Annotated in this window: 53 protein-coding genes, 2 tRNA genes and 1 pseudogene (2 of these 56 running past the window's edge); 31 read left to right on the top strand and 25 right to left on the bottom strand. The window is 54.4% G+C overall.

Going from position 1 to position 57,671, the window contains the following annotated elements:
• The 7 genes in view from ACMGG1_RS07535 to citC are tightly spaced (at most 39 nt apart) and all read right to left on the bottom strand, a layout consistent with a single transcriptional unit that may run on beyond the window.
• Positions 1-479: the beginning of an anion permease gene (locus tag ACMGG1_RS07535; protein WP_414161268.1), read on the bottom strand. It extends 985 nt beyond the left edge of the window; only the first 479 of its 1,464 coding nucleotides appear in the window; the start codon lies at positions 477-479; the stop codon falls past the left edge of the window.
• Positions 480-518: 39 nt separating this feature from the next.
• Entirely contained in the window at positions 519-1,442 is a 924-nt protein-coding gene (gene citG / locus ACMGG1_RS07530) for a triphosphoribosyl-dephospho-CoA synthase CitG (RefSeq protein WP_414161448.1), read from the bottom strand.
• Positions 1,423-1,971: a citrate lyase holo-[acyl-carrier protein] synthase gene (citX, locus tag ACMGG1_RS07525; protein ID WP_020827710.1), complete on the bottom strand. Its 549-nt coding sequence runs from the start codon at positions 1,969-1,971 to the stop codon at positions 1,423-1,425. The genes citG and citX overlap by 20 nt, the downstream gene beginning before the upstream one ends.
• Positions 1,972-1,975: 4 nt before the next feature.
• On the bottom strand, positions 1,976-3,481 hold the full coding sequence (gene citF, locus ACMGG1_RS07520; protein ID WP_044552441.1) for a citrate lyase subunit alpha: 1,506 nt from the start codon (positions 3,479-3,481) through the stop codon (positions 1,976-1,978).
• Positions 3,481-4,401 (bottom strand): citrate (pro-3S)-lyase subunit beta, encoded by a 921-nt coding sequence (gene citE, locus ACMGG1_RS07515; RefSeq protein ID WP_414161267.1) that lies wholly within the window; start codon positions 4,399-4,401, stop codon positions 3,481-3,483. Before citE ends, citF begins: the two co-directional genes overlap by 1 nt.
• Complete coding sequence (gene citD / locus ACMGG1_RS07510; protein WP_048762543.1) at positions 4,385-4,693, bottom strand: citrate lyase acyl carrier protein; 309 nt, start codon at positions 4,691-4,693, stop codon at positions 4,385-4,387. Before citD ends, citE begins: the two co-directional genes overlap by 17 nt.
• Complete coding sequence (gene citC / locus ACMGG1_RS07505) at positions 4,690-5,763, bottom strand: [citrate (pro-3S)-lyase] ligase (RefSeq protein WP_020827714.1); 1,074 nt, start codon at positions 5,761-5,763, stop codon at positions 4,690-4,692. The genes citD and citC overlap by 4 nt, the downstream gene beginning before the upstream one ends.
• Positions 5,764-6,094: 331 nt before the next feature.
• Here citC and dpiA point away from each other — a divergent pair, with 331 nt between their 5' ends.
• From dpiA to ACMGG1_RS07490, 3 genes are all read left to right on the top strand, one after another.
• Positions 6,095-6,781, top strand: a complete 687-nt coding sequence (gene dpiA, locus ACMGG1_RS07500; RefSeq protein ID WP_046373127.1) for a two-component response regulator DpiA — start codon at positions 6,095-6,097, stop codon at positions 6,779-6,781.
• Positions 6,782-6,894: 113 nt separating this feature from the next.
• Positions 6,895-9,984 (top strand): beta-galactosidase, encoded by a 3,090-nt coding sequence (locus ACMGG1_RS07495; RefSeq protein ID WP_414161266.1) that lies wholly within the window; start codon positions 6,895-6,897, stop codon positions 9,982-9,984.
• Positions 9,985-10,097: 113 nt separating this feature from the next.
• Positions 10,098-10,173: transfer RNA gene (locus ACMGG1_RS07490), tRNA-Asn, on the top strand.
• Positions 10,174-10,321: 148 nt separating this feature from the next.
• On the opposite strand, the gene ACMGG1_RS07485 is transcribed toward ACMGG1_RS07490, so the two are convergent.
• On the bottom strand, positions 10,322-10,657 hold the full coding sequence (locus ACMGG1_RS07485; protein WP_414161265.1) for a nuclear transport factor 2 family protein: 336 nt from the start codon (positions 10,655-10,657) through the stop codon (positions 10,322-10,324).
• 624 nt (positions 10,658-11,281) lie between these two features.
• Between ACMGG1_RS07485 and katG the strand changes: the two genes are divergently transcribed.
• On the top strand, positions 11,282-13,480 hold the full coding sequence (katG, locus tag ACMGG1_RS07480) for a catalase/peroxidase HPI (RefSeq protein ID WP_414161264.1): 2,199 nt from the start codon (positions 11,282-11,284) through the stop codon (positions 13,478-13,480).
• Positions 13,481-13,610: 130 nt separating this feature from the next.
• On the opposite strand, the gene ACMGG1_RS07475 is transcribed toward katG, so the two are convergent.
• From ACMGG1_RS07475 to ACMGG1_RS07460, 4 genes are all read right to left on the bottom strand, one after another.
• Complete coding sequence (locus ACMGG1_RS07475; RefSeq protein WP_260679824.1) at positions 13,611-15,032, bottom strand: MFS transporter; 1,422 nt, start codon at positions 15,030-15,032, stop codon at positions 13,611-13,613.
• Between the two features lie 190 nt (positions 15,033-15,222).
• Positions 15,223-16,413 carry a sugar transporter gene (locus tag ACMGG1_RS07470; RefSeq protein WP_115058468.1) on the bottom strand — a complete coding sequence of 397 codons (1,191 nt, stop codon included), beginning with the start codon at positions 16,411-16,413 and terminating at the stop codon, positions 15,223-15,225.
• 161 nt (positions 16,414-16,574) lie between these two features.
• Positions 16,575-17,516, bottom strand: a complete 942-nt coding sequence (locus ACMGG1_RS07465; RefSeq protein WP_115058467.1) for a sugar phosphate isomerase/epimerase family protein — start codon at positions 17,514-17,516, stop codon at positions 16,575-16,577.
• Positions 17,517-17,539: 23 nt separating this feature from the next.
• On the bottom strand, positions 17,540-18,718 hold the full coding sequence (locus tag ACMGG1_RS07460; protein ID WP_201896214.1) for a Gfo/Idh/MocA family protein: 1,179 nt from the start codon (positions 18,716-18,718) through the stop codon (positions 17,540-17,542).
• A gap of 321 nt (positions 18,719-19,039) precedes the next feature.
• On the opposite strand from ACMGG1_RS07460, the gene ACMGG1_RS07455 reads away from it, so the two are divergent.
• Complete coding sequence (locus ACMGG1_RS07455; RefSeq protein WP_046373112.1) at positions 19,040-20,074, top strand: LacI family DNA-binding transcriptional regulator; 1,035 nt, start codon at positions 19,040-19,042, stop codon at positions 20,072-20,074.
• Positions 20,075-20,111: 37 nt separating this feature from the next.
• Positions 20,112-20,798, top strand: coding sequence for an aspartyl/asparaginyl beta-hydroxylase domain-containing protein (locus ACMGG1_RS07450; protein ID WP_020827724.1), 687 nt, complete (start codon positions 20,112-20,114; stop codon positions 20,796-20,798).
• On the opposite strand, the gene ACMGG1_RS07445 is transcribed toward ACMGG1_RS07450, so the two are convergent.
• The 5 genes from ACMGG1_RS07445 to ACMGG1_RS07425 all read right to left on the bottom strand — a co-directional run bounded on the left by ACMGG1_RS07445 (position 20,795) and on the right by ACMGG1_RS07425 (position 25,941).
• Complete coding sequence (locus ACMGG1_RS07445; RefSeq protein WP_128865653.1) at positions 20,795-21,511, bottom strand: ABC transporter ATP-binding protein; 717 nt, start codon at positions 21,509-21,511, stop codon at positions 20,795-20,797. The two genes, ACMGG1_RS07450 and ACMGG1_RS07445, sit on opposite strands and share 4 nt — an antisense overlap.
• On the bottom strand, positions 21,508-22,383 hold the full coding sequence (locus tag ACMGG1_RS07440; RefSeq protein WP_044552471.1) for an ABC transporter ATP-binding protein: 876 nt from the start codon (positions 22,381-22,383) through the stop codon (positions 21,508-21,510). Before ACMGG1_RS07440 ends, ACMGG1_RS07445 begins: the two co-directional genes overlap by 4 nt.
• Positions 22,380-23,666, bottom strand: coding sequence for a high-affinity branched-chain amino acid ABC transporter permease LivM (livM, locus tag ACMGG1_RS07435; RefSeq protein WP_115058463.1), 1,287 nt, complete (start codon positions 23,664-23,666; stop codon positions 22,380-22,382). The genes ACMGG1_RS07440 and livM overlap by 4 nt, the downstream gene beginning before the upstream one ends.
• An 11-nt stretch (positions 23,667-23,677) precedes the next feature.
• Positions 23,678-24,592 (bottom strand): ABC transporter permease subunit, encoded by a 915-nt coding sequence (locus ACMGG1_RS07430; protein ID WP_020827728.1) that lies wholly within the window; start codon positions 24,590-24,592, stop codon positions 23,678-23,680.
• A 230-nt stretch (positions 24,593-24,822) separates the two neighbouring features.
• Positions 24,823-25,941 (bottom strand): branched-chain amino acid ABC transporter substrate-binding protein, encoded by a 1,119-nt coding sequence (locus ACMGG1_RS07425; RefSeq protein ID WP_020827729.1) that lies wholly within the window; start codon positions 25,939-25,941, stop codon positions 24,823-24,825.
• Between the two features lie 490 nt (positions 25,942-26,431).
• Here ACMGG1_RS07425 and ACMGG1_RS07420 point away from each other — a divergent pair.
• Together ACMGG1_RS07420 and ACMGG1_RS07415 are read left to right on the top strand one after the other, a co-directional pair.
• A tRNA-Asn gene (locus ACMGG1_RS07420) sits at positions 26,432-26,507 on the top strand.
• Between the two features lie 161 nt (positions 26,508-26,668).
• Positions 26,669-27,937, top strand: a complete 1,269-nt coding sequence (locus ACMGG1_RS07415; protein WP_047739401.1) for a tyrosine-type recombinase/integrase — start codon at positions 26,669-26,671, stop codon at positions 27,935-27,937.
• A 149-nt stretch (positions 27,938-28,086) separates the two neighbouring features.
• On the opposite strand, the gene ACMGG1_RS07410 is transcribed toward ACMGG1_RS07415, so the two are convergent.
• On the bottom strand, positions 28,087-28,833 hold the full coding sequence (locus ACMGG1_RS07410) for a sulfite exporter TauE/SafE family protein (RefSeq protein WP_197769051.1): 747 nt from the start codon (positions 28,831-28,833) through the stop codon (positions 28,087-28,089).
• Positions 28,820-29,716: an oxidoreductase gene (locus ACMGG1_RS07405; RefSeq protein ID WP_414161263.1), complete on the bottom strand. Its 897-nt coding sequence runs from the start codon at positions 29,714-29,716 to the stop codon at positions 28,820-28,822. Before ACMGG1_RS07405 ends, ACMGG1_RS07410 begins: the two co-directional genes overlap by 14 nt.
• Positions 29,717-29,791: 75 nt before the next feature.
• Between ACMGG1_RS07405 and ACMGG1_RS07400 the strand changes: the two genes are divergently transcribed.
• From ACMGG1_RS07400 to ACMGG1_RS07390, 3 genes are all read left to right on the top strand, one after another.
• Entirely contained in the window at positions 29,792-30,676 is an 885-nt protein-coding gene (locus ACMGG1_RS07400; RefSeq protein ID WP_047740691.1) for a MurR/RpiR family transcriptional regulator, read from the top strand.
• Complete coding sequence (locus ACMGG1_RS07395) at positions 30,676-31,533, top strand: DMT family transporter (RefSeq protein ID WP_047740689.1); 858 nt, start codon at positions 30,676-30,678, stop codon at positions 31,531-31,533. Before ACMGG1_RS07400 ends, ACMGG1_RS07395 begins: the two co-directional genes overlap by 1 nt.
• Positions 31,534-32,000: 467 nt before the next feature.
• Entirely contained in the window at positions 32,001-34,775 is a 2,775-nt protein-coding gene (locus tag ACMGG1_RS07390; protein ID WP_197799747.1) for a winged helix-turn-helix domain-containing protein, read from the top strand.
• On the opposite strand, the gene ACMGG1_RS07385 is transcribed toward ACMGG1_RS07390, so the two are convergent.
• Positions 34,752-35,246, bottom strand: coding sequence for an MFS transporter (locus ACMGG1_RS07385; RefSeq protein WP_323808333.1), 495 nt, complete (start codon positions 35,244-35,246; stop codon positions 34,752-34,754). The two genes, ACMGG1_RS07390 and ACMGG1_RS07385, sit on opposite strands and share 24 nt — an antisense overlap.
• Positions 35,180-35,938, bottom strand: a complete 759-nt coding sequence (locus ACMGG1_RS07380; RefSeq protein ID WP_342123099.1) for an MFS transporter — start codon at positions 35,936-35,938, stop codon at positions 35,180-35,182. Before ACMGG1_RS07380 ends, ACMGG1_RS07385 begins: the two co-directional genes overlap by 67 nt.
• 172 nt (positions 35,939-36,110) lie before the next feature.
• Here ACMGG1_RS07380 and ACMGG1_RS07375 point away from each other — a divergent pair, with 172 nt between their 5' ends.
• Both ACMGG1_RS07375 and ACMGG1_RS07370 read left to right on the top strand, forming a co-directional pair.
• The gene (locus ACMGG1_RS07375; RefSeq protein WP_086523357.1) at positions 36,111-36,917 is read left to right on the top strand and encodes an SDR family NAD(P)-dependent oxidoreductase; all 807 of its coding nucleotides are present in this window, start codon (positions 36,111-36,113) and stop codon (positions 36,915-36,917) included.
• 235 nt (positions 36,918-37,152) lie between these two features.
• Positions 37,153-38,071 (top strand): annotated as a pseudogene (locus tag ACMGG1_RS07370) (hypothetical protein).
• Positions 38,072-38,644: 573 nt separating this feature from the next.
• Here ACMGG1_RS07370 and ACMGG1_RS07365 read toward each other — a convergent pair.
• The 4 genes from ACMGG1_RS07365 to ACMGG1_RS07350 all read right to left on the bottom strand — a co-directional run bounded on the left by ACMGG1_RS07365 (position 38,645) and on the right by ACMGG1_RS07350 (position 42,218).
• Complete coding sequence (locus ACMGG1_RS07365) at positions 38,645-39,001, bottom strand: helix-turn-helix domain-containing protein (protein ID WP_414161262.1); 357 nt, start codon at positions 38,999-39,001, stop codon at positions 38,645-38,647.
• A gap of 112 nt (positions 39,002-39,113) precedes the next feature.
• The gene (locus tag ACMGG1_RS07360; RefSeq protein ID WP_012539941.1) at positions 39,114-39,977 is read right to left on the bottom strand and encodes an HlyD family secretion protein; all 864 of its coding nucleotides are present in this window, start codon (positions 39,975-39,977) and stop codon (positions 39,114-39,116) included.
• Positions 39,974-40,189 (bottom strand): DUF1656 domain-containing protein, encoded by a 216-nt coding sequence (locus ACMGG1_RS07355; RefSeq protein WP_004899298.1) that lies wholly within the window; start codon positions 40,187-40,189, stop codon positions 39,974-39,976. Before ACMGG1_RS07355 ends, ACMGG1_RS07360 begins: the two co-directional genes overlap by 4 nt.
• On the bottom strand, positions 40,179-42,218 hold the full coding sequence (locus ACMGG1_RS07350; protein ID WP_414161261.1) for an FUSC family protein: 2,040 nt from the start codon (positions 42,216-42,218) through the stop codon (positions 40,179-40,181). Before ACMGG1_RS07350 ends, ACMGG1_RS07355 begins: the two co-directional genes overlap by 11 nt.
• A 76-nt stretch (positions 42,219-42,294) precedes the next feature.
• On the opposite strand from ACMGG1_RS07350, the gene ACMGG1_RS07345 reads away from it, so the two are divergent.
• The 18 genes from ACMGG1_RS07345 to ACMGG1_RS07260 form a co-directional block, all read left to right on the top strand.
• Positions 42,295-43,101, top strand: coding sequence for an AraC family transcriptional regulator (locus ACMGG1_RS07345; RefSeq protein ID WP_040206914.1), 807 nt, complete (start codon positions 42,295-42,297; stop codon positions 43,099-43,101).
• Positions 43,102-43,700: 599 nt separating this feature from the next.
• Entirely contained in the window at positions 43,701-43,886 is a 186-nt protein-coding gene (locus ACMGG1_RS07340) for an AlpA family transcriptional regulator (RefSeq protein ID WP_032936812.1), read from the top strand.
• A 61-nt stretch (positions 43,887-43,947) separates the two neighbouring features.
• Positions 43,948-44,535 (top strand): DUF2857 domain-containing protein, encoded by a 588-nt coding sequence (locus ACMGG1_RS07335; RefSeq protein WP_047740678.1) that lies wholly within the window; start codon positions 43,948-43,950, stop codon positions 44,533-44,535.
• The gene (locus ACMGG1_RS07330; protein ID WP_047740676.1) at positions 44,525-44,734 is read left to right on the top strand and encodes a TraR/DksA family transcriptional regulator; all 210 of its coding nucleotides are present in this window, start codon (positions 44,525-44,527) and stop codon (positions 44,732-44,734) included. The genes ACMGG1_RS07335 and ACMGG1_RS07330 overlap by 11 nt, the downstream gene beginning before the upstream one ends.
• A 427-nt stretch (positions 44,735-45,161) precedes the next feature.
• On the top strand, positions 45,162-45,383 hold the full coding sequence (locus ACMGG1_RS07325; RefSeq protein ID WP_040206867.1) for a hypothetical protein: 222 nt from the start codon (positions 45,162-45,164) through the stop codon (positions 45,381-45,383).
• A 72-nt stretch (positions 45,384-45,455) separates the two neighbouring features.
• Positions 45,456-46,100 carry a lytic transglycosylase domain-containing protein gene (locus ACMGG1_RS07320; protein ID WP_047740672.1) on the top strand — a complete coding sequence of 215 codons (645 nt, stop codon included), beginning with the start codon at positions 45,456-45,458 and terminating at the stop codon, positions 46,098-46,100.
• Positions 46,097-46,375, top strand: a complete 279-nt coding sequence (locus ACMGG1_RS07315; protein WP_047740671.1) for a TrbC/VirB2 family protein — start codon at positions 46,097-46,099, stop codon at positions 46,373-46,375. Before ACMGG1_RS07320 ends, ACMGG1_RS07315 begins: the two co-directional genes overlap by 4 nt.
• 11 nt (positions 46,376-46,386) lie before the next feature.
• Positions 46,387-49,134, top strand: coding sequence for a VirB3 family type IV secretion system protein (locus tag ACMGG1_RS07310; RefSeq protein WP_414161260.1), 2,748 nt, complete (start codon positions 46,387-46,389; stop codon positions 49,132-49,134).
• A gap of 22 nt (positions 49,135-49,156) precedes the next feature.
• Entirely contained in the window at positions 49,157-49,885 is a 729-nt protein-coding gene (locus ACMGG1_RS07305) for a type IV secretion system protein (protein ID WP_089575849.1), read from the top strand.
• 11 nt (positions 49,886-49,896) lie between these two features.
• Positions 49,897-50,172, top strand: coding sequence for an EexN family lipoprotein (locus tag ACMGG1_RS07300; protein ID WP_047740666.1), 276 nt, complete (start codon positions 49,897-49,899; stop codon positions 50,170-50,172).
• Between the two features lie 71 nt (positions 50,173-50,243).
• Complete coding sequence (locus ACMGG1_RS07295; RefSeq protein WP_414161259.1) at positions 50,244-51,275, top strand: type IV secretion system protein; 1,032 nt, start codon at positions 50,244-50,246, stop codon at positions 51,273-51,275.
• An 88-nt stretch (positions 51,276-51,363) separates the two neighbouring features.
• A complete protein-coding gene (locus tag ACMGG1_RS07290; RefSeq protein WP_414161258.1) occupies positions 51,364-51,504 on the top strand; it encodes a hypothetical protein in 141 nt (46 codons plus the stop codon).
• Positions 51,497-52,180 (top strand): virB8 family protein, encoded by a 684-nt coding sequence (locus ACMGG1_RS07285; protein ID WP_414161257.1) that lies wholly within the window; start codon positions 51,497-51,499, stop codon positions 52,178-52,180. The genes ACMGG1_RS07290 and ACMGG1_RS07285 overlap by 8 nt, the downstream gene beginning before the upstream one ends.
• A complete protein-coding gene (gene virB9, locus ACMGG1_RS07280; RefSeq protein WP_187143591.1) occupies positions 52,177-53,067 on the top strand; it encodes a P-type conjugative transfer protein VirB9 in 891 nt (296 codons plus the stop codon). Before ACMGG1_RS07285 ends, virB9 begins: the two co-directional genes overlap by 4 nt.
• The gene (gene virB10 / locus ACMGG1_RS07275; RefSeq protein WP_047740658.1) at positions 53,064-54,368 is read left to right on the top strand and encodes a VirB10/TraB/TrbI family type IV secretion system protein; all 1,305 of its coding nucleotides are present in this window, start codon (positions 53,064-53,066) and stop codon (positions 54,366-54,368) included. Before virB9 ends, virB10 begins: the two co-directional genes overlap by 4 nt.
• Complete coding sequence (gene virB11, locus ACMGG1_RS07270; RefSeq protein ID WP_047740656.1) at positions 54,358-55,377, top strand: P-type DNA transfer ATPase VirB11; 1,020 nt, start codon at positions 54,358-54,360, stop codon at positions 55,375-55,377. The genes virB10 and virB11 overlap by 11 nt, the downstream gene beginning before the upstream one ends.
• 60 nt (positions 55,378-55,437) lie before the next feature.
• Positions 55,438-55,740, top strand: coding sequence for a TrbM/KikA/MpfK family conjugal transfer protein (locus ACMGG1_RS07265; RefSeq protein ID WP_071844520.1), 303 nt, complete (start codon positions 55,438-55,440; stop codon positions 55,738-55,740).
• Between the two features lie 768 nt (positions 55,741-56,508).
• Positions 56,509-57,671, top strand: the 5' portion of a protein-coding gene (locus ACMGG1_RS07260) for a type IV secretory system conjugative DNA transfer family protein (protein WP_089575845.1). It continues 574 nt past the right edge of the window; the window shows 1,163 of its 1,737 coding nt (coding positions 1-1,163); it begins with the start codon at positions 56,509-56,511; its stop codon lies off the right edge, out of view.

The raw sequence follows: 57,671 nt of genomic DNA, 5'->3' as shown, positions 1-57,671 counted from the left end.
GTGTTGGACGGGGTAAAAGGCGCCAGCAGGATATCGATGATCACCACCGCATAACCGAGCGTCAGGGTACGCTTGCCCATAAACTTCACCAAAAACAGCGCAATGCGTCGCCCCAGCCCGGTGGCTTCGTAGCCGAGCGCAAAGATAAATGCGCCGAACACCAGCCAAACGGTGGTGCTGGAGAATCCGGCCAGTCCCCATTTCAGCGCCTCTTTACCGGCCTTGAAGCCCGGCTCCGCTAATTCCTGCGCCCCGAACAGCACCCAGTTGGAGCTCAGCACGCTGAGGGTCACGGCGATAAAGCTGATCGCCGTCGCCGGGATCGGCTCCAGGATCATGCCGACAATCATCGCCACAAAAATGGCGAAGTAGCGCCAGGCCTGCGGCGGCATGCCGTCGGGCGTGGGTATCCAGAGCAGGATCGCCAGCACCAACAGCGGCGCCAGCGCTTTCCAGATTTTTTCCTTGGTTTCGGACATAAGTTTCTCCTGAAGACGGGTTATTTTTTTAGCTATGCCCTAGGGATTCCAAGTTGTGGCTTGAAAGGCAGCGGGCTTAGTGGAATTCGGTAATTGCGCCAGCAGCCAGGTGACGATCAACAGATCGGCACTGCCGCCTGGGCTGAGATTGCGGTGAATGCACTCGACGTCGAATTGCCGCAGGCGTGCTATACCCTGCTTGCCCTGGGCTCCCCCCTGCGCCAGCAGTTCGCCGGCACGCCACTGCAACCAGCGCAGGCCTTCGAGACCGCCGCGTGAGGCGACGTTGGTGTCATCGTTGTTGGCCATTAGCCACAGCAGGCTGTCCATCAGCGCCGTTTGCTCATCGCACCCGTCGTTTAGCCGTTGCAGGTACAGCGGCAGCGCACCGTTAATCACCCGCTCGAAGCCGGACTCTGCCTCGCCGCGCGCGCCGCTCAGGCCGTGTTGGGCAAACAGCCTTTGGCCGGCGGTCTGCAACGCATTGCGCTGTTGCAGCTCGCGTGCCACCAGCCCACGACACATCGACGCCACTTCGGCGCACAGCGTGGCGGCGTCAATAGGCTGCGGCCTCTGGGACAGGCGGCCGAAAGCGGTGCACAACAGGCCGAGGGAAAATACGCTGCCTTTATGGGTGTTGACGCCACCGGTGGCCTGGAACATGTGGTTTTCGCAGGCCAGCCCCAGCGGACGCAGCCTGACCAACTGCTCGGCAGCCGGGCAACGGGCGTCTTCCTGCCCCTGGCGGACAAAGCGCGGCAGCCAGATGCCGATAGCGCGGGCGCTGCGGTAAAAATGGCCGATGTTCATGTCCCGGTGGGCACCGTTGTTGTGGCGATCCACCAGCCCCGGTTTGGGCGTCAGGTTCACTTCGACCAACAGGGCGCGGTAGGCGGCATGGGCAAAGCCACTGACCGGCGCCGATGGGCTACACCGGGCGAGTTCAACGGGTTGAGAGCGCATCATTGAGCATCCTTTCCATTTCCTGCAGCAGCTGTTCGCTGCTGTGTCGCCGCTGACGGGCGCAGATTTTGGCCGGCTGGCTGCACAGCAGGCAGCGGCGCTCCGCCAGCCCCAGATCGCGGCGCGATAAAATACGGCCCTCTGGATCCAGCACGTCGATATCCCACAGCCGACCTATCGGCTGCTGAACCTCCAACTGCATGGCGCAGTCTTTCACCCGTTGGGCATCGGCCTGCAGCGCCATAAACCCTTCACAACCGGTGGAAAGCGCCAGCGCTTCCGCCTGCAGGCAGTGCCAGTTTTGCTCACGCCCCATTTGCTGCAGCGCCTGCCAGCCAAGGTTGAAGATGTTGCGGGTCAGGGCACTGTCTTTTACCGCACCGGGCACCACCAGCGTCAGCACCAGCAATGTGGAAGCATGCTGAGCCTGCCACGCCTGCTGCCGTGCCTGGCGGCACTCGCGGCTGGTCAGCAGTTCCGGCAGGCTGACGGCGCGGTTGGCGGCCAGTTCAGGAGGGACGCAGGTCATCACGTTACTCCGCCACCTGATGCACCACGTCGATCACCGAACCGTCGCGATAACGCACGACCGCCACCACTTTGTCGGTGAAGGCGATCGGCTGCGGTTCGCCGGTCAGCAACAGCGCACGCTGGCGCAGCCAGTCGATGCCAACCACCGGCAGCCCGGCCTCTTGCAGCCGCTGCGCCAACTCCGGCCGCGCCGGGTTGACGGCAATACCGTGATCGGTAACCAAAATGTCGATGCTGGAGCCCGGCGTGACGCAGGTGGTCACCTGCTCGACCAGCGTTGGAATGCGCCCGCGCACCAGCGGTGCGACGATGATCGCCAACCGTGCCGCCGCGGCGGTGTCGCAGTGACCGCCAGAAGCCCCGCGCAGCACGCCGTCGGAACCGGTCAGCACGTTGACGTTGAAGCCGGTATCGATCTCCAGCGCGCTTAGCACCACCACGTCAAGCCGGTCGACCGAAGCGCCCTTCGAACTGAAGTTGGCATACTGATTGGCGCTGATTTCAATGTGATTGGGATTGCGCGCCAACGACATCGCCGCCGCGCGGTCAAAACTCTGCACGTCCAGCAGGCGAGCAATCAGCCCTTTTTCATGCAGATCCACCATGGTTGAGGTAATGCCGCCGAGGGCGAAACCGGCGCGAACGCCACGCGCGCGCATTTTGTCTTCCAGAAAACGCGTCACCGCCAACGAAGCCCCGCCGGTGCCGGTTTGCAGCGAGAATCCTTCGGTAAAGAAGCCGGAACCGGCAATCACTTCGGCAGCGCGGCGGGCAATCAGTAATTCACGCGGGTTAGAAGTCATGCGGGTGGCATCGGCACCGATCTTGTCGGCGTCCCCCACTCGCTCGAGTTGAACGATCAGATCGACCCGATCCTGCGCCAGGCTGGCCGGATGATGCGGATAAGGCAGGATCGCTTCGGTCAGCAACACCACGGTGCCTGCGGTATCGGCATCCACTTTGGCGTAGCCCAACGAACCGCAGCAGGCTTCGCCGCTGTAGCCGTTGGCATTGCCAAATTCGTCGCAGGCCGGAACCCCGAGGAAAGCGACGTCTATCGCCAGTTCACCGGACTCGATCAGGTTGACGCGGCCACCGTGGGAGTGAATTTGTACCGGTTCGGCCAGCAGGCCGCGTGAGATGGCATCCGCCAGCGGGCCGCGCAGGCCGGAGGTGTAAATGCGGCTCACCACCCCGTTGCGGATATGGCCGACCAGCGGCGCATGGCATTCGCTCAGCGAGCTGGAGGCCAGCGTCAGGTTGCGGAACCCCATCGCCGCCAGCGTTTCCATCACCTGATTCAGCGCCAGATCGCCGCCGCGAAACGCATGGTGGAAAGAGATGGTCATTCCGTCCTGCAAACCGCTGCGGCGTACCGCCTGTTCCAGCGTGTCGCAGCGTTTGATATCGCGCGGCTTGCGCGCCTGCAGGTTGGCCTTGGAGGCATCCTGATAGCAGCGCAGGTCCGCCAGGTTGTTCAGGGTCATCAGTCGTTGTTGGCGTTTCATTATGCTTCCTCTCCGTGCTGAACCGACGCTTCGCGGATGCCGGAAAGCGCTGCGCGTTGCAATACCAGCCGCGCGCGTTCAATCACCGGGCTGTCGACCATCTTGCCGTTGAGCGACACTACCCCGCGCCCTTCCTGCTCTGCCGCCGCCGCGGCATCCACCACCCGCTGGGCGTGAGCCACTTCTTTGGCGGTTGGCGCATACAGGTTGTGCAGCAGTTCAATTTGCCGTGGGTTAATCAGGGATTTACCGTCGAAGCCAAGCTGTTTGACCAGCGCCGCTTCCTGCAGGAAGCCGGTTTCGTTATTGGCATCGGAATACACGGTGTCGAACGCCTGAATGCCCGCGGCACGCGCCGCCTGTAATATCGAGCAACGCGCAAACAGCAGCTCAATACCCTCCGGCGAACGTTCGGTACGCAGGTTGCGCACGTAGTCTTCCGCGCCGAGCGCGATGCCGATCAATCGCGGTGAGGCATGGGCGATGGCGACCGCCTGGGTGATCCCCGCCGCCGACTCAATCGCCGCCAGCAGGCCGGTACTGCCCACCGGACGCCCGCAGTCGGCTTCGATGGCGGCAATTTCGCGATCCATATCCACCACGTCCTGCGCGCTGTCGGTTTTCGGCAGGCGCACGATGTCCGCCCCGCCGCGCACTACCGCCTGCAGATCCGCCAGCCCGTAGGCGGAATCCAGCGCGTTGACGCGCACAATGGTTTCCACTTCCTGATACAGCGGGTGTTGCAACGCGTGATACACCAGCCGCCGCGCGGCGTCTTTTTCGCGCAGGATCACCGAGTCTTCCAGATCGAACATCAGCGCATCGGCCTGATAGATAAAGGCGTTGCTCACCATGGCCGCATTGGCACCGGGCACGAACAGCATGCTGCGGCGCAGACGGTATTTATTCAGCGTTTTCATGATGCGCCCCCCATGGCAGTAGACCGTTGTCGCTGGCGCGCATCAGCGCGGTTTCCAGCCGGGCCCGCAGCACGCAGTCGAGCGCGCCTTTGTCGTCCACCATCACCTGCACCGGCTCCACCTGATAACGTTGCAGCACCTCCAGCAACGTTTGGCGGATGGCTTCGCCGAACTGTTTCTCTACGCTGCTGGCGATCAGCAGATCGTGTTCCGGCCCCTCGGCGGGGGCGATGCGCACCATGACATCGCTGGATTCCAGCGTGCCGGCCATTGCTTCTCGGATAATTTTCATCTTTCACCTGATTGTGCGGATTCAAAGGGGTGTGCCGCCGGCTTGGCCCGGCGCTGCGTTTGCAAATCTTGCAGGTAATACAGGGTGTCCGGCGGCACCAGCGGCGCGGCGGCGTGAAAGTCCCCGGCGGCCAGCAGCTTGCGCACCCAGGAGGCGGAGATCGCCGTGCCCTGATATTGCAAACGTTCGATTTCTACCAGCGCGATTGGCGGGCTGGGTAGCGCCGGGGTTTCCAGCCAATAACGCATATCGCGGTTGTACTTGGCGGTGACCGCGCAGAAAGGCTCGTTGCCGACGAAGCGGTGGGTAATGCCCAACGCGGGCGCCAGATACTGACGGAAGATCTTCAGATCGATTTCGGTGTAGCAGTCGTCGGCAATACCTTGATCTTTAATGAAGTAACAAGGGAAGGTGGCGCGTGAAATGACGTATTGCGACCCTTCATGCACCGTCAGGTTAGGAATGTCTGCGGTGCCCGCCAGCACCAGCCGCCGCCGATCTTCATAGCTGAAGCGCGAAGTATTTTCCTTGACCAAAAACAGGTGCAGCCAGTCGCATTGCGCAGCGGCCTGGCGCACCAGGTATTGGTGGCCGCGGGTAAAGGGGTTGGCGTTCATCACGATACTGCCGATGGTGGTGCCCGGCCGGCGCTGGCCCGCTAACTGAGCGGCATAGCGTTTCAGCCGGCACGGGCTGTTTTCCATCAGCACCACGATGCCCGGCACCCGGGCGATGGGGTAGAAACCGCATTGCTGGAACAGCGGCTCATTTTGGATTTTGGTGTAGATAAACAGCTGGGTGTGATGGCGTTCATAAGCCAGATTCACCAGCTCCGTTGCCAACGTCAGCCCCAAACCTTCGCCGCGCATTTGCGGGCTGATGGCGACGCACTTGATAATATTGTCGGCAATGCCGCCGCAGGCGACCAACTTATCGTTTTGCGTCACGGTAATAAATATTTCAACCGTGGTGTCAATATTCAGATCGTTACTGCGCAGGAAAGCATTAATCTGCGCGATACTTTTATGATCGGACCTTTTGACTCGATTAAATAGGGTGTCGCCCAACATAACACGCTCTCTGGGTTAACTATTAAATAACAAAATAAATACAAAAAAGAGTGTCAATTAACATTTATTACAGGAATTAAAACCTTAAAAACCATGGAGATAAATCCGCCAAGGACACTTAATGAAACAATGGTAAACAGAAAAAAATAGCGAATTATTGACCTATTTCACAAACCCCTTTCGGTTAATAAGTTATTTAATGTTCTTTATTTACTTAATTATTTTTATGGTGTTTATTATTGAGATAATCTTTATTTTACGCGGCAATTAACTTACATTTTCGTAGCATATTGATCGCAATCTGCAAGACGACGGGGAGACGGGATTCACTATGGAATGGCTGAATATACTGATCGTCGAAGACGAAACGCCGCTGGCAGAAATGCACGCGGAATTTATCCGGCAAAACGGCGGCTGCCGACAAATCTGGTTGGCGGGTACCCTGGCGCAGGCCCGTACCATGGTCGAGCGCTTCAAGCCGGATCTGATCCTGCTGGATAACTTCCTGCCCGACGGCCAGGGCATTGAGCTGCTGCGCGAACTGACGCTGAGCGGTTATGCCGGCGGTATCGTCTTTATCACCGCCGCCAGCGACATGGACACCGTGGCCGAAGCCCTGCGCTACGGGGTGTTCGATTACCTGATCAAACCGCTGGCCTATGATCGGCTGGCCCATACGCTATTGCGCTTCAGCCAGCGGCACCAGGCGCTGAAGGATAAGGCACACCTTAACCAGCGCCGCATTGATCAGATGTTCAATACCTACGCCCGCGGCGAGCCTATGGCGACATTGCCGGCAGGCATCGATGAGCTGACGCTGGTTAAAATACGCGGGCTGTTCGAACAGCCCTCGGCCAGCCACACCGCTGAAAGCGTTGCGCAACAGATGGGGTTAAGCCGCACCACGGCACGCCGTTATCTGGAGTTTTGTACCGCCGCCCAGCAGCTGCGCGCCGAAATCATTTACGGCAAGGTAGGCCGTCCGCAGCGGATTTACCGGCCTGCTCAGCCAGAATAAGCGGTTATTTGATCGCCCCTGCAAGCTTGAATGTAACCGCTTTACTTTTTGGGTTCTCCTCAGCATCTTATTCGGCATGATGCCCCTCTACTCTGCCGACAGGACGATCGCCGATGAGTGCTCTGCCCTCTCCTTCCCTGAAAGACCTTATTGCCCGCCGGGACTGGCAAAATCCGGCCTGCACCCATTATCAGCGGCTGGCTGCGCATCCGCCTTTTGCGAGCTGGCGCGATCTGAACGCGGCGCGTGACGACAGCCCCAGCAGCAGCCAGAAAACGTTAAACGGCGACTGGCAGTTCAGCTATTACCGCAGCCCGCAGGCGGTGCCCGAAGCCTGGCTGCGGCAGGACCTGCCCGATGCCGACCGGCTGGCGGTACCGTCCAACTGGCAACTTGCCGGTTATGACGCGCCGATCTACACCAACGTCCGCTACCCGATCCCGGTTAACCCGCCGCTGGTCCCGGAAGAAAACCCGACCGGTTGCTATTCCCGCCAGTTTACCGTCGATCCCGCCTGGCTGGCCGAGGGGCAGACGCGCATTATCTTTGACGGTGTCAACTCGGCGTTTTACCTGTGGTGCAACGGCCATTGGGTCGGCTATTCGCAAGACAGCCGCCTGCCCGCCGAATTTGACCTCAGCCCCTGGCTGCAGGCCGGTGAAAACCGACTGGCGGTGATGGTGCTGCGCTGGTGCGATGGCAGCTATCTGGAAGATCAGGATATGTGGCGCATGAGCGGGATTTTCCGCGACGTCAGCCTGCTGCATAAACCCGCCATCCACCTGAGCGATATTCGCATCACAACCCCGCTTTACGACGGCTTCCGCCGTGGCGAACTGGTGGTGGAAGCGCACGTCAATCGACCGACACAGCACCGGGTACAACTGCAGCTGTGGCGCGATGGTCAGCTGATTGGCGAAAAAATCCAGGCGCTCGGCAGCGAAATTATCGACGAGCGCGGTGCCTATGATGACCGCACAACGCTGCGTCTGCCGGTGGAACAGCCTGCGCTTTGGAGCGCTGAAACCCCAACGCTGTACCGGGCCACGCTGGCACTGTTGGCGCCAGACGGGGAAATTATTGAGGTGGAAGCCTATGACGTTGGCTTCCGTCAGATCGACATCAGCAACGGGTTGCTGAAGCTGAACGGCCAGCCGCTGCTGATCCGCGGCACCAACCGGCATGAACATCATCCGCAGCACGGTCAGGTGATGGATGAAGCCACGATGCGCCACGACATTCTGTTGATGAAACAGCACAACTTCAATGCGGTGCGCTGCTCGCACTACCCCAATCACCCGCTGTGGTACCGGTTGTGCGACCGCTATGGGCTGTACGTGGTCGACGAAGCCAATATTGAAACCCACGGCATGCAGCCGATGAACCGGCTTTCCGACGATCCGCTGTGGCTACCGGCGATGAGCGAGCGCGTGACGCGCATGGTGCAGCGGGATCGCAACCACCCCTGCATTATTATCTGGTCGCTGGGCAACGAATCCGGCCACGGCTGCAACCACGACGCGCTTTATCGCTGGGTGAAAAGCCAGGACCCTACTCGCCCGGTGCAGTATGAAGGCGGCGGCGCCAATAGCGCCGCGACCGACATTATCTGCCCGATGTACGCCCGGGTGGATCAGGATCAGCCGTTCCCTGCCGTGCCCAAGTGGTCGATCAAGAAGTGGATCGGCCTGCCGGATGAACAGCGGCCGCTGATCCTGTGCGAATACGCTCACGCGATGGGCAACAGCTTCGGCGGTTTTGACCGTTATTGGCAGGCCTTCCGCCAGTATCCGCGACTGCAAGGTGGCTTCGTCTGGGACTGGGTCGATCAGGCACTCACCCGCCGCGATGACAACGGAGATGAGTTCTGGGCGTACGGCGGCGACTTCGGCGACACGCCTAACGATCGGCAATTCTGCCTTAACGGCCTGGTGTTCCCCGATCGCACGCCACACCCGGCGCTGTTCGAGGCGCAACGCGCCCAGCAGTTTTTCCAATTTGCCTTTGATGCCACAACGCTGACGTTGACCGTCAGCAGCGAGTATCTGTTCCGCCATAGCGATAACGAACGGCTGGACTGGCGGCTGGAGCTGGACGGCGTAGAACGCGCCAGCGGCAGCTTTGACCTCGCGCTACCACCGCAGGGCAGCGCCAGCTTCCACCTGCTCGACCGCTTGCCGATACTTCATCAGCCCGGCGAGCTGTGGCTGAATGTGGCGGTAGTGCAACCCCAGGCCACCGACTGGTCCGAAGCCAACCATCGCTGCGCCTGGGATCAATGGCCGGTACCACGCACGCTGCATTTGGCGCCGCCGGCAACGAAAGGCCTTGCCCCACAGCTGAACCAGAATGAGCGGACGATTGAGATCGGCCATGGCGAGCAACGCTGGCAGTTTACCCGCGAAAATGGCCTCCTGAGCCAATGGTGGCAAGATGGCGAAGCGCTGCTGCTGACGCCGCTGCAAGATAACTTTATCCGTGCGCCGTTGGATAACGACATTGGCATCAGCGAAGTGGAACGTATCGATCCCAATGCCTGGGTCGAACGCTGGAAGCTGGCCGGCATGTACCGGCTGGAAGAGCACTGCGTGCTGCTGCAGGCCGATCTGCTGAGCGACGGCGTACGGGTGGTGAGCGAGCACCGGTTCGGGGTAGATGGGGAAACGCTGTTATGCAGCCGAAAAGAGTGGTTGTTCGACAGCCAGGGCGCGGTCAGCGTCAGCGTTGACGTCGCGATCGCCGCCAGCCTGCCGCCACCGGCGCGTATCGGCCTGACCTGCCAACTGGCGGACACCCATCCGCAGGCTCAATGGCTGGGCCTGGGGCCGCATGAAAACTATCCGGACCGTCGCCTTGCCGCGCAATTCGGGCGCTGGCAACGACCGCTGGAAGAACTGCACACGCCGTACATCTTCCCCGGCGAAAACGGCCTGCGCTGCGACACCCGCCAGTTGCAGTACGGCGACTGGCACGTCGACGGGCAGTTCCACTTTTCACTCAGCCGCTACGGCCTGCGTCAGTTGATGGACTGTAGCCACCAACATCTGTTGCAGCCGGAAGCCGGTACCTGGCTCAACCTGGACGGCTTCCATATGGGGGTCGGCGGCGACGATTCCTGGAGCCCGAGCGTCAATGCGGACTACCTGCTCAGCCGTAGCCATTACCACTATCAGCTGCGGTTAAAACGCGCGGAACTGGGCTAAATCTGCCAAAACCTCAACGGGTTGCGCATTCTGTAAGCAAACAGTCACAGAATGCGTAATCCGCCTTTGACATGCTGCCAACACCCCGTTATGATTCCGGCCGTTCACACGATTCCTCTGTAGTTCAGTCGGTAGAACGGCGGACTGTTAATCCGTATGTCACTGGTTCGAGTCCAGTCAGAGGAGCCATATTAGAGAAGCCCGCTCAGGGAAACCTGAGCGGGCTTTTTGCTTTTGGGGTTTTGGGTGGGCGGCTTGGGGCGAAGAGCGGACCTTCAATAGCGATTCTCATACAATGTGTAAATGGACGGTTGTGAGCTCATTAATTAATATTTATTTATGGGAAATAGAACCATGCGGTTGAAATGAGGCCGTTTTTAATTTCAAAAACAGCAACACTCTCCAAAGGCTGATCAGACAAACCATGTATCAATTCGTGATCGAAAACTTTATTGCCCATTACTATTCTGGAAATAAGTTCTGCTTTAAGTTTCGGATTATTAAAGCGATTATTCACATAGAATTCACGTAAGGATTCTTTCCCTATTGTAGAGGGACTCTCAGTTGGCATCCGATAACCTTTGAAGTCCTCTGAAAAGCAAGAGATGAACGCTTCAATATCATGGGCATTATACGCTTCGAACTGAGCCTTCACTGGTGAATCTACCGACATAAAACCCCTCATAAATGAATTTATATGCAATTAATTTTCATATAAAATCACATTTAGTACATAAAAACAAATCAAAACTTAAGCTGAATTCGATGCTCATCTGGTCAACTTCTGGCACAAAACAGACCTATCATCTTTCCAACCACAACCTCATCGCCATAGTTTGGTTAGAAATTCCTCTATCAGCACACCAACAATTAATTAGCTTATTATTGGACAAGTTATTTTCCCTCATATAAATCATTTTACAAAAACCCACCAAAGAAGCATTAATCAAGAGCTCCCCTTTATTAACGCAATTAACGCAACGCTGCCCTCTTTCCCTTCCTCCTAATAACCCTATCAATAAAACAAAATTCAATAGCCAAAAACTATCACAACATTCAACTATTCCTATTTTATCTATCTGCATCTACTGACTACGCTTAATGCTGAGTGTCGATAGGCTCCCCGCTGCGAGCCTGACGATGAGAGCTCATTTTTTATTTTTGTAAATCAGTTGATTAGATAAATCCTTAGCGCAACACCCGATGTGGGCTTTCGCCCGCGATAGCAAGCTAACGGCTCCCTCAGGCATCAGACATTTCGGGCCTGGCGAGCAACCTACGAAGCAGAGAGCGCAACATGACAACTGAAAGCAAATGCCCCTTTTCGGGCGGCGGTAAACTGAATGCACCGCGCCGCGGCCCTTCGAATCAAGACTGGTGGCCCAACCAACTTAGCCTGAAGCCGCTGCACCAACACTCCCCCCTCTCCAACCCGATGGACCCGGACTTCGACTACGCCAAAGCCTTCAACAGCCTTGATCTGGCGGCGGTGAAACAAGACCTGCATGCCCTGATGACCGACTCGCAGGAGTGGTGGCCGGCAGACTTTGGCCACTATGGCGGCCTGTTCATCCGCATGGCCTGGCACAGCGCCGGGACCTACCGCATCGGCGACGGTCGCGGCGGTGCGGGTGAAGGCCAGCAGCGTTTTGCACCGCTCAACAGTTGGCCCGACAACGTCAGCCTCGATAAGGCCCGTCGCCTGCTGTGGCCGATTAAGCAAAAATATGGCCGTAAAATTTCCTGGGCCGACCTGATTATCCTGACCGGCAACGTGGCGCTTGAATCCATGGGCTTTAAAACCTTTGGCTACGCGGGCGGCCGCGCCGACACCTGGGAACCGGATGATGTTTACTGGGGCTCGGAAAAGATCTGGCTGGAACTGAGCGGCGGTCAGAACAGCCGCTACTCGGGCGATCGCGACCTTGAGGACCCATTGGCCGCAGTGCAAATGGGCCTGATCTACGTCAACCCGGAAGGCCCGGACGGCAACCCCGATCCGGTCGCTGCGGCGCGCGACATCCGCGAAACCTTCGCCCGCATGGCGATGAACGACGAAGAAACCGTGGCGCTGATTGCCGGCGGCCACACCTTCGGCAAGACCCACGGCGCGGGCCCGGCGTCGCACGTCGGTGACGATCCTGAAAGCGCAGGCCTTGAGCTGCAGGGTCTCGGCTGGCATAGCAGCTTCGGTACCGGCAAGGGTAAAGACGCCATCACCAGCGGTTTGGAAGTCACCTGGACCACCACCCCAACCCAGTGGAACCACGACTTCTTCCGGCACCTGTTCGAATACGAGTGGGAGCTGACACAAAGTCCGGCCGGTGCACACCAGTGGGTGGCCAAAGACGTCGGCGAAACCATTCCCGATGCCTTCGATCCCAACAAAAAGCAGCGCCCGACCATGCTGACGACTGACCTGTCGCTGCGTTTCGATCCGGCCTATGAAAAGATCTCACGTCGTTTCTATGAACATCCCGATCAGCTTGCCGATGCCTTCGCTCGGGCCTGGTACAAACTGACCCACCGCGATATGGGGCCGCGCGCTCGCTATCTCGGCCCGGAAGTGCCGGCCGAAGAGCTGATTTGGCAGGATCCGATCCCGGCGGTCGATCATCAGTTGATCAACGATCAGGATATTGCCGATCTCAAAACGCGGATCCTGGCCTCGGGCCTGCCGGTATCAGTGCTGGTTTCCACCGCCTGGGCATCCGCCTCCAGCTTCCGCGGTTCCGACAAACGCGGCGGCGCCAACGGGGCGCGTATTCGTCTGGCGCCACAAAAGGATTGGGCGGTGAACGAGCCTGCTCAGCTGGCACAAACCCTGGCCACGTTGGAAGGTATTCAGCAGGCCTTTAACCAGGCGCAGTCAGGTAACAAACGCGTCTCTCTGGCGGATGTGATCGTGCTGGCCGGTGCGGCCGGCATCGAAAAGGCGGCGATCAGCGCCGGGCACCCGGTGAGCGTTCCCTTCACGCCGGGCCGCATGGACGCAACGCAGGAGCAGACCGACGTCGAATCCTTCGAAGCGATGGAACCGGTAGCCGATGGCTTCCGCAACTACCTGAAGCAGCAATTCAGCGTGCCGGCCGAGGCGCTGTTGGTCGATAAAGCGCAGCTGTTGACGCTGACCGCACCGGAAATGACGGTATTGGTGGGCGGGTTACGGGTGCTGAACGCCAACGTCGGTCAAAGCCAGCACGGCGTGTTGACCCAACGCCCACAGGCGCTGACCAACGACTTCTTCGTCAATTTGCTGGATATGGGCACCATCTGGAAAGCGGCCAACGAAGACGGCGTGTTTGAAGGGCGCGACAGCCAAACGGGTGCGCTCAAATGGACGGCGACGCGTGCCGATCTGATCTTCGGTTCGCACTCTCAGCTGCGGGCTTTGTCGGAAGTTTACGGCAGCGCAGACGCCCAGGGCAGCTTCGTTCGCGACTTTGTCGCCGCCTGGACTAAGGTGATGAACCTCGATCGTTTTGATCTCGCCTAAGAGATGTAACGGGCGCAGCATGCAGCGCCCCTACGCCAAACACCAGTGAAGGTTTTGTCAGTAGCCTGAAAGCCCGCTTAGGTCAGCTTAAGCGGGCTTTTTATTTCACAGGATCTCGCGCGAGTAGTACTCAGATATTTTCCAGATCGATGCCGCGCGTTTTCGGGCCAAACACGCCGATCACCACCATCACAATCAGCATGCTGGCCACGATAAACGCGATAACCCCCACCGAGCCGCCGTATTGCAGAATGATACCGATGATCAGGCTGCTGAATACCGTCGACAGTCGGCTGAACGAATAGCAGAAGCCGACAGCGCGGGCGCGTATGTAGGTCGGGAACACTTCCGATTGATAAGAATGGTAGCTATAGGTCAGCCAGGCATTGGACCAGGTGATGAAGAAACCGCAAAGGATCAGCCAGACGGGGTTGTTTTGCAGGGCAAACAGCGAGCCGAAGATCACCGTCACCAGGCAGGAAAGTACAATCTGCCACTTGTTTTCCATCTTGTCGGCATAGCGGCTGCACAGCAGCGATCCCAACGGGTAAGCCAGAGTAATAAAGAAGGCATACAGCAAGCTGTGGGTGATGGAGGCTCCCTTTCCGGCCAGCAAAGCGGGTAGCCAGTTGCCAAAGCCAAAGAATCCGATGGCCTGGAAGAAATTCATCACCACCAGCATCAGGGTACGACTGCGGTAACGCGGCGACCAAATATCCTTAAAGCTCCCCTGCGCCGGCATTTCGCTGTGTGCTTGCGCGTCATGCGCGGGGAAATCTGCCGTATGGGTGACGCCGCAGCGTCGTTCCATCGCCTGCATCACCTGCCGGACTTCCGGGTAGCGCCGCTGCTGTGCCAGCCAGCGCGGCGATTCCGGCAAGCCTTTACGCACCAGCCAGATCACCAGCGAAGCCACCGCACCGGCGATCACCACGTAACGCCAGCCGCTCAGGCCCAGGATGGTTTGCGGCACCAGCCACCACGACATTAACGCCACCGTCGGCACCGAGAGAAACTGAATGAAGAAGGAAAAGGCAAACGCCCGGGTGCGCAGATGTGCGGGCACCCATTCGGTCAGGTAAGTATCGATCGTCACCAGCTCAATACCCAAGCCGACGCCGACCAAAAAGCGCAGGAAGATCACCCATTCGGCCTGATGCTGAAAAGCCAGACACAGCGAAAAGATGCCATACCAGGCCAGGGCAAACATAAAGGTGGTGCGGCGGCCAAAGCGGTCGGCATAGGGGCTGAGCAGGCTGGCGCCGATAAACAGGCCAAGGAAGGTGGCGGAGGCGAATGCCGCCTGGTCGGAGACACCGAACACGCCCTGCGCTCCGGTATGGAAGATGCCTTCGGCGATTAAGCCGGTGCTGATGTATCCAGTCTGGAACAGGTCGTAGAGTTCAAAAAAGCCGCCTAACGCCAGCAAAGCAATAAACCGCCACAGCCCGGCGGAGCTGGGCAATGCATCTATTCTTGCTGACAGATCCCGTTCATGGATCGGCGACTGGGCCGCCCCCACGCTTCCCGCAACCAAAGACTCACTCACCATTAACCTCGCCATAACATAATCGATAGTTTTCTATGCTATCGGCTCGGCGTCGGAGTTAAATATTTAATTAGCAGACTATGAAAAAATTTTAAGCATAAAAAACTGCAGCAATCTGTTTTGCTGAGAGAAAATTCAACCGGAGTAGCAATGCACGACAGCGAACTGATGGCCCGCTGTCGTGCGGTGGGGCTTAGCGGATGTGGTGGTGTTGCAGGCGTTCGCCGCGGTAAAAGTTCAGCACACACCAGCCGAGGGCGATCAGCGCCAGCGGTGCAGCGACAAAACCGATGTTGCCCATGCCCAGATGCTGGCTGACCTGGTTACCCAGCAGCGCGCCGCCGCCGATACCAAAGTTGTACAGCCCGGAGTAGATCGACATCGCCACGTCGGTGGCGTCCGGCGCCAGGTTCAACACCTTGGCCTGCATCGACAGGCCAATCGCCATAATGGCCATGCCCCACACCGCAAACAGCAGCGTCAGGTGATTTTCATTACCGGATGCCGGCAACAGCAGCAGCAGGCTCAGCATCAACAGCGCGATGGCGCCGATAAAAAAGCCCGACGGAAAACGTTCGCTGAAGCGGCTAAACAGCAGGCTGCCAATGATACCGGCGGCGCCGAACAGCAACAGCATCAGCGTGGTGAAGTTTTCCGACAGCCCGGCCACGGTCTGAATAAAGGGTTCGATATAGCTGTAGGCGGTGAAATTCGCCGTCACCACGATGATGGTCAGCATATACAGGCTGACCAGCGCCGGACGCTTAAACAGCATTGGCACGCTGGACAGTGAACCGGAATGCTCGCTTTTCAGCACCGGCAGCAGACGCCACAGCAGCACCAGCGCCAGGGTGGCGCAAACCGCGATGCCGATAAAGGTCATGCGCCAACCGAGGATCTGACCAATCACGCGGCCCAGCGGCAGGCCGAGCACCATGGCCAGCGCGGTACCGCCGGCCAGCAGGCTCAGCGCCTGCGCCTTTTTGCCCGCCGGGGCGACCCGGATCGCCAGCGAGGCGGTGATCGACCAGAATACCGCGTGGGCCAGCGCCACACCGGCACGGGAAATCACCAGCGTGGTGAAGTTCCAGGCCACGGCGGTCAGCACATGGCTGGCGATAAACAGTATGAACACCCCGATCAGCAGCTTGCGCCGTTCAATTTTGCTGGTGAGCAGCATACACACCAGAGAGGCGGAGGCGACAATCCAGGCGTAAATGGTGATGATCAAACCCACTTGCTCGGTTTGCATTGAGAAACTTTTGGCGATGTCGCTCAGCAACCCCACCGGAATAAATTCGGTGGTATTGAAGATAAAGGCCGAGACGGCAAGGATGACCACGCGCAACCAGGCGGTTGAGCGAGATACCTGGGTTTGTTCCATGTTAAACGGGATCCGGACAGGTGCGGGAAGTAGCGATATTTTAACCAACTGCCGGGGTAAATGCGATATAGATCACACTTTTATTGGCCTGTTTTTTTCGACAGTCTTTTGCCGCGCAAAGGCCTGCAAACCTGCAGGCCTTTGGCAGAAATAAACAGGCGTTATTGGCTGATGCAGCGTTGTAACGCCTCAACCGAGGTATGAATACCGGCATCGACCGACATGGTCAGATCTTCCATCTCCAGCGAGACCCAGTCGTTGTAACCCATCATGCGTACCACCGAGAAGAATTCCTTCCACCACTGCAAATCCTGCCCGCACCCGACGGCCACATAGTTCCAGGCACGTTGTGCAACCTGTTCCACCGGCCGGGTTTCCAGCAGCCCGTTGACCGCCACTATCCCCCTTTCCAGCCGCACATCTTTGCCGTGCACGTGGTGGATCGCGTCCCCCAGGCGCCGTGCGACGGCAATCGGATCGGCCCCCATCCAGATCAGATGGCTGGGATCGAGGTTCAAGCCCACCATCGGCCCCACCGCGTCGCGCAGCCTGAACAGCGTGTCCGGGTTCCACACCAGCATCGAGCTGAAATTTTCCAGCGCGAACTTCTCTATGCCGAACGCCTGCGCCTTATCTACCAGCTTCTGCCAATACGGGATCGCCACCTCGTTCCACTGGTAGTCCAGGCAGTTTTTCAGCGTCGGCGGCCAACTGACGGTATAGGTGATCCAGTTAGGGATGCTGTCGCCGGGCGCCGCAGGCGGCAATCCGCTCATCATAACGATTTTTTTCACCCCCAGGCCGGCGGCCAGCGCCAGCGTGTTGTCGGTATCATGGCGGTGTTTTTCGCCCAGCACGCCCGGTTCCAGCGGATTACCGGAAACGTTCAGCGCCGCAATTTTCATGCCGCGGCTTTCCAACGCCGCCATCAGCCGCCGCCGTTTGCCCGCGTCCTGCAACAGCGCCACGGTGTCCAGATGCGGTGCCGAAGACCAGCCGCCGGTGGTCATTTCCACGCCAAACACCCCCAGTTCGCCCAGGCGATCCAGCATGGCTTCAAACGGCAGGTGGCCCAGGCTATCGGTACAAAAAGAAAGTTTCATGCTCTTGCTCCGGGTAAATAGGTTTATTCAAAGGCCACCCACCGGGCGCCCTGGTTGGCGGAACGCACGCAGTTTTCAATCCAGCGCACGCCCTCGATCCCGGCGTCGATATCCGGATACACCAGTTGCGCCAGCGCCTGCCGATCGCCGCGGCGGGTGGCGTCGATAGCCAGAGCAAATTTCAGGTAGATGTTGGCCCAGGATTCGGTCAGGCCTTCGGTATGCAAAGCCCCCAGCCGTTCCCAGGCGTTGCAGGTATCGTCCAGATACGCCATGCCGCGATACAGCGTCTGGTTTGGCTGCCCCTGCACCTCGTAGCGCAGCTCGCTGGGGTTGATGTCGCTCCACTCCAGGCTGGCCTTCGACCCCACGATGCGAATGCGCTGGCTGCTCATCGCGCCGGCATTCACCGATGAAGCCCACATCCGCCCTACCGCGCCGCTTTCATAGCGCATCATCACCAGCGCGTTGTCTTCCAGCGGTGCACGCGAGGGAATAAAACTTTGCCGATCGCAGAGCAGCTCGCGGATCTGCATCTGCGGCATGACCAATTGGGAGAGGTTGTAGGTGTGGGTGGAAATATCCCCCAGCACAAAGCTCGGGCCTGAGATCTTGGGGTCAATGCGCCATTTCTGCGCTTCGCTGAGGCGATCCACTTCGTCCGTGGCATTAAAACCGTGGGTATATTGCAGATCCACCATCCGTACTTCGCCAATCTGGCCATTGGCGATCATCGCGCGCATTTGCAGCAGCAGCGGGTGGCCGGAGAAACCGTAAGTCACGCCGACGATCAGGTTTTTTTCCGCCGCCAGCGCTTTAATTTCATAGGCTTCCTGGCTGGTGAAAAACAGCGGTTTCTCGCAGATGACGTGCAACCCGGCCTGCAGCGCCGCACGGGTAATTTCGTAATGCGTGCCGTTCGGCGTCGCTACCGACACCACTTCAATGCCGTCCTCACGCAGCGCCTCTTGAGCGAACAACGTGCGGTAATCTTCATAGCAGCGGTCGGCCGCTACCCCCAGGTTCACACCGAACTCGCGGCCGCGATCCGGCACGATATCAAACGCGCCTGCCACCAGCTCAAAAGCGGTATTATCCCGTAGCGCCCCGCAGCGATGCTTGTAGCCCACCTGCCCCAACCGCCCGCCACCGACCATTGCCCAGCGCAGAGGGCGCGCCGTTTTTCTTTCGCCATTTAGCATAGTTGCTCCCGAAACCTTGGATTTCATCGTTTTCGCCGCATTGCACCCGGGTGCAAATTTTAACTGCACCCGGGTGCAAAATTAGGTAGCAACTTGACCGCTCAACAAATGCCACTTGCGATGGACTATTGGAGAGGGTTAAAAATAAGTCAAATGCGCCATAATAAATCTGCCGATCAGGATCACAAAATACCGCTAAAAAGATCCGCTGCGTTGTGCCGATGGCCCGCAGGATCCTCGCGCCGACGTCGGCAATTCCCGCATTCGACCACGCTGTGCTAATCTGTTGAACCCATACCGTTTTTTCATCACGAGCGAAAGATGATGGCGAAGAAACCCGGCTCTACCCCGGCGCCCGCAGCACGCAAGGCGACGGCCAGCGATGTGGCCGCCCGCGCCGGCGTGTCTAAATGGACGGTATCGCGTGCCTTTACCGACGGCGCGTCGATCTCACCGCAGGCCATGCAACGGGTTCAAACCGCAGCGCGTGAATTGGGTTATCGCCCTAACCTGCTGGCGCGCAGCCTGTCGAAAAAGAGTACCCGCATCATCGGGCTGGTGGCGGACGAACTGAAAAACCCGCATATCTTTACGCTGCTGGATGAAGTGACCCGGCAGTTGCAAAGCCGCGGTTATATGGCGTTGCTGCTCAATATCACCTCTGAGCACGATTACGAGTCGGTGCTGACGCTGGCGGACCAAATGCAGGTGGACGGGCTGCTGTTCCTCGGCACGCTGCTCAATGACCGGCTGATCAGCCTGGCGCAGGACATTCACCGTATTCCGCTGGTAGTGCTGTATCGCTACAGTGAAAGCCCCTATATCCAGGTGCTGGCGACCCACGGTTATCAGGCTGGGTTCGATATCGGCGAGTTGCTGCTCCAGCAAGATTACCCGCGTATGGGCTATCTGGCGGGGCCAATCAGCGAATCTACCCAGTTGCGCCGCCTGGACGGTTTCCGTGCCGCGCTGGCGCAACAGCAGCGTGAGGTCAACCTGGTGCTGCAGGCTCCGCACTACCAGCGTCTTTGCGGGATGGAGGCCTTTTCGACCTACCTGGCCGCCACCCCGGCAGAGCAACGGATAGACGCCATTTTTTGCGAGAACGACATTCTGGCGGTCGGCGTTATCGATGCCATACGCGCCACGCCGGGCTGTGCGCCGATTGCCGTGGTGGGCTTTGACGACATTGAGCTGGCGGCCTCCCCCAGCTACCAGCTAACCACTTACCGCCAGCCGATGCAGCAGCTGATAGCCGATGGCATTCACTGCCTGACGCAGGCCTTCGAACCCGGCGGACAACGGCTGTATACCGGCGAATTGATCGTCCGGCAATCACATCTAAAACAACCCTAAGACGGCGAGAAATCGGCTCACTGCTATTGAGGTCACTATGTCAGCTATCTACGATTGGTCTGTGCTTGCTCTTCGCCGTATTTACGATCGCCGCATCAGCAGTTCACCGGTCCTCGACAGCAACCGGCTGTTTCCCGACGCCCAACGCTTTACCGCTCACTGGCAGCAGATACGCGAGGAAGCGCTGACCGTAGCGCAAGATCTGCGTAATATCCCACGTTTTCACGAGATCATGAGCGAACAGGCGTCGATCTCCGCCAACGACGCTCGCGACTGGCGCATGTTTATCATGCAGGCCTATGGGCAGCCGATAGCGCGCAACCTCGCCCGTTGCCCACAGCTTGCACAATTGATCGCCTCTTCCCCGGATGTGCTTTCAGCCTCATTGTCGTTCCTGGCACCCGGCAAACAGGTGCCCGCGCACCGTGGCCCGTTCCGCGGCATTCTGCGCGGCTATCTGGTGTTGTCGATGCCCAAACGCGCCGACGGTGAACCCGCTGCGGTGTTGAAAGTCGACGGACGGGAGTACCGGCTGAACGAGGGGGAATTTATGCTGTGGGACGACACCTTCGAACACGAAGTGTGGAACGACAGCGACCAGGTGCGCACCGTGTTGTTGCTGGATATCCGCCGCCGCGATTTGCCCCGCGGCCTGCGGATCTTGTCCAGTGGCATCATCGCTCTGGTACGGCTAAACGTGCGCGTGATCCAGCGCCAGTTTTAAGCGCCGCCCAGATAAGCCTTCCTCACCTCCTGATTGCTTAACAGCTCCGCGCCGCTGCCGGTCAGCCGGATTTGCCCGTTGACCATCACATAACCGCGATCGGACAGCTTGAGCGCATGGTTGGCGTTCTGCTCCACCAGGAACAGCGTCATGCCGCCACGGGTCAATTCGCGCAGAATGCTGAAGATCTGTTTGACGATAATCGGTGCCAACCCCAGGCTCGGCTCATCCAACAGCAGCAGCTTCGGGCGGCTCATCAAGGCTCGGGCAATCGCCAGCATCTGCTGTTCGCCGCCGGACATGGTCATCGCCCGCTGGTTGCGCCGCTCCTTCAGGCGTGGAAACAGCTCGAACATGCGCTGCAGGTCTTCATTCACATAGCGATTGCCGACAGTGATGGTGCCCATCAGCAGGTTTTCCTCCACGCTCATGTCCGGAAAGATCCGTCGCCCCTCCGGCGCCTGGGCGATACCGCTGTTGGCAACGTAATGGGTAGAACGCTGGCTGATATCCTCTCCGCGAAACAGGATCTGCCCGCCGCTGATGCGCGGTTGGCCGAAGATCGACATCAGCAGCGTGGACTTGCCCGCGCCGTTGGCGCCAATCAGCGCCACCGTTTCCCCTTCATTGACCTGTAACGAGACCTGCTGCAACGCCTGGATCGGGCCGTAAAACACGTCCACATTGCGAAATTCCAACATCACATTGCTCATCCCGCCAGCTCCTCTTCATCCGCGCCAAGGTAAGCGGCGATCACCGTGTCGTTATGCTGTATTTCTTTCGGCGTGCCTTCGGCGATCACATCGCCATGGTCGAGCACAATCACCCGATCGGAAATTTCCATCACCATGCCCATATCGTGCTCGATCAGCAGCACCGTGATGCCGTGGTGCTGACGCAGGAAACGGATAATGCGGCTCAGGGTCGCCGTCTCCACCGGGTTCAGCCCGGCGGCGGGTTCGTCAAGGCAGATCATCTCCGGCGTGGTGCACATCGCCCGGGCGATCTCCAGCCGCCGCTGCTGGCCGTACGACATCTCCCCCGCCAGCCGGTTGGCGCAGTCCACCAGCTCCACCACTTCCAGCCAGTAAAAAGCGCGATCCAGCGCCTGGCTTTCCGCCCGGCGATAGCCTGGCGTATTGAGCACCCCGGCGACCAGATTGCGGTTGCTGAGCATGTGCTGCGCCACCAGCAGATTCTCCACCACCGACATTTCGCGGAACAAACGGATATTCTGGAAGGTGCGTGCCAGCCCGGCGCGATTAACCAGATGGGTCCCGCCGAACATTTTGTAGTACAGGCGCGATCCCAACCGCTTCGGGTTTACCCAGTCGCCGGCGCGAAACTTCTGCCCCAGCACCTGGATCACGTCGGTTGGCCGTTTGTGGGTGTTAAGCAGGATGGCGCCGCCGGTGGCGCGGTAAAAGCCGGTCAGGCAGTTGAACACCGTGGTTTTGCCGGCGCCGTTGGGGCCGATCAACGCGGTGATCGAGCCGCGTTCGACCGCCAGATTCACGTCGTTGAGCGCCTTGATGCCGCCAAAATGCATCATCAGATGCTCAACCTGCAAGATTGCGTCGCTCATGGCGCCACCCCCTTGCGTGGCGCAAAGCTGGTTCGGCTGATCCTTACCAGCCCACGCGGTCGCCAAATCATCATCGCCACCATCAGCACGCCAAACAACAGCACGCGGTACTCGGCGAAGCTGCGCAACAGTTCCGGCGCCACCGTGAGCACGAACGCCGCCAGCACCACGCCGATGGTCGATCCCATCCCGCCCAGCACCACGATCGCCAGGATCAACGCCGATTCGAAGAAGGTAAACGAGGTGGGGTTGACGAACCCCTGATAAGTGGCGAAAAACACCCCGGCCAGCCCGGCGGTGGACGCGCCCATCATAAAGGCCGACAGCTTGACCAACACGTGGTTTAAGCCGAGCGAACGACAGGCGATTTCATCCTCGCGCAGGGCTTCCCAGGCGCGGCCGATCGGCATGCGCGTCAACCGGTGCTTGATGTACAGCACCAGCAGCACCACCAGGAACAGCACCGCATAGATAAAGATAAATTTCAGGTTAGGGTTATAAGTGATGCCGAGGAATTCATGAATCGGCACGCCGCCGTCCTTCGCGCGTCGGCCAAACTCCAGGCCAAAAATCGTCGGCGCCGGGACCGAGACGCCATTCGGCCCGCCGGTCAGCGACATCCAGTTGTTCAGCACCAGCCGGATGATCTCGCCAAACCCCAGCGTGACGATCGCCAGATAGTCACCGTGCATACGCAACACCGGGAACCCCAGCAGCGCGCCGGCCAGCGCCGCCATCAGCGCCCCCAATGGCAACATCGCCCAGAACCCGAGGCCGAGATACTGGTAGCCCAGCGCCAGCCCATAAGCACCAATGGCGTAGAACGCCACGTAGCCCAGGTCCAGCAGCCCGGCGAGCCCGACAACGATGTTCAAGCCCAGCCCGAGCAGCACGTAAATCAGCCCCAGTATCGCCACCGTCAGCAGGTATTTGGTGGCGACAAACGGAAACAGCAGCGCGATGACCGCCATTAACGGAATAATCCAGCGCAGGCTGGTCTTGGCGCCGATCGGCCGGACATACACCCCGTCGTTACCGCCGTCAAAGCGCGTCAGCAATTTACGGCCCGGTGTGGTTTGCAGAAACAGGCTCAGTAACAGCCGCCCGGCCATCACCACCGCGATAATCCACACCAGACGGTGCGGCTCGAAGTTAAAGCTGTAACCGTTCAGAACGATGCCGACGATCGGCCCAAACACGATCAGGGCAATCAGCCCGGCCAATACGGCGTCCAGCAGGCTGCGCTTAACGTTCAGCCCTGGGTGAACCTCTGAGTGCGACATAAGTTTTCCCCTCAAACCTTAGCGACCATTGGCCGTCCGAGCAGGCCCTGAGGGCGGAAAATCAGGATCACCACCAGCAAACCGAAGGAGAACACGTCTTTGTAATCCGAGTTCACCATGCCGGCGAACTGCGCCTCCGCCACGCCCAGCAGCAGGCCGCCCAGCATCGCGCCGGGTAACGACCCTATGCCGCCCAATACCGCGGCGGTAAAGGCTTTGATGCCGATGATAAAGCCGACGTAGAAATCGAAGGTGCCGTAGTTCATGGTGATCAACACCCCCGCCAGGCCGGCCATGGCGGCGCCGATCACGAACACCAGGGAAATGACCCTATCGGTGTTGATGCCGAGAATTGACGCCATTTTGCGGTCTTGCTGAGTGGCGCGACAAATGCGCCCCAGCCGGGTGTGTTGAATGATGTAAGTGAGGATCGCCATGCCCAGCAGCGACGCGAACAGGATAAACACCTTGGTGTAGGTGATTTGAATCACCCCGCCGTCAAAGTTGAGGCGGAACACTCCATCCAGCAGGGTTGGGATCCCCTGCTGGCGTGGTCCCTGGCTGATTTGTGCGTAGTTTTGCAGGATCAGCGACATGCCGATTGCGGAGATCAAGGGGGCTAAACGGGTAGAGTTACGCAAGGGTTTGTAGGCGATACGTTCGATCACCCAGCCATACACGCCGGTGATCACGATGGTAAACACCAGCGTACCGAGGATCAGCAGCGGGAACGACTGCAGGCCGAAGAACGACAGCAGCGCCAGCCCGATGGCGCACAGGTAGGCGGAGATCATATACACCTCGCCGTGGGCGAAGTTGATCATGCCGATAATGCCGTAAACCATGGTGTAGCCAATGGCGATCAGACCATAAACTGCGCCGAGCGTCAGGCCGTTGATCAATTGTTGCAGAAAGAAAACGTCCATAATGAGCAGTCTCGCCTGGTGGGACCGCAAGCAACAGCAGGCGCGGCCCAAGGGAAGAATCGGCGCGGATCCGCAGCACATGCGGATCCGCTTGCTGGTTAATCCTCAATGGATTTCAAACTGCAGCCAGGCGGCAAGTACGTGAATCCCCAGGAGCTTAGGTCCACTAAGTGACTGGGGTGAACGTAGGCAGCCAACAACGCTGCGGCTTGAAAGACGCCGAGGATTGTTTAGAGTTGGTGATATTTGCCCTTGTCGTCCCACTGATAGACCACGTAATCCGATACCTTCAGGTCACCTTTCTTATCCCAGGCCTTTTTGCCCATCACGGTATCCACATCATGAGATTTCAGCCATTCGCTGGCCTTGGCGCTGTCTTTGCCGCCGGTGGCGTTAAAGGCCGCGGCGATCGCCTGAATAGAGGCGTAGGAGTAGAGGGTATAACCTTCCGGCTCGAAACCGCTGGCGCGGAATTTGGCGATCACCGCCTTACCTTCCGGGATTTGACGCGGGTCGTTACCGAAGGTCATCAGCACGCCGTTGGTGTACTGCGGCCCGCCGGCAGCGGTCACCAGCTCTTCGGTCACGATACAGTCGCCGGAGAAGAACTTGGCGGTGACGCCCTGCTCACGCATCTGGCGCACCAATGGTCCGGCTTCTGGGTGGCAGCCGCCGAAATAGACCACGTCGGGTTTGACCGAGGCAATTTTGGTCACCAGCGCGTTAAAGTCTTTTTCACCGCGCGACAACCCTTCATACAGCACCTCTTTCACGCCGCGCTTGTTCATTTCCGCCCTGGCGGCATCCGCTAGCCCCTGGCCGTAGGTGTCCTTGTCGTGGATCACCGCAATGCGCTTGGCCTTCAGGGTATTCAGCATGTAATTGGTGGCGATCACCCCTTGCTGATCGTCACGGCCGCACATGCGGAACATGTTGGTCATGCCGCGCTCGGTGATCTGCGGGTTGGTAGAGCCAGGGGTGATGGCGATAATACCGGCTTCGTCATACACCTCGGAGGCCGGCATGGTGGAGGATGAGCAGAAGTGTCCCACCACCGCTGCGACCTTGTCCTGATCGACCAGGCGGTTGGCGACCGAAACCGCCTGTTTGGGTTCACAGGCGTCATCCCCCTGCACCAGCTTAATTTTTTCCCCTTTAATCCCGCCGGCGGCGTTGATATCCGCTGCCGCCTGCGAGGCACCACGCCAGTACTGATCGCCATAGGTCGCATTCGGCCCGGAGAACGGCCCGGCGACGCCGATAACGATATCGGCCTGAGCATAAAAAGCAGAACCTAAACAACCGATAAGCAGAGCAGCGAGCGGACTTTTAATCAATTTCGATGACATTGTTGTATTCCTCAGCACTGTTTTAGCGAAACGCCCAGAGGCGTGGAGCAGTCACTTTATGTGTAGACGGGGAAAATAATTTGCGCGAGAGCGCAGTCGCATTACCCGAATTTAAGCAAGCAAAAATCCAGCCATTGTGACGGCCAATACATATTTTCTGTTTATTCATCCTACATATCAGAGGGAAAACACGGGGCAATCACTGCCGTCAGGTGGCTCTGTGGGGGGCTCTGGCGGCAATTGTGTGAAAAAACTTCTCGGCGATGTTGGCCACATGCAAATCAACCGCGAGATCCTTCGCACCGTAAATGTGCAAAGGCCGGTGCAACATCACGCCAGGGGTTTTACAGTGATAATCAGTGCTGACAGGGGGGATAAATGCCGAAAAACAACGCAACATGTTCATTCCGACAGCAAACGCACTTTTTTCGCAGTTTAGTGCTTTGACAAAGCCGCACCACCCCGCTATTATTCGCCCCGTTAACACGATTCCTCTGTAGTTCAGTCGGTAGAACGGCGGACTGTTAATCCGTATGTCACTGGTTCGAGTCCAGTCAGAGGAGCCAATTTCCTGTTTGCATGCATCTTTGCGAATCCTTATCTGATATTGATTCAAGAGGTTAGCGTGAAAACTCTTCCCGGTGCATTTTGATTTTACCCTTCGCATCGGGAAAAATTGGTGGTCAAATCTGGGGTCAGGTTAGTTCGATAATGGAGTGACCCCCATATGTCCCTTACCGACGCGAAGATTCGCACTCTCAAAGCCACCGATAAACCCTATAAAGTCTCCGATTCCCACGGTCTGTATCTGCTGGTCAAACCTAGCGGTTCCCGTCACTGGTATCTCAAGTACCGTATTAACGGTAAAGAATCCCGCATTGCACTGGGTGCCTATCCTGCCGTCTCACTGTCTGATGCCCGCCAGCAGCGCGAAGGTATCCGTAAGATGCTGGCGCTGAACATCAACCCGGTAATGCAGCGGGCCGCAGAACGCGGTGCCTGCCCAACTGAGAAGGTGTTTAAAACCGTGGCGCTGGCCTGGCATAAAAGCAATAAAAAATGGTCGCAGAATACCGCTGACCGCCTGCTCGCAAGCCTGAACAATCATGTCTTTCCGGTTATCGGATATCTGTCAGTTACCGAACTTAAACCCCGGCATTTCATTAATTTGCTGAAAGGAATTGAAGAAAAAGGCCTGCTGGAAGTCGCGTCCCGCACGCGGCAGCACGTCAGTAACATCATGCGCCATGCGCTCCACCAGGGATTAATCGATAACAATCCGGCTGCAAACCTTGAAGGCGTGACAACACCTCCTGCCAGACGGCATTACCCCGCCCTACCGCTGGAGCGGCTGCCTGAACTGCTCGAACGCATTGAGGCATATCATCAGGGCCGTGAACTGACGCGGCTGGCCGTCCTGCTGACGCTGCATGTGTTCATCCGCTCCAGTGAACTGCGCTTTGCCCGCTGGTCAGAGATTGATTTCAGAAACCGGGTCTGGACAATACCCGCGACGCGAGAACCCATTCCAGATGTGCGTTATTCCGGGCGTGGTGCCAAAATGCGCACTGCTCATATCGTGCCCCTCTCACAGCAGGCTATAGCTATTCTGAAACGGATTAAGGAAATATCCGGGGTTTATGAACTGGTATTCCCCGGCGACCACAACCCGTACAAGCCGATGTGTGAAAACACGGTCAATAAAGCACTGCGCCTGATGGGATTCGACACGAAAAAAGACATCTGTGGTCATGGCTTTAGGGCGATGGCATGCAGTGCCCTGATGGAGTCTGGTCTATGGTCGCAAGATGCAGTGGAACGCCAGATGAGTCACCAGGAGCGCAACACCGTGCGTCTGGCTTACATTCATAAGGCTGAGCATCTGGAAGCCCGCAAGGCGATGATGCAGTGGTGGTCGGATTATCTTGATATATGCCGGGTCGCATACGTACCTCCTTTTAACACAGGACGGGATAAAAACAACGAAGCGGCATGACCCATAACAAAAAGCTGTATCAGCATACCCTGGTACGGCTTTGTTCATTTCTAATAGCTTGTCAGACCCATCATCCCACCCCGTCGCTGCCTGTAGAAAGCTGTTATACGATAACAACACGCTTGCCCCGTCAGCCCTGGCGTGCCATTTCATTTAAGAGCAAGGATCATCCCTACTGCCCCAGCTACGAGAACGGCATCAATGAGAAGCTCGAACGTGTGCGTCTGGAGTTTCTGGACGAGACGTTTCGCAATCATCGAACCGACGAACAATGCGATGCCGATGGCAAGTCCATGTGTGAGGACAGGCTGTGCGAGTGCGCCCGATATACCGAACGTAGCTAACTTGCCAGCGTAGAGCAGGATTGCGCTTGCCGCCTCTGATCCCAGAAATACGCCGCCACTCATTCCGTAGCCGGTGAATACTGGCACACTGAGCGGCCCTGTAGAGAGCACGAATCCTGTCAGAAATCCGACAATCGCCCCGGCAAAACTCATGTGCCAGAGATTCAAGTGGAGGTTCGATCGTCTGATGAGACGGCGCAGCGGGATCATCGCAAGGAAGAAAGCTGCCAGGAATACCTCCACTGTGCCAGGAGAAATCGTAAGTAACGTGTGCGCCCCGAGAACAGCCGCAGGAACTCCCGCGAACGAATAGGCAAACACCGGTCGCCAACGAATCTCATGCCACCAGACAATCACCCGTCCGATGTTGCCGAAAAGGGAGGCGATCGCCATAACAGGCACTGCAATCCTTGGCCCGTATATGGTGACGAGGACGGGGAGCATGATTAGCGACGAACCAGTGCCGACGACACCGCTGAGCACACCGGCACCGAGGGCCAGGCAGAAGAGAAGTAATAGCGCGATCATCTGCCTGGGATCAACCTGGGCCATCGCTAGCAGCCGCAAGAAGCGGCACCAGGATGTCGCTGACAGGCGTTGGAATGCTGTGAACCCGGCCGCGACGCGCAATGACACCGTTGCGGATATCCCATTCGAGCGGTCGGCCTGCTTCTCGATCCGTAAGGATGGAAGTGCTCATGTCTGCGGGAGCCGCCCGGAACTTGTCGAGGATCTCCTGCGGCACTTCGTCGCTGAGTTCTGCTCCTTCTGCCCGTGCCACGGACAGACATTCCTGTAAATAAGCCAGCGTAAGCCTGGCGATGTCAGCGCGGGCGAACATGCCCGAGCGGCGGTGCGTGAGCGCCATGAGTCCAGCCACCGCGTTCTGCATCAGTTTGCGCCAGGCCAGGGAGCTGAAGTTTGCGGCCAAATCTACGGAGCACCGCGTGCCTTGTAGCGCTTTTGCCACTAAGAAGGAAGCTGACGTGTCTGGAAGGCTCAGGCGCGCGTCGCCACGCAAGCGTACTGAGCCATCTGACTGCGCCTGTGCGGGAAACCACACGACTGCGGGGACGATCTGTCCGGGCAGAGAGTACGTCGCGAGCCTGTCCAGCTGTTCGACCCCGTTCTGAAGCACGCATACAACCGTCTCCGGGCCGGTCAACGCCCTGAGCCATTCTGCTGCCGCGTCGATTTGTGTGGACTTGACTGCCAGAAAGACAAGATCGGCTGTGCGAGTAATTTGCGCCGGATTCGTCTGTACCGGACCGGGTACGGTGATAAAGCGGTCGCCGTCTTGCAGGGTCAGGTGATCGCGGGGAGTACGTCCACACAGCAATGGTGTGCGGCCGACTTCGTGTAACGCCGCCGCGACTGTGGTGCCGATGGCACCCGGACCAACAACAGCGACAACCGTCTTGATTTCAGTGTTCATGATGCGGACTCCTTTTAACAGAATCTACTTACGTGATGGTTGTGCCCTTCGCAAAGGGAATGTAATATATTACACATGAAAAATGAAAATGGTAACAGAGTTTCAGAAAGCGAGCAGCGGTTACAGCAATGGCTTGGCAGCATTCACGCCCGAAGCGGCGACCTCGCTGCAAGTGAGGCTAAAGTTGTCGATCTCCTGCTTGTCGATCCTTTGTTTGTCGGTACAAGCACGACAGCACAGGTTGCCACCCGCGCAGGTGTATCACCGCCGACAGTAATACGCGCTGCACGAGCGATTGGGTTCACCGGGTTCACTGAACTTAAGATAGAGATTGCCCGGGCTCGTGGTACTGCCCGGTTCTTTGCACCGCCTGAAGTTCTCACAGCGGATGCGACGTTGGCATCGGTGCTGGAAACATCAGTTCGTGCTGGTGCAGACGCGCTGACTGCGCTCAGTGGTGCTATTGAAATCTCCGCCCTTGATGAGGCGGTCGATTTAATCCAGAGCGCACGCCAGGTATTTGCATTTGGTGCCGGCCCCTCTGCGACGGTTGCCGCTGATGCTGTATTTCGTCTGCGGACGGCTGGTGTGATAACCATCAGTATCCAGGATTATTTATCAGCGATGATTGCTGCCCGCCTACTCGGTTCAGGCGACGTGATGATCGTCGTCAGCTCGACAGGTCGCACATCATCCACACTCGCCGTTGCTGATGCCGCATCCTCGGCCGGAGCATCGCTTATCGCAATAACTAACCAGTACGATACACCACTGGCGACACTCGCCAACGTTTCGCTCGTGGTTGGCGGAGCGCCATTACCGGCACAGATGGCCGCTGCCGGCAGTAGACTGGCCCAGCTAGTCGTTATTGATACGCTGGTCGCTGCCCTCACTCTGCGGGATAAAGAACAAAGTCGCCGGGCTGAACGAGCGGGTATTGATTTGCCGGATATGTCCTGATGCAGTTCAGCACGGTTGCGATGATTCTTACTGCTTCAGTAGCTCATGCAGTATGGAATATAGCCTCAAAATACAAGAAGGAAGACACACTTTTGTTCGTCTGGGCCTACAGCTGTGCCTCAGCATTGTTGTGGGTTCCGATCAGCCTCATTCTGACAGTTGAGGGACAACAGGAGCTCGACTGGCGACTCGCAGTCGGGGCAGTTATCTCATCTGCGCTTCATATCGCTTATTCTCTAATCTTGCAGGCTGGCTACGAGCGCGCCGAACTTGGTGTTGTTTATCCGATTGCCCGGGGGAGCGGACCGGTTCTGACGATACTGTTTGCAACCCTTCTGATGGGGGAACGGCTTTCAGCAAGCGCTTTACTCGGCGCGCTTCTCGTTATCGCTGGTATTTTCGTTGTCACCGGCAATCCATTCAGGAGCGGAAGCCGGCCACTTAAAGGAATGATATGGGGGGCAGCGACAGGCACCGCCATCGCTGGCTATACCCTCTGGGATGGTTATTCGGTAATCTCTCTGCACCTGGATCCAGTTAGTTACTACGCCAGCACACTCCTGCTACAGAGTCTTATTCTGACCCCTGGTGCGATGCGACGACGGTATCGAATCCCAACGGCTGTACGTGTAGATAGAGTTCCGATCCTTATCATCGCTGTATGTTCTCCACTTGCCTACATCCTTGTGCTGACAGCCATGCAGAGCATGCCACTGGCACTCGTCGCTCCTCTCAGGGAAACATCTATTATTGTCGGCTCTCTTCTCTCGTACTGGTTGTTTCGTGAAAATCATCTGGCACGCCGGATTGCCGGTGCAGTGGTGGTGCTGACCGGCATCGCAATAATTAGCCTTTGATCGCTTCGTTGGATGCCAATTGTCGTCTCATTGTCAGCGTGGATCGTTCGTCGATATACTCTGTTTATGGTACAGGTATCAAGTCCGCTTCCTCTGTCTGTGGCTGTTAGCGCCATTGAGATAAGACTGTATATACCGCCATCAGTCCTAGTATTGGCATCCCGTACCACCATTATTTAAATGTTCTATGGACACACGCTGTTATTTGAAGGTTAATCCCTGGTCGAATGATTATCCATGTGAGTGCTTTTCCAGCCAGGCCTGATGGGATATGGCTGGCATAGATAGTTCAGTTTTCATCACCAGTTTGATCGCAAAGCTATGCCACATAGCACTATTGGCTTTATAATCATTAACGGTAAAAGTGGTATTGAATAGTGACACTCCTATGCAACACATTCAACATGTAGCCTGATTCTGATAACCGCTTTCGTTAGAAATGGCTTACTCCATAGCGAGAGTTCGTGATGCTCAAAACAGAAGATCTCAACACTATGATATCAATTGATGAGATTCACTTTGCTGACTGGCAAATCTGGCCACAGCTAAGGATTCTGTTACATCGGGGTAAGCCAGTAAGAATTTCTGCCAGAGCTTTTGATGTTCTAGTTGCTCTGGTGAGTGCCAGAGGTAAAGCGGTAAGTAAAGAATCTTTACTTACGCAAGTGTGGGGAAATGAAATCGTCGAAGAAAATAATCTTCAGGCACAAATTTCAGCTATACGCCGCATACTGGGACATGACCGCCATCTACTGGTTACTGAATTTGGTTGTGGTTATCGCTTTAATATCAACAAATCGCCAACTGAACCGCTCTCTAAATCAAAAATACCTGAGCCCGCTATTACCCCTTTTCTAGCGTCGATTCTGGGGCGTGATAAAGCTGTGCAGGAATTATGCGCCTTATTGGATCAATACCGTCTGGTGACGATTACAGGCTCAGGGGGCGTGGGTAAGACTCGTCTGGCATGGGAAGTCGTCAGTCTTACACACACGCATTTTCCTGATGGAATATGTGTGGCTGAACTGGCTCATATCACCGAAGCATCCAGCTTGCTATCCGTTATTTCACAAGCGCTCCATCTTCCATTAGCTGCCATTCATAATGATGCCGATTTACGGCAACAGCTTGCACGGCGTCGATGTTTACTGCTGATTGATAACTGTGAACATGTAATTAATGAACTTGAACCAGTGATTACGTTGCTCCTGCACCTAGCTCCCCATATCAAACTGTTGTTGACCAGCCAGGTAGCGTTGCAGGTTGCCGGCGAGCAACAATATCTACTACCACCATTACAAGTTCCTGAGAGCGAAGAGGCTGATACCCACGAGTTACTGACTTTTTCCAGTGTCCGCCTCTTTATCGAACGCGGGCAGGCCAATCGACATGATTACCATCCATCAGCCAGCGAACTGTCTTTGATTGGCGAGTTATGCCGTCATCTTGACGGTCTGCCGTTGGCGATTGAACTTGCGGCCTCCCGTCTGCCAGTCATGAGTGTCAAAGAGATCTATAGCCGACTGGAAGACCGTTTCCAGCTATTGAGCAATACGCACAGATCTCTGGAGCCCAGACATCAGAAAATACTGACCGCGCTGGAGTGGACTTATCAGTTGCTCAACACACGTGAACAACGATTATTTTGCTCTCTGGGGATCTATACCGATATGTTCAGTGTGAAATCAGTAAGCGACCTTCTGCTGATTAAAGACAAGCATCGCTGGCAGGTTGTTGACGATCTGCAAAGATTGCTGTCTTTATCCCTGATTCAGGTCAGTACTCAGGTACCAGAGACCCGTTTCCGCCTGCTGGAAACCATGCGCCAGTTCGCATGCGATAAACTCAGGCAACAGGGTGAATATACTGTTCTTGAGGCCCGTTTTGCCGACTATTATAAAGTTATGGTAAAAGAGGCCCAAGATGATTGGTTTATGCTGCCAACAGGACAATGGCGTGAACGTTATAGCCATATACTTAATGATTTGCGGAGTGTATTACAGCAAACGTTGATTGAGGGAGCTGCTCCCTCTAAAGGGCTTGAGATCTTACAAGCTATGACCCCTTTTTGGATTGAATATTCACTATACGATGAATGTCAGCGCCATATTTATCCTCTGCTTTATGAAAATACTTCGCAGGTAGTATTAACGCTACGCCAGAGAATGAATCTCAGCGCTGTAGCAGGTAAGGCGTCAACCTGGGCAAAAGGCCCCACGCCTGAAACACATTCAGCCTGGAAAACCGCGCTGACAATTGCAGAAAAGCTCGACGACAAAGAAATACGTTTACAGGCACACTACGGATTATGGTTGTATTATCTGCGTACTGGCGAGTTGGATAAAGCGCTTGAGCATGCGCAATCTATGTGCGAGCTAGCACGGTCCATTACCGACGAGGAGGCGATGGCAACCGGGCTGCGTATTCTCGGTGTATCCCTGCATTTTTTGGGCCGTCATGATGTAGGGCGTGATTATCTCCAGCAATCTCTTGATTGGTATGAACATGGTGAATTAAGCCACTCTTTCCGTTTTGGTCTTGATCAAGAGAGCGCCGGTCAGGCCTTTCTGTCTCGTTTACTCTGGTTACAGGGTGAGTATAAGGCCGCGAAACAGATGGCATGGCGCGGTGTTAAAAAAGCCGCTCGTTTGCAGCATGTCTGTTCTCTTTGCTGTGCACTGGCTGAAGGCGCTTGTATGACAGCAGCACTGGATCGTAATCCGCGTTGGGTTATAAAGGCCGCAAACTGGCTGATTCATCTGGCAAAAAGGCATGATTTATATTTCTGGAAGACATACGCCGAGCTGTTTCTTGTTTGGGCCAAACAGTTCAGTCATACCGATGTTAGTCAAACCACACTGTTTAGCTCGTTGCGGGCGATGGGATTAGACTGGCAATATTCCCCCTTGTTGTCAGAAATTGATACCGGGGTATCACTGAGAGCCACCCGCCAGGATCATGAAAACTGGTGCACGCCTGAGCTGATGCGTCTTTCTGCCACTCAATTACCTCCTCAGAAACAACGCCTGCTGTTGGAGAAGGCCCTGGACAAAGCGCGCCAGCAACAGGCTCATGGCTGGGCCCTCCGTATTGCTTATTCATTGGCGACATTGCAGGCTGAAGCTGGGGAAAAATGGGCTGCTAAGCAATTGATACAGGACGCTTTACATGATGTTGAAGACTCAGACAATGCGACGGATGTAAGAAGTGCTATTGCGCTATGTGCCCGAATAGGGGCCTGAATATTTACGTCTTACGGCTATCAACATCCCCATGATCACGAGTCCGCCCCCTGCTGAAGAAATCAGCGCCCAGCTATGAGTTGTCTCCCATAACCAGGTGGCAGTCAGTGAGCCACATGCTCCGCCAATAAACATAACGCACATAAATAATGTATTAAGACGGTTTCTGGCATCCGGACGCAAAGAATAAATCGTGTGCTGATTAGCTATCAGTACACATTGCTCACCCGTATCCAGTAGTAGAATGCCCACCACCATACCCACAATACTGTTCCATCTCCAAAAAACAGTCCAGGCTAGCAGCATGAGTATCACACCAAAAACAACCATTCGGAATGGTCCCTGCCGATCGCTGAAACTTCCCGCCAGAGGCGCACACAGAATACCGATTAACCCCAAAGCAGCTAGGGTGCCGTTATCCCTGCACCGTAATCGTAGCGATGAGCTAACCAGAAAGGGAGCACGGTCCACAGCACGCTGAAGGAGGCAAACAGCATTACTTGTGTAAGAGTTGCACCACGCACCTGCGGCTCGTTTTTCCACAGCAGTCCTAATGAACGTAATACCGCCAGATAGTTAAACTTTGGCGTTGACAACGACTGAGTAGGCAAAATGCGTAAGATGAAAAATATAGCCAGCAATGTCATGATCGCTCCGGATAAAAAGACGCCACGCCAGCTGACATACTGACCAATAAGGCCTCCGATAGCCCGGCCAGCAAGGATACCTGCCAGGACACCGCTCATCACCGTACCAACGGTTTTACCTCGTGCAGAAGTTCTTGAGAGCGAGGCGGCAAGCGGCACTATCTGTTGAGCTACTGTTGCAGCCATCCCGGTAAGGAAGGAGTAGAACACCAACACTGTCGCCGTTGGGGATAACATCATGCCGATCATTGCCAGGAAAAGCACCTGCGCTTGACGCAGGATAAGCCGCTGACGTTCAATATAATCGCCTAGGGGTATCAGAAAGAATAAGCCCACCGCATAGCCTACCTGGGTGACCATGGGGATCAAAGAAACAGCTCCCCATTCATTGGGAAATGATCCGGCAATTAAATTCAGGACAGATTGATTAAAATAAATATTAGCCACAACAATACAACAAATAATCCCCAGCATAAGAATCCTGGTAGAAGAAAGCTCGTGATTGTCCGAACGCATTGACCACTCCTGGCACTAAACTCAATATTGTCTGGAGTATAAGCAAAGGCGACACCCAACTCTTTGACCGCTTTTTTCAGACATCTGAATTCTGATGCACAAGCTCCTGAAAAAGAGATTTGTTACTAATACTGCTCATGTTATTGACTGTGCTTAACTTGAGGAGCAACAAATGGATTTAAAACTGACTGGAAAAGTGGCTCTGGTAACTGGAGCCCGTACCGGAATTGGTTTCAGCATTTGTGAAGAATTGGCCATGAATGGTGTGCATTTAATCATGGTGGCCAGACGAGAACCTGAGCTGATTCTTGCTGCGAAAAAAATTTCAGAGAAATACGGTGTTTCGGTGCTGCCTATTGCCGGGGATGTGACTGATCCCAAACTACCTTCTTTAGTGGTTGAACAAGCGGAAAAGGTTTTTCAGCGTATTGATTTACTGGTGAACAATGCCGGAAGAGCCCATGCGGGCACGCTGTTAACCACTTCGGAAGAAGACTGGCAGATAATGACTGAGACCAAATTCTCCGCCATGCGACGTTTTTGTAAGGTAATCATCCCCGGGATGCAGAGACGAAACTGGGGGCGTATTGTCAATATCTCATCCATTGGCGGTATCTACCCTAATCCGCAACTTACCGTCTCACACGCACTGAGCGCCGCTATCAACAACCTGACCCGTAGTTTAGCACTTAGCGTGGCTCCGGATGGCATTCTGGTCAATGCGATCGGAGTGGGTGCTGTCGCGACGGATAACTGGGCGCAGAACATGCTACCGAATGTTCGCAATCGTCGTCCTGAACTAGCTGACAGAACAGACGAAGAGGTAATGGCATTACTGGGTAAAGAGAAAACGCCTGTGGGCCGCTTTGGACTTCCTGAAGATATTACTGCAATTGCTGCGTTCCTACTTTCTGGGAGGAATCAGTTTGTTACTGGACAGACAATTGAAGCATCAGGCGGAGCAGACAGATTTATGTAATGTCTTCCATTCAACTTAAATAATGTTTGAGGATTGAATTAGTTTAACCTGATATTTGTTCTTCTTTTCAATCACTGCGAAATATGAGGCCGGACATGGGGGGCTGAAACGCTAAGAAGCCCCCGCGTCAATATAACCCAAATATTATAACGTAATAGATCCCGCACCATGAAATTAATCTCACTGGAAAATTCATGGTATTTTTTTAAAAAAATAGAAATAGAGGCAAACCACTATGTCAAAAAAACAAACACTATCAAATACAAACTATAGTTCGCCTGACTGGCTGACTATCCGTGAAGCAGTCGAAGTGATAAATAAAAAAGGACTGAAAATTAAAAAAAAGTGACATTTACAGGTATGCATTACATGGCAGCATTCATCTCTCTATTTACTTTCAGTCGCCAATTACATTACGAAAAATACAGAGGTCGGGCTACAAAGTAAGGCTCAGACCATCTGATACGTCATCAATAAATCGTTTATGCCTTCTTGACAAAAAAGCGTTTATTGAAGGACATAATTTTATTGTTAGCACTACTGGGAAATATATCATTCCCACAGAGAGAGTTATTGACACTCTATTGATTGGATATGAATATGTTCTAGTACAAAAATTACTTGCCCAATCTCTTAAAATACCATTACCTGTAACAGGAGCTATTGATTTTAATCATGGCATAACAGTTAGCTTACAAGGAGAACCATTTCAACTATTCGATAAAATGACATGGGAAGAAAGAATAACACAAAAAATTATGCAACTCCCTAAAAACATTTCACCAGATGTACATGAAGATATATTCTCAAAGAGGATAAATAACTACCTGGGGAAAGAGTATTTCCCGGCTCATATTTTACCTCGCGATGCCTGGTTTGTTATTCGACATGCTGAACTTGATAAAGTCATTGACATCATAACCAATAGCAGAGTGCCCCCATTATCTGCGACGCGAATATCAACACCACTATCTCGTTTTTTCTGGCTGGCCTGTAAAAACAATGAAGTCATCCGTCCATTAATTAGTAAACCGTACAAACTACTATCTATTTTCGAACAATGGGCATCTGACGAAGGCATTACCGACAGGCTCAGTGGTGATACGTTAAAAACTGCACTCGTACGCGGTTCCCCCACATCAATGTCGGATTGACGCAAGTGAATTTTACCAAACCCAAATGTCCGTATTAAGGACTCTAAAATCAGTAATACGGACATAATTAGTTTTTTTGACTCTTTTTTCCTTGTCACCTCAAGGGATATTATATTTCTGCATTACGGGTATAAATACATATCATCAATTACCAAGCATTAGAAATGTAAAAACAAAACAGTACTTAAATGCTCACAGCCCCACATATACATAAAAACCACTCCTTATTCAAGGAGGATTTAGCCGACCTGCATAGGTTCGATCGAATCCAAAATGCGCAAAATAGATTAACCTTATTTTATCCAACCATTAAATACACACATGGGTTCGTAATTATATTCCAATTAATGAATCCAAAACTTACTCACCAATACATTACACATGTAAAAACACGAAAACATACATTGCACAGAAAGACTTAGATTCATTTACAATGAAATAAATGAGTGATTTCATTTCGTTCAACAAATCTATAACTGAGGTACTAAGACCATGATTACTAGATGAACCCGTCCGTAATCCAGATAGTTACTAACGATTTAAAAACTCATCCTTATGATACGAGTAATTACCTTACTCCCTAGAAGACTTGCTTTTAATATTTACGGCATTTTTTCTATACCGGTGCGGTGGGACATTATACCTTTTCCGAAATGCCCTGGTTAATGATTGCTGAGAGTCAAAGCCAAATCGCATCGCGATATTTATCAAAGGTTCATTTGTTGTGATAACAGCCTCTAAAATAAGACATAATTTTTTCTCTCTGATAAAACCTCCCAGGCTCTGCCCTGTTTCAGAAAAAAACAGTCTCTGCAAATGCCATTTTGAATATCCGGACCTGATAGCCACATCATCAATTTTTAGTGGCATATCTATATTTTTGCTTATCCAGATAATTAAGTCATTTACAAAATCTTTTCTGTTTTTCATAACCGAAACCTTAGAATTACTCTACTAGAAATACATTTTCATCAGGCATATAGTTCAAGAGCTGACAATCCCTAAGTTCTGCATAAATCCTCAATAGAAACCATACTTTTTATTATGGTGTGATGGATATACTCGCAGACAGTCCAGCCACCAATTCAACTCCCTCCGGCAATCTGTCAATATGAATCCGAACCGGGATACGCTGCGCGAGCCGCACCCAGCTAAAGGTTGGCTCGACATTAGGCAGGCCAAGCCCCCCGGTCTCGTCATTGTTATCATCTATTCCGCGCCCGATACTCTCAACATGCCCCGTGATCACCGGCTTAAATCCCATCAGCGTAATGTGTGCAGTATTTCCCGTGCGGATATGTTGCAACTTAGTCTCTTCAAAATAGCCAACCACCCAAAAACTATTGGCATCAATGATGGAAAGTTTAGTTTCTCCCGCTGTGGCATAGTCACCAGGGCGAAGCCGCAAATGTGTGACATAGCCCGTAACCGGAGAGCGAACAATAGCATGCGATAAGTTAAGCTCTGCAAGGTCCAGCGCAGCCAGTGCACCGTGGTAATTAGCCGCAGCGACGCTTGCTGCGCTGGCTGTTTGTTGTAAATCCTCGCTGGAAATCACCCCTTTAATCTGAGAGCGTCGCCTCGCCGCATCCTGGCGCATCAGCATTTCATGACGTTTCGCCTCAACATCAGCCTGGGCGCTGACCACTGCCAACCTCAACCAGTGCGGGTCAATGGAATAGAGCACATCGCCCCGATTAACCCACTGATTATCGCGGACGGCCACATTCAGAACCGGTCCAGAGACATCCGGCGCAATCTGGACCACATCCGCACGAACCCGACCATCGCGGGTCCAGGGAGTTTGCACATAATGTTTCCAGAGAATAAAAGCCAAAAGCGTAGCAACCGCCACAGCGCTGAGCGTCAGCAAATAGCGGCCCAGTAGAGAAAGTAACGATTTCATTTTAAAAACCCCAGTTCGGTCAGTCCCTGCAACAACAGGTAAAAAGTAATAATAAAGATGGAAAAATCGATCATCGGGCGAAACGGCAAGCGACGGTAACCCTTGCTTAGCGAGAAAAGCTGCACGAGTAATAGCGTACAGGTGAGCGCGACGAGGGAAATTAACAGTAGACCGGGTACAAAAACGCCCTCAATATTGAAATCATTGATCATCGGCATGCTCCATTTCCTGAGTGCTTAATGCGCAGTACAGATCAACCAGTTGATTAACATGATGCCGCGATAGTTCATCTGCTACGGACAGGCTACGCTCAGTCAGGCTGACAATCCGTTCAAGTAAGGTGTTAATATCCGTCGAGTGTGTAAGACAAGTGAGAACCTCTTTTATTTCTTTGTCTGCATGCGCATCCCATCGGCGTAATCGCATTACACACAGGCCTATACGCAGGGTGTGCAAAAGATGATTCAATGCCTGTTCTGATGACTGTCCGCTGCGCGGCAAACGCGGCAGTATCAACGCAGCCCGATCGATCATCAGGTTGATCCAGAGAGTTTCATCAGTATTCAACACACCTTTCACGCTGCGGTTAATATCGCGCTGGCATAATTTAAGCAGGCGTTTTATTGCCGCATCTGCCTGCACAGTCTGCAGAAAGCCCATGCTGAATACCGCAAAGCCAGTTGCAGAAAATAATGCGATAGAGGTATTCACCGCCACGGCAAAATCCCCGCTGTAATGAGCACCCAGCTCGCACAAAATAGGCAGCGTCAGTGTGATCCCCATCGCCATAAAAGTAGTGGGCGGCCGTGCCTGGAGCGATCCGGCAAGCAGATATACCGGAGCTAGAACCACTACCAGCACGATAAAATCACTGACTTGCGGTAGGAGAACGAAGCTGTAGATCAGGCTTATCACAACTCCCCAGAGGGAACCAATGATGTATTTCACAATATGCGGGGCAGGCGTATCGAAGCTGCCAAACAGTGTGCAACAAACGCCAAGGATAGATACTGCCGTACCGCCATCAGGCCATGCCGAGAAAATCCACACCATGCAGCCGCTCAAAATGATGGTGAAAGCGCCCAATGCGGTGCGGGCAGCAGTAAGAGGATCGCGGTGGAATACATACCCTTTCACGTTATTCATTTCTGAGTGCGCAGGCATCTGATTCGCGTGATGAATGGCATCCGAAAGACGATAGCACTGCTGCACGAGGACAATGGCCTCTGTCAGGTAGCGCATAAAACTTACATGCAGTGCTTCTACAAACGTCAACTCATGTACGACATAGCGCTGCAGTAATTTTTCACTGCGTTTTTTGAGCGCTTCCCCCTCGCTTTTAAATTTTCCTTCATCTTTGCAGGCCAGCCAGACCTCAACATCATCCATTAAAATTTGCACATCGAAAGGTATCTTCGCTATCAGCGCTAAACGGTCACGTAACTCACAGTTAACAATGACTAATCGCGCAAGCCTGTCATGAAGCCTTTTTCTCGCTTGCCGGACCGGTACAGAGAACGCAAAATCATAAGGGATATGATGGCTGATGCCCTGCAGGAACTGCAATGCCAGTGCCATATGCAGCGGCGAGGAAACAGGATCGGGTTTGCCTGTTAAAGTCTCTGCGATACGCTGTCGCGCCGCGAGCAGCGTCTGCGATAATTTACTGTTGAACTGACCTGAGATGCGCGCGGGCAATACATAGCGATGAATAAGTGCCGCGCAGAAGATACCGATCATGATTTCCTGTACCCGAGTGATAGCGATGTCAAAAATCGCGCCAGGATCGGATACAGCAGGGAAGCCAATCAGACTCGCAGTGTAACCAGCAAGGACAAAACCATAGGCCCGGGGCGTACGTTCCAGCAAGGACAGATAGAGGCAGAATGTAATCCAGCCTGCCAGTATCACGCTGCAAAATACGGGTGAATTCACGAACGTGGGTACAATTAATACCGTCATGCCAGCGCCAATTACCGTTCCCACCAGACGATACAAACTTCTGCTTAGCGATGCTCCGACGGAGGTTTGGGAAACAATATATACGGTGATAATTGCCCAGGAAGGCCGCTCTAGGCCAATTGATAATGCAATATAGTATGCGAGCATCGCAGCGGTAAAACTCTTCGCCGAATAGAGCAGAGCGTTCGCATCATTCAGTAGTGAAGAAGAAGCCATACCGCGAAGACGATGGCATATCGTGTGTAAAAAAATGAAAGTAACTCGCGTTAATTTTTTCATGCCGGAAATTATTACCGGCTTGCATATCCACTTAAATACTCTATTCTGTCAAAAAATACCTAAATGTTGCCAATCTATGTTGCCCCCACTCGCCAATACGCTGTTCGATCCGGATACCACCTCCTGCCCCGCAGTCGCGCGTCATTTGGATTTTGTCGATTACGCGGCCGAAGTGCCTGTGCATACGCACCGCAAAGGGCAATTGATTATTGCCCTCTATGGAGCGGTCATTTGTCGCGCCGAAAATGATATCTGGATCGTGCCGCCTGATTGTGCCGTCTGGATCCCTGGGGGAGTGCCGCACAGCGCAAAAGCTACTTGGAATGCGCATCTCAACTATCTTTTTATCGAGCCTGGAGCCGCCGAGCTGCCGGAGCGATGCTGCACTCTGGCCATTTCTGGTCTGATCAAAGAACTCATTGCCCGTTTAACCCACGAGGGCGTCGGATACCCACCAGAAAGCCATCTAGCCAGACTGACCAGAGTAACACTTGATGAATTAGCCACCATGCCTCAGCAGAAACTGAGCCTCCCTGTGTCGTCGCATCCTAAAATCCGCGCCATGGCCGATGCTCTGGTCAGTCAACCTGATGACCGAAGCACATTCAAAACATGGGCAAAAAGACTGGCGCTTAGCGAGCGTTCTCTCGCGCGTTTAATGCTGCGCGAAACCGGGTTGACGTTCGGACGCTGGCGTCAGCAACTGCAACTGATAATTGCTCTCCGGGAACTGGCCAGCGGCGTTTCGGTTCAGAATGTTGCAGCTAATCTGGGGTATGAATCGGTTAATGCGTTTATCACCATGTTCAAAAAAACCATGGGCAGTACACCAGCACACTATTTTGCCGAACGGAAAACAAGCGCACACTTAACCGATAATTAGCGACATCAAGTTTTCCAAGAAACCAGAGGTGAGTCATAGAGCTGCCATATCCGTCTTCCTGTGCGGGGGATCACACTACAGAATCTTTACCGCATGGAACCTCCAGCCAGGACTTTATTGCCTCAGCCGCCTTAACGATAACAAGAATCAAAGGACGGTATTATATCTGTTGGATCGGTCTATACATGATCGGGAAGCACAATCAATTCAGCATTGTGTTAAGGAAGTAGTTGAGCATATATGTTTCGACCACACAGAACACTTCTATGGCGATGCTTCATAGCGCATTACCACCAGAGTGGTAACGTCCCCCTGACTGAAATTCACAATGAATGTATTTAACCGCATCTTTTTATTGTCCTCATTATCACGCTAAGCCATGACACCATTGCAGCAGCGAAACGCTGAAAACTACACAGCAGCACAACTATCCTTCTCCACATCCTTATACAACTAATAACGTATTATTTATTCACTACAAAACCGTACTAAGGATCTTCCCATCAGTAATAAGGTGCTATCGGCTTTTCCTAAGCTTACTGCTGTGTTCTTTTATTTTCTCTGGACATGCACCAGTCATTCCACAATAGGAGAATACAATGACATCACATCAGTTATTACGTTTAAAACAGGTCGAAGAAAAAACCGGTTTGAAACGCTCTCAAATTTACTTGTATATGAAAAATGGTTCTTTCCCACGTTCAATAAAAATTGGCCCGGCCAGTGTGGCCTGGCTCGAATCGGAAATTGATGAATGGATCAATCTTAAGTTAGCCGGACGTTAGATCAGTTAAAAATGTCCGTTTATTTGCTCAACTTTTCCATATAGCTTGAGGAGATAACAGAATGATTCCATTAATTAATTACACCATCTTAACTGATGCATTGCACGCTCTGAAAGAAGGCAATATTCGTCACTGTGAGTCCCTCGGATTCACGTTCGAAGAAATGAATGCTCTTAATCAGTTATCACTCGATGAACTGTTTGCTGTCAGCCGGGCGGCGGCTCCCTTTGTTTCGGTCAGTGTCCGCCATGATGTTCTGCATCATTTATTGGCGCAGGCCCGACAGGAATACCGACAGCAGCAGCAGATTAACCGGGCTATCCGGCTGGGCGGTTCTATCGCGTTGCTCAACCACTACTTTGGCCTGACGTCTAATGATGTCTGCCTTCAGCGACGGTTGCTGGGTGTCAGCGTGCCATATGGACGTACACCTGAGCCGGATGAAGAGACAGATGCCGAGATCTGGCGGCAATGGCAGAAGTGCCGGGTGGGCAACCTCGAATCGCCTGACGCACTGATTGCCATGATGCAGGTAACGGAAGCCCTGAAGCGTAAGGTCGAAGGGCTATCACTCACCATGGTCTGGAAACGTATCGCACTGTGCGAACAGGACGCTGCCGCTGACAGGAGGACGCCACATGCCGGATGAGATCGACCGCGATCAGGAATTTAATGAGCAGCGACTGGAGGAGATGATTGAACAGAATCGTTTTAAACCTGGGTCAGAACCGTCATTACTCCACTGTCGTGTATGCGGTAAACCCATTCCTGAAAAGCGACGACAGACATTGCCGGGCGTAACCACGTGTACGGAATGTCAGGAAAAACTTGAGCGCCGTAAACGTTAATCATGGCAACAATGACGTGCGAAGATATTATTTCTCTGCACGTCCTTATCATTCTCATTAAATTTAAATGAGTCTCTATTTTCCTTTTTATACTTTTATACTTTTATACTTTTATACTTTTATACTTTTATCCTTCTCATAGCATCTTAAATTTTCCATTTATTAATCTCTCTTCTTTTTATTTTGAGTTTTTCGTTTATATCCTGTGCTAAATATCCGATCCTGAAATTGCCATTACAGCATGGTTGCCCAGATGGACGTTAATTCGTCCGGGCCGGGTATTGCTCTTTAACAAAATGGATCGGGCTGTCACGTAACCACAATTCAGGGTGCCGCTGAATGTTCTCGCTGACCCGTTAAAACCGGAATGCAGAACCGGGATGTGGCTGGTTTATTTCATTTACTGTTTTTAATTAAAGGAAATTCCATGAGAAAACCCGTTTATCACGTCTTTGTTACCCAGGAAAGCCAGCCCGATGCTCAGGGCGAAAAAAACACGTACTGGACAAAAGTTGGCGTGGCCTTCGCACATAACGGCAAGCCCGGTCTGAATATCGTTTTGATACCCGGTATTGCCGTCTCCGGCAGACTGGTGCTACTTGAACCGAGAGAAGAAAGTGACATTTCACAGGATGCCTCTGCCGCTTAATCCATTTTCTCTTCTTCTCCCCCGGCGGCGTATTTTTCTATAAGCCGCCGGTCTCTCTGTTACGAGGCCAGCATGCTTTCCACCACTGCCTTTCTGGCACTGGCGGTGCAGTGCGCCGCCAGTATTCACCCGTCCACGTCGCTTGATGTCGCACGGGTCGAATCCGGTTTCCACCCTTACGCCATTGCTGAAATTCTGCCAGACAGCCGGGGCGTGATTTCACATTTCCCCACAAGTCTGCCGGAGGCGATCCGCCTCACCAGACAGCTGGCTGCACAGGGCCGACGCTATTCGGTCGGCCTTATGCAAATCACCAGCATCAATTTCCGCCATTACGGCGTCACGGCCAGCGACCTGCTTAACCCTTGCATCAATCTGTCGGTATTTGAGCGCATTCTCGCCGACTGTTACCGGCGCGGCGGAACACTGAAACGGGCGCTCAGTTGTTACTACTCCGGCAACTTTGAAACCGGCCAGCGGCCGGAATCCGCCTTTAACCAGACCAGCTACGTGCAGCGCATTGGCTATGTCGTCCCGTCCACGCGGAAAGACCGGCTGCGTGCCCCTGACCGGAACGCACAGCCGTCTGTCCGTTATCCCGCCGTTGTGCTGCGCGGCGAGCCTGCCGGTGCCACTGCGCCGATCCTGACTTCCCTGCATTATCCCGGTTCCGTCATTCGCGGCGCTATCCCTGTTATCCCTGATGAGGAGAAATGATCATGCGTAAACGCCGTTACTCCGCTGTTGCTTCCGTGCTGCTGTCTTCCCCGGTGCTGGCGGCGGACAGTGGTTTTAACAAGGCCAATGAAACACTGAGCAATACCTCGACCGGCCTGCTGGGACTGGCCGCCGTCACCATCACGCTGGCGACCATGTGGGTGGGCTACAAGGTGCTGTTCGACGGCAAGAGCCTGCACGACATGCGTAACGTCATCATCGGCGCGATCCTGATTGTCGGTGCATCCGGCTTCGGTGCCTACTGGGCGTCATAAGGGAGACAACGATGGCTACGCTGAATAAAGCGCTTACGCGGCCTGCCGCCATTATGGGTATTCCTCTGGTGCCGTTCGTTCTCGTCAGCGGGGCCATCGTCCTGCTGGCGGTCTATGTCAGCTATTACCTGGCGGTTCTGCTCATTCCTGCCTGGGCGGAAATGAAAAATAAAACCCGAAAGGACATTCATTATTTCAGTCTGCTCTGGCTGGCATTTAAAACCCGTGGACGGCTTTTCACCAACACCCATTTTGGCGCGAATGCCCTGCTGGCAAACCAGTACGATAACGTTGATATCTCGGAGTTTATTCAGAAAATGAAATTAAGCGAGCGTATTACGCTGGATAAATATATTCCGTATTCCTCCCATATTCACCTCTACGTCATCAGAAATCGTCACCGTGATTTGGTTGCCACCTGGGAGCTGGGCGGCACGGTCTTTGAATGTGAAGACGAACATCACCTGACCCTGATGGCTACGCACCTGAATAACGTTATTCGTTCGTATGAGGGTCTGCCGGTAACATTCTATATTCACCGGCTTCGTGAAAAATACCATGATGCTTTTGAAGCCTGTTCGGGTATTCCCTTTTCCGATGACGTGACCCGGCGGTATTACCAGCCGGTAAAAGAAAAACCGTTCTGGCGGCACCGACTGTTTTTCACCGTCTGCTACGCGCCGTTCTCTCAGATTGAGAAGAAAACCATGAAAGCGCAGTCGTACGGTAAACGCCAGGCAGCACTGGATGACGCGCTCAAAATCATGCTGGAATACCGCGAAGCACTGGAATCTTCATTATCCCGCTATATGGCAACGCCGCTGGGGATATATGAAGAAAACGGGCGGGTGTATTCCTCACAACTGGCGTTCTTCCATCGTCTGCTTACCGGCCAGTGGCAGAAAGTGGCCGTAACGCGCTCACCATTTTATGAAACGCTCAGTACGCCAGACGTCTTTTTCACCACCGACACCGGTGAATGCCAGACGGTCAGCGGTTCCCGCTTCTTCCGCAGCCTGGAGATTAAGGATTATTCCCCGGAAACCCATACTGGTATGCTGGATGCGCTGCTGTACGCCGAAAGCGAGTATGTTCTGACGCAGTCCTTTACCTGCATGGCACGGGATGAGACGCAGAATCATATCCGGCTGGCGGAAAAACGACTTAACTCCACGGACGACGACGCGACTTCCCAGCGCGAAGAGCTGATTGTCCTGCGCGACCTGCTCCAGTCCGGGCATGTGTCGTGCGGTAAATTCCACTTTTCCCTGCTGATCTCCTCAGACAGTGCCGGACAGGTGGTGAAGGACACTAACGTTCTGGCCCAGCCCTTCGCCGATCTGGGTATTATGACGACGCTCTCCACCCTGTCACTGCCCGCCGCATATCTGGCGCAACTGCCGGGCGTCTATACGCTGCGTCCCCGACTGGTAGCCGTCAGCAGCCAGAATTTTGCCGATATGGCCTGCCTGCATAACTTCCATCCCCACAAACGCAGCGGCAATCCGTGGGGGGAAGCCATCGCCATCCTCACATCGCCCGGCGGTGGCGGGTATTACCTGAACCTTCACGACAGCCAGGCCGGGCGGGATGACACCGGTGAGAAAACGCCAGGGAATACGGCAATTATCGGGAAAACCGGCTCCGGCAAAACCCTGCTGATGACGGTCGTGCAACAACTGATGCAGAAGTACCGCAACCCGGCGACATTCGCGCCTTCTGCCACCCTCAAACGGCTGACCACGGTGTATTTCGATAAGGACCGGGCGGCGGAGATGGCGATCCGCCAGGCGGGCGGGCGTTATTTCCGCATCCGTACCGGCGAGCCCACCGGATTCAACCCGTTTGCGCTGGAGCCAACCCGCCGGAACATCAGTTTCATCAAACGGCTGGTGCGCATGCTGTGCCGCCGTAACGGTAAGCCGCTCGATCCACGCGATGAGGAACGGATCAGTGCCGCCGTTGACACCATCATGCTGGACTATCCGTCGGAGTACCGCCGGTTCGGGATCACCCGGCTGCTGGAAGTGCTGCCGGAGCCGCCGACCACAGACGCCCGCACCAACGGGCTGCGTATTCGCCTGAAACAGTGGGCGCAGGGGGGCGAGTTCGGCTGGGTGTTTGATAACGAGGCTGATACTTTCACCATCAGCGATGTCGATAACTTTGGTATCGACGGCACCGAATTTCTGGATGATGACGATATACGCGGCCCCGTGACCTTTTACCTGCTGTATCGCGTGACCAGCCTGCTGGACGGTCGCCGCCTGGTGATGTTTATGGATGAGTTCTGGCGCTGGCTGTCCGATGTCGAATTTTCCCGTTTCTCGCTCAATATGCTGAAAGTTATCCGCAAGCTGAACGGCATATTCGTCCCCGCAACACAGTCACCGGATGAAATCGTCAGACATCCCATCGCCCCGGCGATTATTGAACAGTGCGGCACCCAGATTTTCCTCGCCAACCCGAAGGCCAGTCATGCGGATTACGTGGAAAAAATGAAAGTGCCGGACAGCGTTTATGACACGGTCAGGAATCTGGATCCGGGCGAGCATTACATGGTCATCCTGAAAACACCGTTGCGGGCCGGGGAAATCCGCCCGTTTGTGGCGATGGCAAAAATGGATCTGTCCGGGCTGGGTAAACTCACCCGGCTCCTCAGCGGCAGTGAGGACAACCTGAAAATATTCGATGCCATTTATCAGGACGGCATGCGACCTGATGAATGGAAAGAAACCTTCCTTGAGCGGGCAATCTGATATTCATACGGAGGTCATTGATATGCGTACCAGATACACCTTTCTGGCATTATCGTTATTTTTCCCGACGCAGGCGTTCAGCGCCGGAATACCGGTTTTCGACGCCGTGCAGAATACCGAATCCATTAACCAGTGGATGCAGAAATTACAGCAATGGGAGGATACAGTTACCCATTATAAAAGTGAACTTGATGCGTATAAAAAACAGTTAGCTACTGCAACCGGCGTGCGGGATATTCAGGGTTTTCTCAGCGATGCCCGAAGCCTGAAAACCGATATTGATAATCTCCGTAAGAGCGGTATTTCACTGGATGATCTGCTGACCACGCAAAACAGCTCATATTCTGCTGAACTGCAAAACCTTTACAATAAATACAAATCATTCAGCGTATGCAGCGAGGAACAGGAAGGAATAAAGTCTCAGGCCCTGGCCGACAGTTGCAAACAGATGATCCTCAATCAGGCAATGGCGATTGAGAATACCACTGACGTTGAAAACAGGATAAACAACACACTCAGCGATATATCAGACTTATCTGACCGTATATCGAATGCGCAGGACTCGAAAGAGTCTCAGGATCTGGCTAACGCCATCGCGGCGAAAAGCGTACAGTTAAATGCGCTGACGAATCAGTGGGAGATGTCTGTCAGACAGGCTGAACAGCGAACGACATTGCTGGAACAGCAAAGACAGAAAGCCTTTGAACAGCAGCAGCTAACGGCTCCTGTTGCTGACCTTAATAATTTATAAGGAGGTTATCCGTGCTCAGATCATTGTTCACCTTATACACACTCTCAGGCGTGATATTACTGTCCGGCTGCCAGGAAACCAAATCCGAAGCCTGGTATAAGCAGCATCCTGACGAAACTTATGTGGTTTATACGCAATGCCTGAAGGATGGTGAGGCAAGCGATAACTGCGAATTTGCCCACCGGGCAGCACTTATGTTTGCACAGGAAGGCCAGCCCGGGGTTAAGGAGAAATTCGAGGCGATATTTCAGCAGGAAGCTGAAAAACGAAATGCAGTGACACAGTAATTTTTCCTCCAGCAAAACAGGGAGTCCTCCCTGTTTTCTATATCCTTTCTTTATATATCAGGTGAGGCACCATGTCCGGTGGCATTTTTGTTGGTATGGACAAAAACATCATGGATGGACTGAATGCCGTACTGGAAGGTCAATCTTCCACTTACGGCACGATGATCAGCGTCATCATCGTCAGCTCTTTTACCCTGTTTATACTGTTTCGCGGTTATCAGACGCTGGCTGGCAAACTCCGGACCCCGGTTGAAGATGTCGCCTGGGATGTGGGCCGCATGTTGCTGATCACCACCTTTGCGTTAAATCTTGATGGCTGGCTGGATATGGCGGTAGCGGCTATCCAGGGACTCAAAGACGGTATCAGCGGCGATGATAACGTCTGGGCGCTGCTCGATACCGTCTGGGAAAAGGCACAGGCGCTGGGGCAAAAGTTATTTAATATGGACACCTCAACTTACGTCAAACTGAATGGTGGCCTTGCCGAAGTCCTGGTATGGGGCGGCTCTATTGTCCTGCTAATGGCAGCCACCTTTGTCAATCTGCTCGCCGAAATCACCATCCTGTTAATGACGACCACCGCGCCGCTCTTTATTTTCTGCCTGCTGTACGGTTTTCTTAAGCCGATGTTCGATAACTGGCTGAGAACAATTTTCGCGGCAATGTTAACGATCATGTTTTCTGCCTTATCCATCCGTATCGCCATTAATTACCTGCATAAGATACTGGATGCTGCAACAAAAACATCCGCTGAAACCAATATGGTAACACTGGCGGCGCAGTGCCTGCTGGCCGGGATTGTGGCGGGTGTGGTGGTCTGGTTCTCCGCGAAGCTCGCCAGCGCACTCAGCGGGGCCGCCGTACAGGCAGTGCTGCAGGGTGCCGCCATGAGTGGCCTGAGCGGACTGGCGAACAAATCCGCCGACCTCGCCGGGCCGGGGGTAAAGGGCGGAGCCCGCCTGGCTGCGAAAGGCGGCATGGCCGCCGCCGCGGCGGCCGGCAGGCTCGCCGGCGCAGGCGCGGGTAAAACCGTGAGCGCCTGGCAGAAACGCGCCGCCGCCATCGAAAGCATGAAACGCCTGAACCGGCAGCGTCACCGTTAATCTTCCCGACCCTTAATTTCCTTTCCCCGTCAAGCCGTGGCCTGCGCCACCGGTGCGGCATTCCTGCATCCATACGATAAGGGGTTCCATGAAATTCAGCATCTTCCTTCTGATGCTGTGCGCGCTCACGGGCTGCGCACAGCATCAGGGCAACCTCCCGCCGGTATCCGGCGAACCCGAGCCGGTAAATTCCCCCACCATCATTCAGGAGCTCACTCACCATGTCTGATATTCAGAACATTGTTAATGTTTCCCGCTCTTTTGAATCCACCCTGCTGGAAAAGGAAGAGCGTTCCCGAAAAACCGCCTGGCGGGTGGCCGCTGCCGGACTGATTCTGGCCGCAATGCCGATTGCGGCCATTATTATTCTGCTGCCACTGAAAACCACCGACACTGAATTATGGTCAGTGGATAAACAGACCGGGCGCTATGAATATATGACCCGCGTGAAGGAGCGGGATATTTCGTCTGAAAAGGCACTGGCGCATTCACTGGCAGCACACTATGTCAGACTCCGCGAGGGATATAATTATTTCTCCCTCCAGCGTGATTATGACGACGTGCAGTTATTTAACAGCGACAGTGTGAACCGGGACTATCTGGACGGGTTTAACGGTGACCAGGCACCGGACGTGATTTTTAACAAGGCGGAATATGTTGTTGATATCGACATTATTTCCAATGTGCATGCGCCTGCCACCGGGCCGGATAATCTGGCAACCCTGCGTATCAAGCGCACTATCCGCCGTATTGCTGATAATTCCGTGAAAACGGATGTCTGGAATATCCGCCTCACATACCGCTACGTCCCGCACCGGCAACTGACCGACAGCCAGCGCGAAGTGAACCCGCTGGGCTTTATCGTCACCAGCTACCAGCGCGACAAAGAGTTGAGGGGGGAATGATGCTGAAATACATTCTGCTCCTCACGGGTTTACTGGTGTCATGTGTGGCATGGAGCTCCGCGACACCGCGCGGCAGCGCGTATGACAGCCGGATGCAGAACGTCACGTACAACAGCCAGAACGCCACGGTCGTCAGTACCCGCCCCGGCTACGTCACCATGCTGGTGTTTGACGATGATGAAACCGTTATCGATGCGCAGGCGGGTTTTCCCAGAGGCTGGACCGTGACGAAAAGCGATAACCGGGTGGGCGTCAGCCCGAACCCGATTACCCAGCCGGTCACGGATGCCAGCGGCAACACCGTCAGCCAGGTGTTTCTGCCGACGGCAAAAGACTGGAAAACCAATCTGTTCGTGGTGACCTCGAAGCGCGATTACAGCCTGGAGCTGAACGTGCTGGATAAAGACTCGCCCGTTCAGGCATTTGTTATCCGCTACCGCTATCCCGATGAGCAGAGGAAAAAGTCAGCCGCTGCCAGCGCCACCCGTCAGCAACGACAGCAGGAAACACTGGACCGCAAGCGGATAGCGGCGGCATTCGGGAAGGCTACCACTCCGCGCAACTGGCGCTATACAAAACGGGTGGCAGCAGGCTCAGCCTTCATCGCCCCGGACTTTACCTGGGATGACGGTCGTTTCGCGTATATCGGTTTTTCCCCCACGAAGACCCTGCCTTCCGTTTTCCGGGTGGTTAACGGCCAGGAGCAGGCGGTCACGCCCGGAACGGTTAAACGGGGCAGTTACACCGTGGTGGTGGTTCCGGCATCGACGCAGCTGGTTCTGCGTTACGGCACCTCGGTGGTGGGGGTCGAAAACGACGGATCCGGGCGTATCCCGCTGACCAACAGTGACACTGTTTCACCCTCCGTTACGCTGGAGGCAAAATGACCGACAAATTTTTCCCGGACGAACCGAAAAAAACCACCGCAGAACGTGAAGCAGAAGCCCGCGAACGCGCCCGCGCGGCAATGGCATATCAGGAGTCGGAGCAGAAAACGCCGCCCGGCCAGCCGGAAGTGACCCGTTTCCGTAAGACGTCCGGTCGCCGCACGCTGATCGTCAGCCTGCTGAGTCTGGTCCTGGTCATCGCGCTGGCATCCGGTGGCGATCGTCTTCTCAGCGCCCTGAAAAGGGGTGATGAGAAAGAATCTGACACCGCGCCGCCGCCCTCCTCCGGGGCGGTGCAGCAGGAGCGTAAGAATCTGGGCATGGACAGTAACCCGTTTGGCCTGTTCGGGCCAGGGAGGCAGAAAAGCGCAGACCCGGCCCGTCAGACCGTCACTACCGGACCAGCCCTGCCAGCGGAACCGCCCGCCCTGAACAAGGCTGCAGCGCTTGCAGACGGGCTGAACAGCAGCACAACGGCTGGCGGCAATGCCTACACGTCCCGTAGCGAACCGCGCAACAGCGCGGGAACGTCGGACAGCCTGTCTGCCTCCACGGCGTACACATCCTGTCAGTCGGTACTGGTCAGTGGCGAAGATGGACGCCTGCGCTGCCCGGATACGACAGCACCGGCAGGCAGCAATAACAACGACAATCCGGGCGTTGCCCGCGTCACCGGTGTCAGGCGGCTGGGCCTTGATCCCGATCTCTATATCCCGGTGGATCACTATATTCCGTGTTCGATGATGCGGCGCTTCGTGTCCGATGTTGGCGGTCATATCTCCTGCCTGATCGGTGAAAATGTCTGGAGCGCCAGTAACCATGTGAAACTGATCCCGGCAGGAACGGTCGCCCGTGGTGTCTACCGCACCGGCGCACTGCAACATGGGCGCAGCCGGATGTTTGTGCTGTGGACGGAGCTGCGCACGCCAGAGCCCGGCAGCCTGCAAATCCCGCTCACCGATACGCAGGCCACCGGCCCGCTCGGTGAGGCGGGGATCGCGGGCTGGATCGACAGCCATTTCTGGGAGCGTTTCGGCAACGCCCTGATGCTGAGTACCGTGCAGGACGTGGCGGCAGCGGCATCAGAGGCCGCGCCGGGTAAAGACCGCAATACCGACTATACCGAAAACACCCGTGCCGCCACGGCGGAAATGGCGAAAACGACGCTGGAAAACAGCATCAGTATCCCGCCCACGATGTACCTGAACCAGGGCGATGTGATCGGCATCATGACCGGTACGGATATTGATTTTTCCTCTGTTTATCAACTACGGCTGAAAAAGAAATGGTATGAGCGCTGAAAACCTGTCACTGGATTTTATGAAAAATCAGCTGTTCGGTGATTATCTGCCAGTCGAAGGGCTGACCGAAATCGCGATTAACCGACCGGGGGAACTGCACACCAAAATAAAGGGGGCATGGCAGCGGCATGAATCCCCGGTCACGCTGCGTCAGTGTCATGCTTTTGCCAGAGCGCTGGCGTCCTGGCAGGACGATAATATTGACGATACGTCACCGATACTGTCGGCCACTCTCGAATCCGGCGAACGTATTCAGACGATTATTCCCCCGGCCTGTGAGCGTAATACGGTATCCATTACGCTGCGCAAGCCTTCGTTTGAGCAGAAAACACATCAGTCATGGATTGATGCAGGATTTTATCAGCGTGTGGCTGGTCAGGAGAAAACGGAAAGCCAGGATGATGCACTGGTTCAGTTATATCAAAGCGGGAACATCCCCCGTTTTATGGAAAAGGCGGTGGAATACGGCAAAACGATTTTTATTGTGGGTGAAACCGGCTCCGGCAAAACCACCTATATGAAAACGCTGCTGCATTATATTCCGCTGCATCTCCGGTTGATAACGATTGAGGATAATCCTGAAATCCGTTTTCATCACCACGCCAATTATGTTCATCTTTTTTACCCGGCGGATGCCGGGGACAACGCCATTGTCACGCCCGGCAGACTGATCCGTGCTAATTATCGCATGAACCCTGACCGGATATTGCTGGCGGAAATTCGCGGGCGAGAGGCATGGGACGCGCTGAAAATTATTGGTTCCGGGCATGAGGGATTAATCACCTCCCTGCATGCGGGCAGCCCGGAAGAATGTATTGAAGGGATCATTGACCGCTGCTATGAAAACCCCGACTGCCGGAATATTCCTTTTGATGTGCTGTTACGCAAGGTACTAAAAAGCATTGATGTCATCGTCAGCATTGATATACACGGTGATATTCGCCGGATGCATGATATTTATTTTAAGCCAGTTCATTTAAATGGCATGAAAGAGACATTCAGAAAATAACTCTGGTAAATAACATTACCCTAAATACGCAACCTTTCATTAATCATACTGGTCACTGAAATGAAGAAAGTCATACTCTCCTTATTATTTCTCGGCGTTATGGCGTCATGTTCAACATCCGCAATGGCCGCTGATGCATGCGAAGTGGTTTTATGCATGTACGGTAAAACAACGGGAAACAGCGGCGGCAGTGAATGTCACTCCGCTGAACGGGCATTCTTTAATATCGTGAAAAAGAATAAACACGGCTTTCTTCCTGACCATACGGCTGATGCCAGAAAATCGTTTTTACTTGAATGTGATTCAGCAAACCCGGCAGCTATCAGCCAGATTATCAGTAAATATGGCCGCGTTCGTGGTTAATACTGGCGGACCGGGCGCAAGGGCGTGACGGTTTTCAGGTTTTTACGGCTTCTGTTTTTCGCGGATTAAGGAGCGAAGAAACAGGGGCCGTAAAAATGAGGCAGCGGACAGAAATATTTTCGCGGGTTAAGGAGCGAAAATAATTCAGGCACCGCGCCTCACCTGCAAACAGCCGCGCCCACGCGGATTTTGCAGGCCGGGGGGAGCCGGATAAATTTCGCCGCCCCGGCGAGCGAAAAGCTGTCGCCCACGACAGCGGTTTACCCGGGGGGCACAGCCCCGCACACCGTCGCGGCTAAGTCTCCGGCCCAAAGCCGGTAGCGTGGCGCGACCACCCTCTTTAAAGGTCAGCTTCCCTTTTATTCCCGCTGCGAGGAACAAGCAAAGGGAAGAAAAAGGCGAAAGCGACCGTCTTAAAGGGGGTGGTCGCGCGTAGCGTGCGACGGTGTGCCGCCCTTGACCTTGGGGGATTTGACGCAGCGTTCAGCGAAGACATTGCCCCCATGTTTTCGGCTGTCAGGGCGTACAGCCAGGACAAAGGAAACACGCTGTTGCCCGTCATGCGGGCGTTTCAGGGGACTGACGACCACGGGTCGGCTGGTATCTGAAGGCGCGGATAACGGGCATGAGCGCCGGAGGCGTTCAGTGCTTTTCATCCTTTTATGGGCGTCATCGATGAGCGTCGCGTATGGGCGTGGGGTTTTACGTCCATCGGTGACGCCCATATGATGCGCCCGCCACACCGAAATCAGACCGGAGATCACTGCAATGGGAACTCATCTGATGCAAAGGCTGAATGCCTTTTCGGATGCCTTTTCTGTTTTTCTGCTGTGGCTGCAACACAACCCGGTAATATTGTCCATATTTGCCGGGCTGACGCTGCCATTTATATTTCACCTGCCAATAGAAGAAAGAAAAAATGCCCCCTTCTGGTTAAAATCAGTAGTGGGTGTATCCACCTTCTTTTTCATATTCGGTACTCTGTCACCGCTGACCATTCAGGGGCTGAGTTTTTTCTTTAAAGCGCTCGATAATGACATCCTGCTCAGATTATCACTCTGGATACTGACTGTCGGATTTACGCTTGCCGGTCTGGCTTTTCATATTACTGCCCGAAGGCTGCTGGCCGGAGAAGTCGACAGTCTGAAACACCGGATGATTAAAAAAAGTAAACTGGAAAGAAATGTCAGAACGGATGTTCGTGAAGTCAGGGACATGTTGCCTAACAGCATTGCGTATAATCCGCTGGATTATATTGACCTGAATAACGGTATCTTTATCGGGCTGGACAAAGATGATCAGCCGCAATATATCACCCCCGAAGAATTTCAAACTCAGCACGCAGACCTTATCGGCACCACTGGCTCTGGTAAAGGAGTCAGTGCCTGTGTACTGCTTTATCAGGCAATACTTTCAGGTGAAGGCGTATTTGTCGAAGATCCTAAAAATGATGAGTGGGCACCACATGTTTTGCGGGAAACCTGTCAGAAAGCGGGAAAACAATTTGTTCTTATTAACCTGAATGATCTTAATTTTCAGCTTGATTTACTGGCTGATATTTCTCATGAACAACTGGAGGAGCTGTTTAACGCCGGTTTCAGCCTGGGTAAAAAAGGCGAAGGTGCTGACTTTTACCGTATCGCCGACCGTCGCGCAGCCAGAAATGCGGCAGCTATTTATGAAAAGGGAATGACGTTACGCGACTTATTTAACACTGACTTTGTGAAATCCCTCAGTGAAGATGTGCCTGCTTTTTATGGCGAGCTTGAAGAAATCGCTTTAGTGAATTCCATTAATGCCAATAAGGGATTTTCACTAAAGAAAATATTTGATGAGGGCGGTTGCTGTTACATCATCGGCTCGATGCGTAATCAGAAAATCATATCGGCTCAGCGAATGATTTTAACCCGCCTGATTCAGATAGCCGAAAC

It is taken from the genome of Serratia sp. BNK-12 (genome assembly GCF_047456085.1).
Lineage (GTDB): Bacteria > Pseudomonadota > Gammaproteobacteria > Enterobacterales > Enterobacteriaceae > Serratia > Serratia liquefaciens.
Note: the sequence above shows the minus strand (reverse complement) of the source record. Positions and strands in the feature narration are given on the sequence as shown.

Coding starts and splice junctions, on each gene's coding strand:
- citG (WP_414161448.1), bottom strand. CDS start 1,442: ATGCGCTCTCAACCCGTTGAACTCGCCCGGTGTAGCCCATCGGCGCCG.
- citX (WP_020827710.1), bottom strand. CDS start 1,971: ATGACCTGCGTCCCTCCTGAACTGGCCGCCAACCGCGCCGTCAGCCTG.
- citF (WP_044552441.1), bottom strand. CDS start 3,481: ATGAAACGCCAACAACGACTGATGACCCTGAACAACCTGGCGGACCTG.
- citE (WP_414161267.1), bottom strand. CDS start 4,401: ATGAAAACGCTGAATAAATACCGTCTGCGCCGCAGCATGCTGTTCGTG.
- citD (WP_048762543.1), bottom strand. CDS start 4,693: ATGAAAATTATCCGAGAAGCAATGGCCGGCACGCTGGAATCCAGCGAT.
- citC (WP_020827714.1), bottom strand. CDS start 5,763: ATGTTGGGCGACACCCTATTTAATCGAGTCAAAAGGTCCGATCATAAA.
- dpiA (WP_046373127.1), top strand. CDS start 6,095: ATGGAATGGCTGAATATACTGATCGTCGAAGACGAAACGCCGCTGGCA.
- ACMGG1_RS07495 (WP_414161266.1), top strand. CDS start 6,895: ATGAGTGCTCTGCCCTCTCCTTCCCTGAAAGACCTTATTGCCCGCCGG.
- ACMGG1_RS07485 (WP_414161265.1), bottom strand. CDS start 10,657: ATGTCGGTAGATTCACCAGTGAAGGCTCAGTTCGAAGCGTATAATGCC.
- katG (WP_414161264.1), top strand. CDS start 11,282: ATGACAACTGAAAGCAAATGCCCCTTTTCGGGCGGCGGTAAACTGAAT.
- ACMGG1_RS07475 (WP_260679824.1), bottom strand. CDS start 15,032: ATGGTGAGTGAGTCTTTGGTTGCGGGAAGCGTGGGGGCGGCCCAGTCG.
- ACMGG1_RS07470 (WP_115058468.1), bottom strand. CDS start 16,413: ATGGAACAAACCCAGGTATCTCGCTCAACCGCCTGGTTGCGCGTGGTC.
- ACMGG1_RS07465 (WP_115058467.1), bottom strand. CDS start 17,516: ATGAAACTTTCTTTTTGTACCGATAGCCTGGGCCACCTGCCGTTTGAA.
- ACMGG1_RS07460 (WP_201896214.1), bottom strand. CDS start 18,718: ATGCTAAATGGCGAAAGAAAAACGGCGCGCCCTCTGCGCTGGGCAATG.
- ACMGG1_RS07455 (WP_046373112.1), top strand. CDS start 19,040: ATGATGGCGAAGAAACCCGGCTCTACCCCGGCGCCCGCAGCACGCAAG.
- ACMGG1_RS07450 (WP_020827724.1), top strand. CDS start 20,112: ATGTCAGCTATCTACGATTGGTCTGTGCTTGCTCTTCGCCGTATTTAC.
- ACMGG1_RS07445 (WP_128865653.1), bottom strand. CDS start 21,511: ATGAGCAATGTGATGTTGGAATTTCGCAATGTGGACGTGTTTTACGGC.
- ACMGG1_RS07440 (WP_044552471.1), bottom strand. CDS start 22,383: ATGAGCGACGCAATCTTGCAGGTTGAGCATCTGATGATGCATTTTGGC.
- livM (WP_115058463.1), bottom strand. CDS start 23,666: ATGTCGCACTCAGAGGTTCACCCAGGGCTGAACGTTAAGCGCAGCCTG.
- ACMGG1_RS07430 (WP_020827728.1), bottom strand. CDS start 24,592: ATGGACGTTTTCTTTCTGCAACAATTGATCAACGGCCTGACGCTCGGC.
- ACMGG1_RS07425 (WP_020827729.1), bottom strand. CDS start 25,941: ATGTCATCGAAATTGATTAAAAGTCCGCTCGCTGCTCTGCTTATCGGT.
- ACMGG1_RS07415 (WP_047739401.1), top strand. CDS start 26,669: ATGTCCCTTACCGACGCGAAGATTCGCACTCTCAAAGCCACCGATAAA.
- ACMGG1_RS07410 (WP_197769051.1), bottom strand. CDS start 28,833: ATGGCCCAGGTTGATCCCAGGCAGATGATCGCGCTATTACTTCTCTTC.
- ACMGG1_RS07405 (WP_414161263.1), bottom strand. CDS start 29,716: ATGAACACTGAAATCAAGACGGTTGTCGCTGTTGTTGGTCCGGGTGCC.
- ACMGG1_RS07400 (WP_047740691.1), top strand. CDS start 29,792: ATGAAAAATGAAAATGGTAACAGAGTTTCAGAAAGCGAGCAGCGGTTA.
- ACMGG1_RS07395 (WP_047740689.1), top strand. CDS start 30,676: ATGCAGTTCAGCACGGTTGCGATGATTCTTACTGCTTCAGTAGCTCAT.
- ACMGG1_RS07390 (WP_197799747.1), top strand. CDS start 32,001: ATGCTCAAAACAGAAGATCTCAACACTATGATATCAATTGATGAGATT.
- ACMGG1_RS07380 (WP_342123099.1), bottom strand. CDS start 35,938: ATGCGTTCGGACAATCACGAGCTTTCTTCTACCAGGATTCTTATGCTG.
- ACMGG1_RS07375 (WP_086523357.1), top strand. CDS start 36,111: ATGGATTTAAAACTGACTGGAAAAGTGGCTCTGGTAACTGGAGCCCGT.
- ACMGG1_RS07365 (WP_414161262.1), bottom strand. CDS start 39,001: ATGAAAAACAGAAAAGATTTTGTAAATGACTTAATTATCTGGATAAGC.
- ACMGG1_RS07360 (WP_012539941.1), bottom strand. CDS start 39,977: ATGAAATCGTTACTTTCTCTACTGGGCCGCTATTTGCTGACGCTCAGC.
- ACMGG1_RS07355 (WP_004899298.1), bottom strand. CDS start 40,189: ATGATCAATGATTTCAATATTGAGGGCGTTTTTGTACCCGGTCTACTG.
- ACMGG1_RS07350 (WP_414161261.1), bottom strand. CDS start 42,218: ATGAAAAAATTAACGCGAGTTACTTTCATTTTTTTACACACGATATGC.
- ACMGG1_RS07345 (WP_040206914.1), top strand. CDS start 42,295: ATGTTGCCCCCACTCGCCAATACGCTGTTCGATCCGGATACCACCTCC.
- ACMGG1_RS07340 (WP_032936812.1), top strand. CDS start 43,701: ATGACATCACATCAGTTATTACGTTTAAAACAGGTCGAAGAAAAAACC.
- ACMGG1_RS07335 (WP_047740678.1), top strand. CDS start 43,948: ATGATTCCATTAATTAATTACACCATCTTAACTGATGCATTGCACGCT.
- ACMGG1_RS07330 (WP_047740676.1), top strand. CDS start 44,525: ATGCCGGATGAGATCGACCGCGATCAGGAATTTAATGAGCAGCGACTG.
- ACMGG1_RS07325 (WP_040206867.1), top strand. CDS start 45,162: ATGAGAAAACCCGTTTATCACGTCTTTGTTACCCAGGAAAGCCAGCCC.
- ACMGG1_RS07320 (WP_047740672.1), top strand. CDS start 45,456: ATGCTTTCCACCACTGCCTTTCTGGCACTGGCGGTGCAGTGCGCCGCC.
- ACMGG1_RS07315 (WP_047740671.1), top strand. CDS start 46,097: ATGATCATGCGTAAACGCCGTTACTCCGCTGTTGCTTCCGTGCTGCTG.
- ACMGG1_RS07310 (WP_414161260.1), top strand. CDS start 46,387: ATGGCTACGCTGAATAAAGCGCTTACGCGGCCTGCCGCCATTATGGGT.
- ACMGG1_RS07305 (WP_089575849.1), top strand. CDS start 49,157: ATGCGTACCAGATACACCTTTCTGGCATTATCGTTATTTTTCCCGACG.
- ACMGG1_RS07295 (WP_414161259.1), top strand. CDS start 50,244: ATGTCCGGTGGCATTTTTGTTGGTATGGACAAAAACATCATGGATGGA.
- ACMGG1_RS07290 (WP_414161258.1), top strand. CDS start 51,364: ATGAAATTCAGCATCTTCCTTCTGATGCTGTGCGCGCTCACGGGCTGC.
- ACMGG1_RS07285 (WP_414161257.1), top strand. CDS start 51,497: ATGTCTGATATTCAGAACATTGTTAATGTTTCCCGCTCTTTTGAATCC.
- virB9 (WP_187143591.1), top strand. CDS start 52,177: ATGATGCTGAAATACATTCTGCTCCTCACGGGTTTACTGGTGTCATGT.
- virB10 (WP_047740658.1), top strand. CDS start 53,064: ATGACCGACAAATTTTTCCCGGACGAACCGAAAAAAACCACCGCAGAA.
- virB11 (WP_047740656.1), top strand. CDS start 54,358: ATGAGCGCTGAAAACCTGTCACTGGATTTTATGAAAAATCAGCTGTTC.
- ACMGG1_RS07265 (WP_071844520.1), top strand. CDS start 55,438: ATGAAGAAAGTCATACTCTCCTTATTATTTCTCGGCGTTATGGCGTCA.